The organism is Nostoc sp. MS1 (assembly GCF_019976755.1).
GTDB lineage: Bacteria > Cyanobacteriota > Cyanobacteriia > Cyanobacteriales > Nostocaceae > Trichormus.
The window spans coordinates 169,682-224,901 of sequence record NZ_AP023442.1 but is presented as its reverse complement, the minus strand read 5'-3'; the positions used below and the strand labels follow the sequence as shown (position 1 = coordinate 224,901).

Sequence of the window (55,220 nt, the reverse complement as noted above, 5' to 3'; positions counted from 1 at the left end):
AAATTCTTCTCCATTTGGATCAATGCTTAGGTCTGTTTTAGCCAACTCTTGCAATCCAGCTAAAATTTTGTCTGGTGAGTAATTGGCGCTTAACAGTTCAAATAATTCTTGGCGGGTGAATGTATCCTTGTTAGACATTTTGTAATTCTCCTGTTAATGGTTGTGTGAATCTGATTTGTTCGGCTTCAAATTCTTTACGAGAGTAATCGGATTTATTCGCTGCAACAATTGCTTTAGCTAACTTCAACTTTTTTGTTCCTTGGGCTAAACCACCAAAGATTTCTCCCACTTTTCCCACTACCCAAACTTGATAAGGAAGAATTGGTGGCGCTCTGAGGCTGTGTTCTAATGCAAAGTTGTTCATTTGTATTTGTGCTAGTTTATACTGAGCTATCGTTTGAGCTACTTCTTCCCATCGTCCCCAAGTCCGATAACAAATATCCAAAATTCTCAAAGATTGGGCATTTGTCATGGGTAAAACCAAGGGGTTTAATGCCGAATTTGTGGTTTCTTGATTAAAAAGTTCTTCTCTCCATGAGTGATTCATTCTCGGTAGTCAATAGTCACATTAAGTTGGTCAATACCCGTGTCAATATCCGTATCAATTTGATATCAAATTCACTGTTAAGAAACTGTTTCTTAACTGTCAATTGACCTTGTTTCTTTATAATAAAAAACCCGCTCTCTTGCGGGCAAGTCTGAGACTTTCACTTTGTGCAGTTCTTTGTTTTAGGCTACACATTCTCCCACCTTGACGTATTTACTTCTAATTTCTGGATGATTGTTCAAGTACAAATCCAATCTATTCAACTCATTAATCGTCCGTTCAGTCAGACGGCGATCTCCGTTACTCCACTTGTCAACTACCGATACAGATACACGCATTAACTCGGCTAATGACTTGTGGTACATCGGATGTTTTGTGAAAAAGTCGTTTAGTGTCTGAATTTCTGTCATAATGCGATCGCTCCAGTGTAGGTCTTGTCAGGGGTAAATCCTCTGATATTGGTGTTCCAGCACAACATTAGGGGCAACTGAGACGAACTTATTATATAAAGCTTTGATGCTGTGGTGCATCAACTAGGAGCCAAAGGTGGTGGATGTAGAACACTTGATTGAACAACTCAATCGTGCTGGCATATTGGAGGAAATACAGCGTAAGAGGGTAACTACCTCGGAAATGCCAGCAACTTTGTATATCAGTTTAATGGCAGCATCTATCGCCACTAAGAAGAATTTGAGTACAGTCATTGCTTGTGCTGTTGAGAGTTACATTACAAGTAACCAACAAAAACACTTTGATGAATTGCAACTACAAGCAGCAGGGGCAGGTAAAACATTAGAACAGTATCTGGTCGAGGAAATAGTCAAGAGATTGAAAACCAAGAATTGAAAATTTCCTCATCAAATACTAAGCCATTTTTGTAGGAAGTCTAAAGTTAAAATCTAGTATTTTTTCATTATATCTACTTTAGATAAAATAATATTAGTTCTTCATTCTTTATCATCATTTTTGTTTTTTAGCATAAAATAAAGTTGCAATTAGTTATTATAGACTTTGCCTAATTCAGCTAATACAATTCAAAAGTTTAGTCCTGGGCTACTTGTACATAATTATGAATCATTTTTATGTTTGATAACACTTGCAAATTAATTGCCGAATTATATTCTCCTGATTTCGCAACTTGGCTATTAGGTAAACCTATTACTTTAACTAAGTTAAGCCCGACAGAATTATCGATAGAACCAATTCGTGCTGATGCCTTAATTATGTTGCAATCAGATGAAGTTGTTCTCCATATAGAATTTCAAACGGCTCCTGATGAAAATATGCCTTTTCGGATGGCTGATTATTACTTGCGGATATATCGTCGCTATCCAAATAAACAAATACACCAAGTAGTAATTTATTTGGATAAAACTACATCAGAAAAGGTGTATCAAACCACATTTACAACGGCAAAGATGCGACATGAGTTTTCTATAATTCGTTTGTGGGAACAACCACCAGAACTGTTCCTGAGAACTCCAGGTCTTTTGCCATTTGCTGTATTAAGTGCAACCGAGAATAAGGCTAGTACACTACAACAAGTCGCTGCGGCTGTTGATAAAATTAGTGAAAGACGGACACAAAGTAATATTTCTGCTGCTGCTGCAATTCTGGCTGGGCTAGTATTAGATCAAGAAGTGATTGGGCGTTTATTCAGGAAGGACATTATGCAAGAGTCAGTCATTTATCAATCAATTCTGACTGAAGGTAAAGAAGAAGGTGGCGAAGAGAAAGCCCGTGAAATTGCAGCTAATATGCTGGCAGAGGGTATGAGTGTTGACTTAATTGCTAAGTTAACTGGCTTACCCCTAGAAGTAGTACAACAGTTACAGCAGCAGCAAACTAAAGATTGACTACTCCCCCAAATTTATTTGGGGGATTCTAATTTGTTGACAAGCGTACACAACAATCACCTCCCTATTTTCATTCGCATAGCTGAAAATACTAGCTATTCCACCAAATAGCTGATTACTTGTGGATCTATCGCCGCAATCCGCTTTCTAATCGACGCAGGCGGATTCTGAAAAAATCGCTTTAAATCCTGACTTTTAACCTGATAACAATGAACAGAGCGTTTTTTAGCTTTGAGCCAACCCTGTCTCACCCAGTTTGTGATAGTTGTTGGATGTAAACAAAGGTTTTTGGCAATTTCACTGCAACTATAATTATCAAGGGTAGGACGCACAGAGTAACCAAGTCTATACAATTTGCAAGCGATCGCTAATTCACTACGATAATATCCTCGTCTTTTGAGGCGAAAGGCAATCTGTTTCACTGTGAATATTTCTGCCATTTCCTCAAGGGTATCTAACTCTTCTTCAGTCCATTTAATGCTCATAGATAAATCTCAAAACTCATCAAAATTGAAATTAAAGTTTTGTAGTGGGTTTATGACTCCTAAATTTCCCTAAGCAGATCCAGTCTTAGCCCCTTGTACCTGCTGCATCCATTGATTAATCGCTGTTAATTCATCAGCGTCATTAGCAACTAAATCAACCACCTGTTGTTGATATGAAATTTCAGCTTGATTAGGATGTTCAATGTAATTGGCAGCCCAAGCAAGACACATATTTTTGACAAGAGCATCCACTTTACTAACAGGTAATTGACTAGGGCTAGTTGCATCTTGAAATTGCAAAAACTCTTTGACCAAATCAAGTGGATAATCTAATAAAGTGCGAATATACTTCACCCGCAAATCTTGAGGATGCGGCGGCTGTTCTGGTGATAACCCAACAGATGAAGATATGCCACCCAAACGAGATTGTATTTCGGCTATGAGTGATGCCCAGTCAGCCATAGGATTCCATTCACGGCGGATTCTAACTTTGGTAGCCGCATCATAAAGTCGGCAGAAAACGACGTTCTCGTTACCATCTGTAACAGCAATAATCAGAGGTTTAGAAAAGTCGTAAACTTGAGAAGCAACGAGTAAAAATGTCTTGGCGAAGTTGGTTTCTATGCCAGTGCGGATAATATAAACTTCATCAGCAGCAATGACAATATCTAACTTCATATTGTCCTTTCCCTTGAACTCTTTTGCTGTTACTCGCAGTTCTGACAAGTAACCTGTTAAACCTTTCTGATGCACAGGTATGGTTTTTTCTTTTTCGATATCGTAGTGATACCACAAGTACGATTCACCGCTTAATTCCCCATTTTTTACGTATAAGTAAATTGGTTCGGGAGGGTTACAAAACCCTAACTTAATTTCGTTATTCATTCTTAACCTCAAAGCTTTTTGCAGCGTGCAATAATAAAAATCCTGCGGAAGATGCTACTTATATAGATTGGCAATCGCCTGGAAAATAGCACTCACTCAGGCGATGTCTACGACAAGCCGCTTTGCGTCTACGCTTTTTCCTAATTTGTTTCCTTTGATGCAGCAGATAACTGTTGATTGCTCTCTAGCTCATCTTTGATATATGACAGTGCAGTTTGAGCATCACCAATGGTTAAGTCTGGATAATATTCCAACTTGAGAAAATCTGGATGTTTCTCAATTTGGGATAGTAAGTATTGAGTGACACCGATTAAATCAATTAGCTTGACTTCACCTTTGCTCATGACACTATCTCCTAAAACTTGTTTTTGTTGATAATCAAAAGTCAGGAACCAAAAAGTTGATGGTTTTTAATTGCTTTGGCTCCTGAATACTCCTTACGTTTGGTCAATAATTTGCAGCAGAAAACCACAGCCAGTATTCTGGACTTTCACGAGGTTTTTATCTAACAAATATTGGATAACTCCTGTAGAGAAGCCCAGAGTATGCAAAGGTGCAGATCCGCCACGACAGCGCAAGGAATGTAATAAATTTGCAGCAGTCAAATCATTACCGTTCTTCTTTGGTCTAGCCATTACTGCCTCCTGTTATTGCTGCTAATTGCTGTTGCAGAATCATGATTTGCGTTTGGTGTTGTTCGAGTTCTGTTGTGATTTGTGTAAGTAATTCTTGAGTTGAAAGTGTCTTAAGTTGCGATTCTTGATAATGCGATATTTCTTGGCAATGTTTATCCCGCATTAACCCATAACGCCAGCCATGACCGTACTCATAGGCTAATTGGGTATTGACAGGATAGTATTCCAAGCTCAGAATTACGCCTTGTTGAGTGCGTTGACCAAAAACAAAACGGGGATAATCCCAATCCTTGGGAATTGATATTGTCGGTTGCATAAATATGCTGATGGTTGAAGGGTTGGGGGAGCAATTAGGACAGAATTACTGAGGTTGCCCCAATTGCTGGTGATTATTATTTAGGGCAATAAGTTCTTTCATCAAAAGATAGTAGTGGGCAGTGATGCCCACTATTTCCCTAAACTAAGCCGCTACTAATTCCTGTACTGGCTCAGATTCCATCATCAGTAACCACTCGTCAGCCGTTAGCTCGTCAAAAGCCTTATCCAAAAGTTCATCCCAATCGACAACCTCAACTTGCAACAGTGAGCGCACAAGAGCGATCACCGACTCACACGCCGCCTTCTGCTGCCCAACTGAAGAAGCCCGGATGACCCACCAGTTGCCATCAGTAAAGCCGACTTCGCCCAATTTCTCACCATCACGGGTATAAATCCCATCATCGAGAAGTTCTAACCCGCACTGTTCACAAGCTTGGGCAATCTCAGCCATGATTTCATTACCAGTCGTGCATGGTTCTTCTTGTGTCTGCACTGGTAACATACCTTGCTGATAAGCTTGTTTAACGTAGCTGTGGCATCTGGCAGGGGTGATGTTTCGATAAATCTCAACGTTATTAACCAGGACTCGCCAGTACAAATCTGCATGGTTGTCATTATCTAACTCAACGCTGGCAATAAGTTGACCATCAACGATTACTTCTTGGTCGTAGAAGGAGATTTCTGCAATGGTGGGAACTTCAGGATATTCGATTGGTGCAGGTAGTGGGGCTGGGAGTGAGCCATCCTTATGATGCCATTCAACGTAACGCAGGCAATGGGCAATGGTGTTGTGGCGGAAAATCTCGTTCCCTTGCACCATGACTACCCATCGTTGGGTGATGAAGTCGCTATGGTCGTAGGTGATATATGCGATGAGTTGTTTACCAGCAAAGATTTCAAAGTGATGGGAGTGGATTTCTACCGTGGTCAGTTCTTCCGGTGCTATAGCTTGCGCTTGCTGGTTGATGTACTGCTGTAGTTCAGCTTGGGCTAGGGTTTGTTCGCTGACGGGTTGCTGTCTATGTGCGGTATAAGCCATAATGAAGATCCTTACTAAAGGGTAGAAGGCGATCGCAAAGTTTTCCAGGCCGAGCGATCGCCTTTGTTTTTTTCGGACAACGTTGTGGGGGAGCCACAACGCACTCATACTGATTTGGCGTAGCCATAAAGAAAGTCAAAGCCAGCAGTAGCACTTGAGTATTAGCAAGACAAAAATCTATGGTTGCAGAAGTTGATTATTGATTTACTTGTGCTGAGTGATGTCTTGAAGCTATTTAGTTTCCAAGGTTCTGTAGACCCAAACTTTCACGTAGTTAGAACAGATGCAGTTTGCTTTTTGCTGTCCTTACTTATTAATATAAAGCATAATACTGGATTTATCAAGCCTAAAACTGGATTTATTAAAATCTGTACTGTATTTATCCAGTCTAAATATATATTATTTGTGGTACAGTAGGGATAGAAGTAAGCTTAAAGTGTAGAATTATGAATCAAGCCTTGATTAAGTGGAGATTAAAAGAAGTCATGGCAAGGCATAACATTAAAGCCCGTGACCTTGCCGATCAAATGGGTGTCAGTGCTAATTCCGTTTCTAACCTACGTAATGCTCGAACTATGCCTCGGTTAGATGGAGAAATCTTAAATAACCTCTGTGAAGCCTTAAACAGACTTGCACAGGATTTAGAAGGAGAAATTACTCCAACTGATTTAATTACTTATGTTCGTGGCCCTAACCCTGTGGTTGATGAGACTCATGAAATCAAAGGAGCCAGAGCATCTACTCAACAAAGAAAATCTCGTCAAACTAATTCTCAAGCTCAAGTAGAAGATTCTTTAACTTCGTCTGCGGCTTAGTAGAAGCGATCGCCGCCGACCAAAGCAATGCGATCGCCTGCTCAATCCGTTAACCACAAAGTGAGCTACATATAATGCTGACACATTTAAGGTGTAAACCACCAGATCAGCATCAATGTTCACTTTGGTTATGCGTCCGTGACTGTTTTCGTGCATTTACCAATAGTGGGCAATACATATGCTGACACTAGACCGCGAAGAAATATCAGCACCTCGCTACAGTATTCTCAATGACAGCATCAAAGAAACGTTTACTTCCATTGACCGCTTTGAGTCGCAAGCTGTTGAGGAAATATTGCAGATGCGAGATAAACAGATGTACCTTGAAGCCGGGTACACCAGTTTTAAAGAATACTGCCAGCATGAACTATCGGACTGGGGAGGCTTCCGGCGAATTAACCAACTGCTAGGGGCGAAGAAAGTAATCGATACGGTTGGCGAGTTAGGGCAGCACATCAAGAATGAACGCCAAGCCCGTCCTTTGCTGCGTTTAGTCAATGAACCAGAAAAACTAAGGGAAGCTGTAGCGATCGCAGTGCAAGAAAACTCTTCCCCTAGTGAATCGGATTTTGCGGCTGCGGCTAACAAAGTCCTTCCTCGCCAACCACGCCCACGCATAAAAGCCCCATCTCAGGAAGCAGTGGTTCCTAAATCCAATAGGGTCAAAGTAACGTCACCCTCTCACCCCAGATATGGAGATGGAGGAAGCATTGAAGCGGACGCACCGAACCCAAGCCAGCAGATTGTCACCTTTGCCGATGGTGAGAAGTTGTTAGTAAACAATGATGATTTGACTAACTTGAGTAATGACGTAATTGAGTCATTTAGTAGTGAAAGGGCTTATCCTCCAGAATATGCCGAAGCGATCGCCGCATTGAAGCAGCAACACCAGCAAGAATTGGAACGGCTAGAACAGGAGTTAAGGATTGGGTTACTCTCCGAAGCCAATGCTAGAGCCGAAGAACAGGTAAAAGAACAAATCCAATCATTGCAACTACTATTTCAGCAACAGAAGGTGCAAAACATCCAGTTACAACAACGCTTGGATGAGATGGAAGCACTGAGACAGTTGGAATACGAGAACCAGCAGTTAAAGCAGCGTATTGAGGAGCTAGAGAACGCGCTTACAGAACGTCCCACCCAGCAATGGGGGAATACTCTGACCAAGCAAGCGGCTAAGGCATTAAACAAAGAAGTTAAGGAAGCTCTAGAGAAAACACTTGACTTGCGATCGCTTGCCCAAGAACCACCAAAGGAGAATGCCCAAGAGTGCTTACGCCTGATGGGTATTGCTTTGGGGAATTTGGCCAGTGCTATGAACAATACCCAAGCCTTGCAAGCTGCGGCGTTAATACTGGGGAGTGAACCGACCCCACAGGCGATCGCATATCGAGCCGAGCAACTGCAACTATTGCCCCAAGCGGTGAGTGATATTCAGGCAGTGCTGTCCAAGCCTGGGTGTACTTGGCAAGACTATTTGAGTGTGGCGCAAGAGTACGAGGTGATTGAAGAAGATTACTTAGCCCAGTTAACCCCACAAGAGGTACAACTAATCACCGAATTAGAGAAAGCTGCACAACCCAAAACTATAACTGTGGGTTCCATCGTTGCCCACAATGACCCGTACTTCGCTTTATACAACGCCAGAGGTGAAGTTATTCAAGACTTGGGTACTGATGTCTGGGTGGCGTGGGATCACTGGAAAGAGCGAACTGAAAAATCATTCCGACATTCCAAGGACGAGTTACGGCTGTTGTCGGACTAGCGATTACTAGATAACCCAAACAACCGAATGCGGCATGGCTGAAGTGCTGCCGATATTTTCATGCGCCAAAAATTGGAGAAATATATATGGATGCAATTACGTTTCAGATTCAGGACGAGTTAGGATTCTGTACCCGCACCAGCGACGGTGTAAGTGGAATGACCGTCACAGCTTTAGCTAATTTCTGCGGTGTAGATCAACCTGCCATCACCCAATTGCTCAACAAGATTCGTGATTGTGACCCCATAACGAACGACTTAGCAGAATCGCTAAAACATTTAGCTGGTAAAGACTGGAGGCTCATAACGAACGATACCCAAAATAGCTTGTACATAATTGACGAACTTTGCCACGCGATTCTGGAATATTACGCTGTTGATGCTCGAAAGTACAAAGGCAAAGCGATCGCCGTTGAAAATTACCGTATGGTTGCCAGGGCAGGGCTGAGGGTATTCATCTGGTCGCAGACGGGTTATTCGCCACAAACTCTCAGTGCAGAGCAGATGGCTTTGCTTCAGTCTATCCCTGCCATGCAAGAAGCTATCGCCCAATTGCAAGCCCAAGTTCAAAGCCTACTGCCTCCATCATCCGACTTTATGCCCCCCGGCTGGGATGCCCAAGTGTGGAACCAGTTACCCCCACAAGATAAACGCCACTTCCGTTTTCTGTACCGTCGCTGCAATTTCCGCCCATCGCAACAGGGTCAAACTGAACCTTTAGCCTTGCCCTCTGTCAGTGTTGAGCAGTTGAAGGAACAGCAACGAGATGAAGTAGCGCAGTTAGTCGGTGAAGTATCCCCCGAAGAAAAACAACGGTTGCAAGCCGCAAAACTTCAAGCACTTCGAGAATTTTGGTCACAAGCACCCCAAGAAGACCAAGAAAATATGCCGTTTTAGACATTGAGTTAAAAATATGACAAGTAAACTAATCACCCCAGAATCCCCTCTGTTGGTTCCTCCCTTGTTGGCCGCAGAGATTGGTTTAACCGAAGCAGTAATACTCCAGCAGATTCATTACTTCTGTCAAATCTCCAAGCACATCAAGCGTGATGGTAGGCGTTGGTTCTGGAAGACACTCAAGGATTGGGGGCAAACACTGCCATTTCTCACAACATCAGCAATCAGACGTGCGATCGCAAATTTGAGGGACAATTTCAAGTTGATTGATGTGTGCCGTCACAGCGAGAAAACTTGGTATCAGGCGAACTGGTTCACAGTTAACGTTGAGAACGTACAAGCCTTATGGAATCGCATTTGTCAAAATCAGCAAATCGATGTGAGCGCTTTTGAACTATCGAACTGCTCACCGTTGGCAGATCATAACAAAGACTTCCCTCTCAAAGACTTCGCTTCACAACAACACAGTGCTGTTGAGCCTTTTAAAACTGAGGGACTGGAAGCCAAGATTTTGGAATGCGACCAGGGAGGGACTTGTCAAGCCGCAGAATCAGAGTTCCCCCAAATCTCTCACTTCCCTACGGGACGCTCCGCGAACGTTGATGAACCAGGACAAAATGACTCGACTAGCGAGAAAGATACTCATGATGGTCATTCTTCCGCCGTCCCGGTTGCGTCAAATTTTCAGCATGAAGACTCTAGTAATGATGATTACACCGAGCCTGTGGAAAAATCAGTACAGCCCAGTCATCAAGAAGTTCAGGACGTTTTGCAGCAATTGAGGGAGATTCCTTGTACTCCGCAGTTCCGGTTAAACGGGGAGATTCAGCGCACCGTCAAGCGGTATTGGGAGAATGTGCCGGGGGCGATCGCTTATTTAAAGGAGGCAGTGCGGACTTGGAAAGGAATCAAGTCACCGGAGGCTGTGTTTGTGGCTGCTTGCAAGGAGGGACGGAAACCGGAGTCAGCGCAGGTTAAATCTGGTGCGATCGCTTGGTTTGAGTGGGCGAGGCAGCAGAGGATTGTGATTGCGATGTCGGGGCAGGTGGTGTATACGCCGGATGGGGAGGCTGTGGCTTTGGCGGAAATGATGCGGCGGTATCCGGTCACAGAGTAGAGTTGTGCTACTTCTAGCCTAGTTCTAGCTGCGAATTAATGCTAGGTTATTTGCTGTAATTAGCTATTTGATCATCTAATGCTTCATGTCACCTATAAAACAGATTTAGATCATGTTGACTGGCAAGAAATGAAAACTACCTTACAGCAAGATAATTTTGACAATGGACGTAGCTGTGAACAACTCAAAACATCTTTTGAAAACAGCTATGCTACTTGTATTGCTTATGCTCAAAATCAAATTATCGGCACTGCTCGTGTTTTATCTGATGGGGTTTGTAATGCTTACATTGTAGATGTTTGGACTTACACCCCTTTTCGTCGCCAAGGAATCGCTACAACTATGATAGAGACTTTACTAAGCAGTTTGCCAGGGCAACACGTTTATCTGTTTACTGATGATGCTGTTAATTTTTATAAAAAGCTTGGTTTTGTCGAACAACCAGTTGGACTAAGTAAAATCATTGGCACTTGGTTAGTCAATCAATAAGTAGAGTGCTGAATGAATATCGAATTTATTATTATTCCTGCTACTATTCCCAGATGGTCTAGATTTTTTACTTCAATATTAAAGGGCGAATTCATTTTCACACCGCATTCCATCAACTCTTTCTAGCTTTTCATTCTGGGAAGTTTTTGATCTACTAATTTTATTGATTTTTTGACTTCTACCTGATTTTTTGCTGCTGGCTTGGCTTATGTAGTTTTACTGTCTTAATTTTTCCTAATTTTCTGATTTTACTTATTGCTTTCTCTGTGTGCCAGTTTTGGGTGCGGAATGTGGATTAAATCACTGGTAGTTCAAGATTGAAGTTGCTGCATCAGACCTGCTGCGTCAGAAACAGACCAATGTTCAGCAATTTTTCCATCTTGAATCCGATCAATGCGGATCACCGATGTCGAAATGCTCTTGCCAGTTGGCGCAATGCCGTAGAATGACCCAGTATGCTTGCCGTGACTTGTGATGTAGCTAACAACCCTATCGCCTTGGGCTATCTGCTGTAAAATCTCAATTTGGATATCGGGAAACGCCGCGAAGAAATCATCAAAGAAGGATTCATGATAAACCCGAAGTGCATCAATACCACAATTTTCTGTACTTGACATCGCATGGTTAATACAATCCTCCGTCCAGAAATCTTTCAGTGTTGCAAGATTTCGACCATTCCAAACGACTTGGACAAAATTCTGGATTATTTGCTTATTTTGATCAAGGTCAGTCATTAACTTTTCTCCTACTATTTATGCAGATTCTACCTGCTTATGGTAATGTCCTGCCGAAAAAGCCATTCCTCACATAGCAAGGCATAGATATACTCGTCTTGCCACACGCTTTTTATCAACTGGCTTTGTTTGAGATGTCCTTCACGCCGCATACCGAGACGTTCCATAAGCATATATGATGCTGTATTTCGTGTGTCACAAATTGAAGTAATTCGGTGTAATTTGAGGTGTGTAAAACTATAACTAAGTAATATTTGTGCTGCTTGTGTGGCGTAACCACGCCCTTGATAATTCGGGTGAAGTGACCATCCGATTTCGCCTTTACTTTGTGCTTTTGGCAAGAGATTAATGCCAACCTCACCAATGATTTTGGTATCGGCTATATGGTGAACGGCAAACACGATATAACCACCTTCATCGCCAATCTCCACTACTGCTTGTCGGTCAAGAAAGTCGATGGCTTTTTCCTGAGTCAGTGGTTGTACAGGCATATAGCGCAAAACTTCCGGGTGAGTTTGATATGCTAAAAAATCAAGCAAATCTGTCTGTGCCATCCGGCGTATAATCAATTGTTTTGTTATTACAGGCTCTATGCTTGGATTCACTTGATGGGCTGCCGCCTATAGTAGTTTTTTAAGCCATCTTATCCTGGAACAGAAAATTCAACATCCGCCGAACATAAACTGACCATGATTCAGTAGTGGGTGGAAAAACCGACGCATAAAGCATGAGACTACTAATTGTGTCAAAAAATAAATCAGACTCAGCATTTGTCAAAAGCTCACCTCGCAATTTGGCACGTTCAAGAACAATAGAAAAAGCTCGCCTTCGTGGTTGCAAGTACTTAGCCCAATACATTTGAGCAAACTGAGGATTAGTTAAAGCAGTGCTGACAATCATTGCAACAGTTTGTTGCCCAAAAGGATTAAGTGTAAGTTGTGCTGCACTTTCAATTAAAAAATCGATATCACCCCAGAAAGACCCTGTATCAGGAATCACAACTTCTTGCCTGAGACTTTCAATGGCATCGGCGATCAATTCTTCTTTAGAAGAATATCGTCGATAGATGGTGGTTTTTCCGACCCCGGCACGAGCGGCAATCGCATCAACACTAATATTTGCAACACCAACTTCTATGAGTAAATCAATTGTTGCTTGAAGAATTGCCTGATGAGACTCAATACTACGAGGTCTTCCAGGGCGTTTTTTAGCAGGTTCACTCATATAGCCACAACTTCTAATGCACTCAAATTACGACAAGCTCAAGAATTAATTGACATTGAGATGAAATAATATCGATACTAATAGTGTCGATATTCAAAGGAAAAACAGACTTATGCCGTTGCGGACTAGACCCCAATATATCAACAAAAATAGCAAGCAAACTTTATGTCAAGGTTTGGAGGAGTACTATATGGTGAATGCGGACTTAACACATCCCAGTACTCAACCAGAGGATTTTGCCAGAATTTTATTAGCTCATGATGTTAGTCATGTGATTTATGGCTGCGATACGGGTATGTATGATGAATTGAAAATCCTTGCCTTAACATTCTGGACAAGTGATTTCAAATTTTGGGATTGGGTGCGTGAACGCCAAAATCCTGCTGTCAGCATTATGTATGCAGATTTGCTCAAACGTCATGGTTGGTTTAGGCTATATATCTCTATAATTTTTGAGTTGTTACGATTATTTCCAGAGTTAATTTCAATGTGGTTAAAGACTCGAAATCATCAGCGTTTTGTGCCATTTCTAGACTTTGAAACCATACTGGACAGTTCGCTGTTAGAAATTCGTCAAGAGTTTGGATTATTGCCGTTTATTACTAAAAGCTGGTAAAAGTGCTTTTTAGCATTTGACAGCCAAGCTTGCAATTATCAGTTATAAAGTTGCTTAGTAGTTGCTGTTGAAGTGTGACAAGTAGAGCATGTAATATCAACTTTTAGCCAGACAGGTTAATTCAGATGCACGGGCAGTTTAGGGGTAAAGTAAGCAGAGGAATAAAAATTTAGCACTTTCGTTGATAAAAACTGGGCATTTGTTATCCTAAATTGTGACTATTTATGACATATAAGCAAGAAATTATCGATTTTTACAACGGTAGAACCAATTATGATAACTATACCACTATCAATCGCGCGATTGCACTTTTTGATTACGCAATTCCAAGCCCTGGGCAATGGATTTTAGATGTGGCAACAGGAACGGGCAATGTTGCCATCAAAGCTGCTCAAAAAGTTGGCGCAAATGGTAATGTAATCGGAATTGATATTGCCACAGAATTACTTAAAATTGCTCAACAGAAAATTCAAGCCGAAAATTTATCTAATATTGAGCTAATTGAAGTCGATGCCGAAGCATATCAGCCCCAACCAGATAAGTTTGACTGCATTTATTGTTCTTATGCAATTGTGCTTCTTCCCAACATTCCTAAGATTCTCGAAAATTGGTATCGCTTTCTCAAGCCCAGTGGATTCATTGCATTTACCTGTTCCTCTGAAAATTCATATTTAGCATTGTCAATTGTAGAAGCTTGTGCAAAGCATGGGATTACACTTCCAAATCTGCATGAACCATTAGGAACACCAGAGCGGATTCAACACTTATTAACCCAAGCCAAGTTTGACCAAATTGAAATTCATCCTCGACAGTTAGGGACTTATTTGAGTTTAGAAAAAGCACAAAGCAAGTGGAATGGGCAATTCTGGCTCCATATCGATAATCCGTTACGCGAATTAAACCCCCAAAAAATTAGTCAGATTAAAGCTAGTTATGATGAAGAGATTGCTGCACTAGAAACTGAGCAGGGTGTATGGTATGAAGAATTAATTTACTACGTTGTTGCTCGTAAACCATAGCAGTTTCATCTTAAGCCAGAGATTGGGCGCATAGTCAAGCGTTACTGGAACAATGTTCCTGGGGTGTAGGCGGAAGCCTTGTCGTAGACCGAAGCGTATTTGAAGGATGCACTGCCGACGAGTAAGGAGGTTAAGTGTTGGCTCCTGGATTAATTCAAAAATTTTTGTAGAATTACTAACGCTCAATATGGAGTAGTATTGCTTTCGATAAATTCAGGCGGCAACACTTCAGTAAATAACAATTGCTGTAACTCAATACCTTCAGGACGGCTCCAATCTTTAACTAACTCAGCAATCAAAGTGATTGTAGCAGTTAGTATAACTCCAGCATCACGCATCCGTTGTCGTGCTAAATCTTCTGATAGATAAAATGGGGAACCAGAAGCATCCATTACCGCTTGAACCTTGTAGCCTTCACGCACTGCACTAATAGCTGGATAAACCAAGCAAACATCGGTAGTAATGCCTGCCATAATTAAATGAGTACGATTTGTATTTTTGACTGCGTTGACAAAATTCTCATCATCCCAAGCATTGACGATACCCGCACGTTTTACTCTTGCATCATAGGCTTGGGGTAAGCTCTGTGTTAAAGCAGTCATGAGAGGCCCCTGAAAACGCTCTTCTTGACTGCTTGTTAAAATTACGGGAATCTTCAGTACCTTTGCGACTTTTGCAAGTGCAAGAGTATTTTTCTCTACTTCGCTCACAGGCAAGTTCTTAATCAGTTTCATAGTCAATACCTTAGCCAAAATAAGAGGGTGAAGAGAGAGGGCTGATGTAGTAGAGTTATTGTCTTCCCAAACGACAACTCAAAAGCCACAATCAACCCATGCCCGATATCTTATCACTCCTGCAATGCCTCCTGCCGCAGATAAACGCTACGACGATGCGGCAATTGAACCAGATAATCCTGGCCATGTTAGCAATGAGTGGCCGAGTGACGATGTTGGGAATTTCTCGTTGGACAGGTAGTGGTGGCAGTTATCGAACGATGTTGAGATTCTTTCATACGGTAATACCTTGGGCGACATTGTTTTGGTTATTCTTTCACAAGCATTTATTTCGTCCGAATGAGATATATTTGCTAGCGGGAGATGAAGTTGTGATAAGTAAATCAGGAAAACAAACTTATGGACTGGATAGATTTTTTTCTAGCCTGGCTGGTAAACCCATATCAGGGCTATCTTTTTTTACATTATCATTAGTCAGTGTTGAGCAAAGGCACTCGTTTCCGATTCAGATAGAACAGGTGATAAAGAGCGATATAGAAAAAAGTAGCTCGTCACCAACCAAAGAAATAAAACCGCAAGAAAAACGTGGGCGTGGGCGACCAAAGGGAAGTAAAAACAAGAATAAAACCCAGGTAGTTCTCACATCTGAATTACTCAGAATTCAGAAGATGATTAAGTCGCTATTTAAGTTATTAGCTAAATTTATTCCCCTTACTTACTTAGTATTGGATGGACACTTTGGGAATAATAATGCCTTGCAGATGGCTCGTCAAGTTAACTTGCATATAATTTCTAAGCTTCGCTCTGATTCAGCATTATATATACCTTATCAACACCCTGACCCCAATAGTCGCTCTCGTCGTAAATACGGAGACAAAATTGACTACAACAACATACCTAAGAAGTATTTATGTCAAAGTACCGTTGATGATGATATCCAAACTGACGTTTATCAAGTTACATTACTTCACAAAGAATTTGCCCAATCTCTAAATGTAGTTATTCTCGTCAAAACCAATCTTAAAACTCATGCTCGTAGTCATGTAATTCTATTTTCTAGTGATCTAAAATTGTCATCTGAAAAAATAATTGACTACTACAAGCTACGCTTTCAGATCGAATTCAATTTTCGAGATGCCAAGCAATTTTGGGGATTGGAAGATTTTATGAACTTAAGTCAAACTGCTGTAACTAATGCTGCTAATCTAGCATTCTTTATGGTCAACTTATCCCATCATCTTCTCGCGGATTTTCGTCTCCTTAATCCCGACTCCGGCATCCTTGACCTTAAGGCTCACTATCGTGGTTTTCGATATGTCCGTGAAATTTTAAAAATGCTTCCCGAAATACCTGAGCCTATTTTATTAACTCAGATTTTTGCCAAACTTACTTCTTTGGGACGTATTCATAACGTTTCTACAGGCGTTGAACCCTCGTAAATTGGCTAAGGTATTGGACAGACAAGATAATTACCCATGCTATGAGCAATGATATGAATTTTAGTGTGGGGTTTTTGAGTACGGATACAACTAATTAAGTTAGCTAAAGCTGGAGCTGTTTGAACGGATTCAGCTCGATCAGAATGGTAATCTAAAACTTTGCCATTGGAAGGCCAGGAAAATCCTACAAAAGCAGTCAGGTCTTGGTTAGCATCATCAAGATTTTCGGGAAAATATTTGTCTGGGTCAGTAATGAGAGTAGAATTATGTTTTTTTAAGACTAGACTCAAGCTGTCTGCAAGGACTGAAAAAGAAGTTAACGCTCCATGAAAAGGGACATTGTAACCATGAGTGCCAATAATAATTCGTTTGATAGCATCTCTGCATAGAAATTGCTTAAATACGGTTTCCTCTGAGTTTTCAATGATCACTTCACGAGGCATACTAGATGGGTCAGTAGTCGCCAGATAGTGAGACATGTATTTTTTCATGTCTACCCAGTGATAACCACCTTTTTGTAGTTTAATGCGTGTATCACGATCAACATTACGTCCTAGATTTTGGCGATCGCGGTTAGTAGCAAAGAAGCGAATCTGCATATTGTGAAGTTAAGCGCTATTTTTTCAGTGTAAGTGTTATTATCGATAATAAATGATAATTTTTACAAGCATTTATTACGGTAATAAGCTTTTAGGTCAATGTGTAGACCTTACGGGAATGCCTATTGAACCGAAAAATAATCTCTAAGATTAGCGTTGTTGAAAACGCCAAGTTTCAGATTGCCAACTTTAGCAAGAAAATGACAATCTGAAAAAATCTCAGAATTTTCTTGAACAACGCAAGGCTTCAAGCTAGATTTGGTAGCTGTACAAGTTAATCTTTTTTGTTGCATCAGCTACACTCTGCTAGATAGTTTTTAATATGTAAAAATACCTTGCTCTTTAAGTATTATTTTTTTGCCTTGATAAACAAGTAAAAAACCATCTGCTGTTACACGATAAAGATAATTATTATTACGGAAATCATATCCGAGGAACCGGGCTGGTGTAACACCATCTGTAGCAGTTGAGTGAATAGTTTTTCCAGTGAGGCTAATTGATTTACCAGTTCTTAAATTCTTACCAAAGTATTTAACATTGTTACAATTTACGTATCCTTCAGGACAATTTCTAGTAATTTTAATATTAAAGTTTTTAGTCTTTAAAGTTTCAGCACTAGCTACTTGATTCCAAAACGTAATAACTGGTAACAATGCTAACAATACAGCAAATCTTTTAAGGATTAACATATACTTTACAACTCATTTTATAGCTGTTTGATGGATACAAATTGGATAACCCTGTTTCGGAAAAAGGTAAAAAAGAATTTATTTTGGAGAAGTTAGGCTAACGATAAAACTAACCCTTATTTTTAGAGCCAAAGAATTTTTAAGGTTGATAATGATAGATAGCCAATAATGGGTAAATCAAGTAGTATTTCTGTACTATAATAAATTTACTCACAAGTATATAATGATGTGCGGCATTTTTAACACTCAATGTCCACTCTACCCACAGCACAACAAACATCAGTACAACCCCACTACGAAACCATCAACGGGGTAGTCGAGCGCCTGACTTTCCACTCTGAGGAATCAGGCTACACAGTCGCACGTCTAACCCGCTCTCGCAGTACCGACCTCACCACCATCGTCGGCAGCTTCGCCAACATCCAACCAGGGCAAACGCTACAGCTAACAGGCTTCTGGAAAGACCATCCGCAGTACGGCCCACAGTTTAATGTCACCAACTACCACGAAACCAAACCCGCTACACTCACCGGAATCGAGAAATACCTGGGCAGTGGACTAATTAAAGGTGTCGGGCCTGTTACAGCAAGACGCATAGTTGCACATTTTGGTCTGGAAACCCTGGACATCATCGAGAACCAAATCGACCGCCTCATCGAAGTACAAGGTATTGCCAAAAAGCGAATCAAGCTGATCAAGAATGCCTGGGAGACGCAAAAGGCAATCAAGGAAGTAATGGTGTTTCTGCAAACCCACGGGGTATCAACCACTTACGCCGTAAAAATATATAAACAATACCAAGATAAAGCGATCGCCACCGTCACAGCCAACCCGTACCAGCTTGCCACCGACATCTATGGCATTGGCTTCCTGACCGCCGACAAGATTGCCCGTAACCTTGGTGTACCATCAAGCTCAGAGTTTCGATACAGCGCTGGCATCATCCACGCCTTGAGTGAAGCTGCTGAGGATGGCCACTGCTATCTCCCCCAGCCAGAACTCATCGAGAAAGTCGCCAAGCTGCTGGCAACCGATGACCATCAGCCAACAGAGGATGCGATCGCTGACATTATCAAGGACATGAGTGCAAGGGAGGAGTTGGTCAGGGAATATGTGAGAGACAGCTACGGGGAGAAATTATTACTTTGCTATAAGCCGAGCTTCTTCCACACCGAGCAGAATTTAGCCCAATTGATATCTCGACGGTTACGCCACTCAGTGACACAAGACATTCCCCGCGTCCGTGCATGGTTAGAGCGATTTATGTCTAGCCGTAAGATTGAGCTATCGCCACAACAGCAGAAAGCAGTAGAAACAGCAGCTTATTCTCCCGTGATGGTTTTGACTGGCGGCCCTGGTGTGGGTAAAACCTTTACGACACACACGATTGTCAGTTTGTGGAAGGCGATGGGCAAAAACATTGCCCTAGCTGCACCGACTGGGAGAGCCGCACAGAGATTATCCGAGATGACGGGTCTGGAAGCGAAAACCATTCACCGCTTGCTGGAGTTCGACCCCAAGACTATGGGTTTCAAGCGGGATAACGAAAATCCTTTACCCTTTAGTGCGATTATCGCTGATGAAGCTTCGATGCTCGACCTGTTTCTGGCACATTCCCTGGTGAAAGCGGTAGCTAATGGAGCGCAACTATTATTAGTGGGTGATATTGACCAGTTGCCATCTGTTGGCCCTGGTAAAGTGCTGGCAGATTTGATTACTTCGCTGCAAGTCCCAGTGGTCAAGCTAACGCAAGTATTCCGCCAAGCCCAGCAGAGTGCAATCATCACGGCAGCGCACCAAATCAACCAGGGCGACTACCCGATAATGGAGCCAATCAGCGATAATCCGCAGTCGGACTGTCTATGGCATGGAGGCGGTCACAGTCCTGAACACGGAGTCCAAGCAATTTGTGAGTTGGTGAGTGAATTTATCCCACGGCTGGGCTTTAATCCGGCCACGGATGTACAAGTGCTATCTCCTATGTCGCGGGGATTGGTGGGTACTCGAAATTTAAATGCAGTTTTGCAGCAGCTGATCAATCCGCCTGCGTCGGGGAAGGTGGAGATTAGCCGGGGCGGGATGATTCTGCGGGAGGGCGATCGCGTCATTCAGCAGATGAATGATTACGACAGAGAAGTGTTTAACGGGGATTTGGGAACTATCCTGAGTATCGACACGGAAGAACAGGAGGTAACGGTTGAGTATGGTGGTCGAGATGTGGTTTATGATTACGCGGATATCAATGAGATTACACTGGCGTTTAGTATTTCTGTGCATAAAAGCCAGGGAGGCGAGTTCCCAGTGGTGATATTTCCACTTTTCATGCAACACTATGTCATGCTTTCGCGGAATTTGTTTTACACAGGATTAACAAGGGCAAGGAAGTTGGCGATTGTTGTCGGTTCCAAGAAAGCGATCGCCCTGGCTGTGCGAACTACGGATGATCAGACTAGGTACACGCGATTGTGGCAGAGGTTGTTGCAGCCTGTTGGGTAAGCCATCTATATTTGCCTTTCTCAAAGAATTAAATCCTAGAAAAGTAAAAAACATTCACAAAACTATATTGCTGCAATCACTTATACAAACCATTGAGGGATTATATTGTTCAAGCTGCTATTATCGGGTCAGTAGCTGTATACTATTCTTAGATTTATTATTGCGGCTAAAAAATAGCTATTTTTTGAGGAGTTTCAAGTAATAACTGTGGAAACTACTGTGCAAATTATAAAATTCCAACAGAGAACTATTAAGAGCGCTCAAGCAAATTTTAGCTTTGTTTGTAGCCTTAGTTAGTTGTACTGAACTGCTAATATGGTTTAGCGATATTCAAGCTCTAAAAAGGAGTTTACCAGCGTGGATAAGCTGTTATTCATTTAAATTGGGAACTCTGATCTGCTATTACATTACCAATGTGATATTTTCAAATGGGTTTATACAGGTAGTAAATACGAGTCGTTTACATCGAGGAAAAACCAATCGCTAAAAAATTAGATACATCGACCGAAAATAGTGAAAATAACTGAGGCTCACAAGCATTGAGGTCTGATCTTGAAAAGGTTTTTATTTGTCGGTGGCGTACTGCTAATTCTTATTGTTTATTTTGGTTTGAACTATTCTGGCTTCTGTTTTGCAAAAAAACGTTACTTAAGTAATGAAGAAAAAATTAAAGCAGAATTTGGTTACCAAAATAGCCGCAATATATTACCGATAAAAAACTTTCCAGATGCCAAGCACATCAAGTATAAAAGCTTTGATGAATATATAGCATTATATCCAGAATGCTGTTCGGTAAATCCTGGCGGTACTTATGAAGTTTCTCCAGTAAGCTTTCTTGATCGCATTTTTGGATATAACTCAGGCGATGTTGTAGTGATTAATTTCCATGCACGTTATTTGAATAAAAACGGCAAGATCGAAACAGTAGAAACTCGCTTTGAAAACTACTCGCAAAACTGCGGTGGTTCTTGATGAGCAATTCTTTGTAACTTAATGGATAAAGTGGCCGGAATTAAAGGATAAAGTGGCCGCTTTAAAAGCCTGGAATGCTTATTTTGCGTTGCCCTACTTCACCATACTTTACAGCGATAACTTCGTTAAGCTTCTCTTCGAGACGCTGCGCGAACGCTAACGCATTCAATTCTCTCAAATCCGCTTCTATCATAGAGTCTGTTCTGCGGCCACTTTATGCTTGAAAAACGTCCACTTTATCTCCTTTAAGTGACATTCCTCTTCCATGAAACCAAAAGTATTGGAGAAAAATTATGGTTCAACTCAATAAAAATAACATAACAAATCAATATCTATACGGACAATTAACGACTCCAACAAATCTTGCAGATGAGAGTCTGATTCGCTCTAAAGATGTTACTACAGAGGTGGAAGTAGATGTAATAGAGTTTATGGTAACGGGTGCTGGCAGATTTGCTGTTGGAAGTCAATTTACTCTAGTACAAAGATTTTTTGCTCCCTTTTTAACATCGCCAACAGTTCCTCCCGGCAGATATACCAAAGCAGAATTAGGAGTAATAACTGGATTGGATACTTTTAGTTGGAGTATGCAACAGTATAACTGGGACGATGATATTGATGATTATTTTGATCGAGTTTGGGTATACAACTCGATGGAGTTTTCGATTTCTGATGATGCAGTATTTATTGTTGAAGCTGATGGTAGTAAAAGAATAGAAAATTTTGCGGTTTTTCCTCGGCTAAATGTTCAAGAAAATTTTGATCTAGAATCGGATGATGGTTTGACAGGAATAGCTAACTCAGTTGTCAAACCGTATATAGATCCTTGGGGTATCGGTCGAAAAGTTAATATTAATTTCAGTGATGCCGATTTAATTCCTAGAACCACCTACACCTCACAAGATTTTGCTGACGACCTCAACCGTGATTGGTTTGTTTCTACTCCAGAAGCAATAGCTAGAATTGCGTTGGGTCAAGATGATTTTGTAGATGGATTATTTGACGATGGTGTAACGAAATTTCTAGATGGGAATAAACCCATTATTTATGGATCTCCAGATGCCGATAGTCTTATCGCCTCAGATATTGACTTTATCAGCGCTCCTCCACCATTTGGACTGAATGAAGCTCCACTACTCGCTCCTTTTAGAAGTAACGGACTTGTCTTGATTGCTGGTAATGGAGATGATACCGTTAAAGGCTTAGATCGAGACGATCTAATACTTGGTGGCGAGGGTAACGATAACCTTGATGGCGGTCTTGGCGATGATATTTTCGTCGGTGGTGCTGGCAATGACACTATAGAAGGCGGTTCTTTTCTGTTCGGACTCTTTCAAGGAAAGGATACTGCCGTTTACAGAGGCGCACTGTCCGAGTATGATATTGAATTTTTACCAGATGACTCAATTCGGCTCTCGGATAAAGTCGCAGGTCGAGATGATTCCGACACGCTTTTGGGTGTTGATATTGCGAAATTTTCAGACATATCGGTCAACCTTGCGCCAGGGCAGGACATCGCCTTCGTCATAGACACAACTGGCAGTATGTTCGATGACATCGACGCGGTCAAAGCCAGCGCCAGTAACATTATCGATGCGATCTTCAATAGCGAGGGTGGCTTTCTTAATTCTCGGATCGCTGTGGTCGGATACAACGATCCGGCAACAAATACTTTTCTTTCCTTCACTGATCAGCTAAAGATCGATGATCGAAAGACCGCAGCTATCAACGCGATCAACAGCATCTCGGTCGGCGGTGGTGGCGATTTTCCCGAAGCGGTAAATGCCGGACTGATCCGCGCGCTCTCTGGTGGTGCTGGAGAGTGGCGAGAAGAAGCGGCCTCTCGACGGATCATCCTGTTCGGCGACGCGCCGCCCAAAGACACTGATCTTCGCGCACAGGTACTTGAGCTTGCATCCAATGTGGGAATTTCTTTCTCCAGCAGCAGCCTCATGTCAATGTCGATCACAGGCGATATCGAAACTAGTAGCGTTGCTAACGGCCTCGCCGTGACGCGGTTCGCTGTGACGGCAATGGATACTGACGGCGCTCCAGTTACAATTCCGGTGGAAATCTTCACTGTTCTGATTGGCAACGACCCGACCACGACCGCCGATTTTGAAAGCCTCGCTGCTGCAACCGGTGGCAAGACTTTTAACGCGGCTAATGCTTCTGAAGTGGTCGATGTGCTGATCGCAGCCATTAAGACACCGATCAATGAAACCCCAATCGCCCAAGATGATACAGCAACCACCCAACAAGACACGGCAGTGAACGTACCTGTGTTAATCAATGACAGTGACTCAGATGGTGATGCCTTAGCCATCAAGAGCTTCACTCAGGGCAGTAATGGAATAGTTACTCTCAATGACAACGGTACATCCGCCGACACCACCGACGATTTCCTCGTTTATACCCCAGCTACCCAATCAGATCCCAGTATCGGGTTTATTGACAGCTTTACATATACCCTCTCCGATAGAACCGGTGCAACATCCACCGCAGAGGTGAGCGTCGCAGTCGGGAAAATCGAAAATGGCGGCAATGGCAACGATACCCTCATCGGCACTCCTGGCAACGACCAACTCTTGGGCGGCAATGGCAACGATATCCTCGAAGGTGGTTTAGGAGATGATTCCCTTGATGCTGGTCTTGATGACGATACCCTCACAGACTTAGAAGGTAACAATACCTTCTACACAGGTGAAGGTAATAACGTAGTTACCGCAGGTTCTGGGAATGATGTCATCTATGCAGGCTCCGGTAATGACATTATTAACGCAGGCAATGGTAAAAACCAAATCTACGCCGCAGAAGGTAACAATCTGATTGGCACAGGTTCTGGGGATGATGTCATCTATGCAGGTTCCGGCAGCGACTGGATATTTACAGGTGCGGGAGATGATGTCATTTATGCCGCAGAAGGTAACAACTTAATTGCAGCAGGCACTGGCGATAACTTAGTTTATAGTGGTAGCGATCGTGATTTATTTGTTCTTGTCTCCGGTGCTGGTTCTACCACCATTGACCAATTCCAAAGCTACGATCAGCTTGGTCTTCTTGGTGGTTTGAGCTTCGATCAACTGTCCATCACCACAAACCAGCAGGGCGATGAGTTCTCCACTCGTATCAGTATTGCCGCTACCGGAGATTTACTTGCCAGCCTCAAGTGGGTAGAAACTAGTTCCATCACCCCCAACTCATTTGTTGATTTAGAAAGCTTAGGAATATCACTACTAAATGGAGACGCAAGTCGTAGCAACCTCGCTGGGTTGATGACTTCTGGTGCTGAAACAGGATTATCTGTTGCTTCAGTCCTTGATCTCCAGCAGCAGGCAATCGCCTCTGGTAGTCCTTTGAATCTTGCCTGAAAAATGATTTAAAAACCTAATCAATTAGTTGCTATTCCTTAAACAGCCTATCTTTGATAAGTTGTTCAAGGATTTTTTTTCTATAGGAATGTGGGCATCACCGTCCCCATCCGGGAAAAAAGTACGCTCAACTTTTTCGCGTTGCTCCCTGGCGATTTGGGGATACAGCAATTCCAAAAGCTTTTTGATACAATGGTTCGGCATTGGAGTAAAACTTCTGTAGGATGCTACTTTAGTTTTAAATTATCTAGGAACAACGGCGATCGCCAAAGCTGTGCATTGACTTAACAATCAGCCCAGATAAGTAAAGTAGCTAGCGTCGAGACTCAAATTAGTGTCACCAGAGACAATAGCAATCAGTTCATTTTGACCGCTATCAGGGATAGTCAAATAAATACCGATACCGGATGGTAAACCATCACCAGATGAGCCTAAAACGTAATCGTTGATTGTTCCGGCAAGCTGAATATAATCATCCGTTGAATTAAAGTCAGTAATGAGTGCGTAATCATTGTTGCCTTGTGTGATTAATTCACCGTTACCTTCACGGTTACGACTGCCATAAAAACTCTCAATGTTACCGAGCCTATTTAAACCAGCCAGCCCCAGGACAAATGTATCGCTGCCTTTGCCACCAGTTAAAGTATCAATTTCCCTATTGCCAAAAACGAACGATTCATCCGGCACATTTCCTGGGTTATCTGCGCCTGTGAGAATATCATTGCCATTGCCACCATTAAGAGTATCATTGCCGATGCCACCAAACAGACGGTCATTGCCGTTACCGCCATCAAGGTAATCATTACCTCCACCAAATCTGAAGTTTAAATCTATTAACAGGTCATTTCCATCCCCACCTCGGAGAGTGTCATTGCCGAATCCGCTACGGATAAAGTCATTACCATCACCACCATCTAGATAATCATCACCCCCAAGAAAACCTTCTTCGATTTGGTCGTCTCCTGACCCACCATATATGTAGTCAGTACCTTCTGACCCAAACAACAGGTCATTACCACTGTTACCGAACAATATATTTGTCGAGCCTTCGTCCCCTCCGTATCCAGGTGCAAAAGGAACTTCACTGCTCAATCCAGCATAAAGAGTATCGTTCCCCGCACCACCGATAACTAAATCATCGCCCAAGTCACCTGATAAAAAGTCGTCGCCTTCTAGACCGATTAGAATGTCATTTCCATCTGCACCAAAAATTGAGTCAATCTCTTCAGTACCCAGGAGAAAATTGTTGGCAGGAGTCCCGTTAATGTCTGCCATAAAACCTCTTAAAAAGATTTATTTAACCTAGTTACACCTGACCATAAAAAAAATCCCAAAACAACTGACTAATGGATGTTGAATAATTAGAGAGTTTATGTATCGTATATATAGCTATTAATTGCAAAGTTTAATATAGTAATTTTAAATTTATCAAAGAAAAATAAATATTAATTTTGGGTCACTTCTGTCCTTTATATATAGCAAATTATATACGCTTTAACGAATCTAACAAAGCAATATTACATCCTAAACTATTAAATTATATCTACTCAGTCAGCAGAATTTTCTAACAAAGAAAAACTGACAGACTCATCAACTAGAGAAAAATAGTTCTTTCAAGATGAACTAGCGCAGGAGTTACGAGGTAAATAAGAACAAAACCTTACAGATGAGGACTTTCATGATGTTCGACAGACGTTCTGTCTAGCATCCTAATCCCCATCACCCAACAATCGGCTTGGAACCGTTCCGATGCAGTTCCACCGCTATGTCGAAAGCTTTGTAGTTTTGAGGGCAGTATTTTACTTCAGGAAAATCTTTAATACTGGCGTTGGCTCTAAGGTGCAAATCATTGATTAAAGCTAGTCGCTGCCAATAATAGACAATTAATTCAGGTACAGAAAATTCGGTTTCTCTCATGGCTTTGGCAGGATATGCGTCGTTGCTATTTCACAGTGGCGACAGTAGAAAAATTTCGATTTCGATAAGTTAATTGTGGTCAGCGATCGCTCTTAAATACTAATCATTCATCCAGCTTTGCCCAAAGACTTCCTTATAGATGCGATTGTAGACCCTGAGCTTACCATCATGCTTCGATACCAACCCAGACAGCCGCAACTGAAGAAGTTCCTCACTACCATCGCAGGTTATTTCCCCTTGCTGTAAAATCTGCTCTTTCAGTTGCAACAGCCGGGGATTGAAGAACAAGCGATCGCGTATTGGTCGCAGATGATCTGGCTGATCCTGCAATTCCCAATTGTCCAAAATCTGCACTCGCACCACCTCTTCAACACTCTGCCCTGGCATCGCATCACAAATTAGTTGGCAAAGCTTTTGGGTGAGAAACGGTTGTCCACCAGTCCACTGCAAAATCTCTTGTAGCACTGCTCTTGGATTAGAGACTTTCCCCACCAATCCTTGAGCTAAAGGTGCAGGTTCATCTAATTCAAAACCACTTAATTCAATTGCTCGACCGATGGCGAAGGGTGAGCGCCCTTGATCTTGAATCAAGCCTAAAGGCAAAGCTACTCCCAACACCGCAAAGTTGAGGCGGTTGTATTCTGGTTTTTGAGTGCGTTGGTTGTAGCACTGTCTGATTAATCCGAACAAATCGTCAGTGTCAAAATTTAATGTAAGAATATTGTCAATCTCTTCTATGAAAATGACGATAGGTTGACTAACTTCAACTAATAATACTTCTTCAATAAATTTGTTTAATCTTTGTACAGGAGAAATATTTTCCCACTGGTTCCACCAATTTCGTAGATTGAACTTTGTTAAAAGTTCAAAACTACTTGTGAGAATACGAATAATAGTTGCGTACCACTGATTAACCGTAATGTTGTTTCCACTTGTTGCTGTTACATCAACGCAGGCGCAGGCATAACCTCGCTTTTTTAGTCGTTCCGTAGTCTGCACTCGCAAACTAGATTTACCTGCTTGCCGCGAATTTAAGACATAACAAAACTCACCGGATATTAATGCTTGGTACAAGTCTTCATCTGCTTGACGCTTGATGTAACTAGGAGCATTAATTGGTAAACTACCCCCCACATAATATTCGTATACTAAGCTTTTTGTTGGTTTCATTTTCTATGTTTCCCTTATCTGCCCCCGTGATAATTGCAGCATCTCACACAAACCAATGGTCTGGATAGTTGTTCTTGTAAATCAAAATGTTCCATGTAATCAGCCACTCTGGGCGCAAAGCGCCATCGCTTCATTTGATTAAATAACTTCACCAAGAACGATTACATCTAAAGATGTCAGAAAATCAACTTCTGTAATACAACGTGATTCTGGCACTACCAGTAACCATTGTCTCGCACAAATAAAATCGGTCTTTTCATCTGATATTTTTCCCATATCGGTATGATACCCACACTCGACAATTTGACCCTCACGAAATAGTATCTTACCTGTTTTCTCACACTCAATATCTCTTAGAACTTTTCCCTTCATTATTTTGAAACCCACAACAATAATTATTGTTTATCCCGTTCCCGCTTCAAAATTATAGCTTGACACTCTTGGATATTCAGCAAAATTTCTTCTCGTTGGGGATGCCATTGTAGATGCTGTTTAAGAGAAGCCATTTCGCCAATTATCGACGGCTGTTCACTGGGATTATTGGTAAATATATCTGTTTGATTCATTAGGAAATGATTTTGTCCTTGAGCCAACCAATCTCACCTTTAGCATTCTTGAATTTGGAACAAACTGTTGTACCTTCATCCAGAATGATCAGCTTAGAGCCATTACTTCATAAATAGCCTCTTAATAAGTACTATCACTGTCTTCATCTTGGACGAGCGTTAAACCTAAAGCTTTATAAGTAGTTAGCATCTTATTAGAGACTGTTGGTGCAGTTACCAGATAAGTTAGTGCATGAATTGACTCGACTACATAAGGAGCAGCTGTGTCTAACTTCTCTGCTGTCGCTAATCCAACTACTTCCGCAGCGCCAGCAATCATTGCTCGTTTAACATAGGCTTCTTCTAAATTCGGCACACTGATACCAACTTCTGGATGTAGGCTACATACGCCCAACATACACAAATCTGCACGAATCATCCGCAATGCCTCGATTGTTGCTACACCAACGTTCACTAAAGCCTTTTTATAGAGTTGTCCGCCCAACATTACAACTTGAATATGGGGATGCTCTGCTAATGCAACAGCGATTGGCGGACTATTTGTGACGATTGTCGCTTGTAAATCTAAAGGTAAATGACGGGCCACTTGGAGAGTTGTCGTACCGCCATTTAAAATTACCACTTGCCCAGTACGAATCAATTTTGCAGCAGCACGGGCAATCGCTTCTTTTTCTTTTGGTGCTTGTTTTTGCCGATCTGCATAACTGGCGATCGCCGGAGAAACCAAAAGCGCTCCGCCATGAACGCGCTGCAAGAAACCAGATTCGGCTAATTCCCGCAAATCCCGACGAATCGTATCCTCAGAAACCTTTAGCACAGCACTAAGTTCTGATGACAGCACCTTTTTATCACGATGCAAAATTTCTAAGATGAATTGTCGTCGCTCTGCTGTTAGCATAGAAGGCTTTTCGGGAAATTGCGTATTTGCCATTGAAATTGCGCGTTTGTGAGTTTATACTTATAGATATGCGGATTACTGCCTACTTGTCGTCGGCTTTAAATAAATTCAAGCACATTCGTGCAGAAGGAGAGTCTAACGATCTTAGCCGATCCCTGGTATTAAGGGAAGCGTTTAAGCTACATGATTCCTCATAGACGACGCACTCATAAAAAGGATAAAACAACTGAAACAAAAACACATTTAATTTGTGCAAGCGCTGATGAAGATTGTTGATAGTCATCAATCATCTGTCATCAATAATCAATCAACATTTCAAATTAAAGACATAAAACATGACACTTACTAATACGCAATTTCCCATTGATCTGAGTGCTTATAAACCTCTAGTTCTCAACCCCAAAAATGCAACGCTTACAAATGAGCAAAGAGAAATTCTTAAAGGAAACATTCAACTGTGCCGCGATGCGATCATCCTCTTTACAGCCACTGGTGCTGCCAGAGGAGTAGGCGGTCACACAGGTGGCCCTTACGATACAGTACCAGAAGTGATGATTCTCGACGCATTCTTCCGGGGAGCATCCCAGAGATTTGTGCCGATCTTTTTTGATGAAGCAGGGCATAGAGCTGCAACCCAGTACTTGATGGCAACCCTACATGGTGAGTTAAATGCCGAGCAACTTCTACACTATCGTCAGGCACATTTCGACTTACCAGGACATCCCGAACTAGGGCTAACTCCTGGTGTGAAGTTTAGTTCTGGACGACTGGGGCATATATGGCCCTACGTTAATGGTGTAACCTTAGCAAATCCTGGCAAAGTCGTTTTCTGTCTTGGTTCTGATGGCTCGCAGCAAGAAGGTAACGACGCGGAAGCTGCCCGTTTGGCAGTTGCTCAACATCTCAATGTCAAGCTAATTATTGATGATAACGATGTTACCATTGCCGGACATCCATCCAAATATCTACCTGGTTTCACAGTTGCCAAAACTTTAGCAGGTCATGGGTTGAAAATACTAGAAGGAGACGGCGAAGACTTAGACGATTTATATCATCGTATGAGCGAAGCAGTAAATACTCAAGGGCCGATTGCTGTGATCAACAAACGCCCTATGTGTCCGGGTATTGAAGGGTTAGAAGGCTCCACTCATGGTCACGATGTGATCTCGGTAGACTTGGCAATTAAATATCTCGAATCACGCAAACATACAGATGCTGTTGAATATCTGAAAAACATTCAAAAACCCAAACAGACCTATACTTTTATTGGTTCTAGCGAAAAATGGGGTGCTAACCGCAATGTGTTTGGTGAAGCAGTGGTTGATGTTTTAAGTCGAATGAGTCAAGAAGAACGCAAGCAAAACGTATTGGTGATTGACAGCGATTTAGAAGGTTCTTGCGGACTTAAGAAAATTCACGATACATACCCCGAAATATTTATTTCCTCTGGAATTATGGAACGGGGGAACTTCTCTGCTGCTGCTGGGTTTGGTATGGATAAAGGAAAGCAAGGAATTTTTGCAACTTTTAGTGCTTTCTTAGAAATGTGCATTTCCGAAATTACGATGGCAAGGCTAAACTACTCAAATGTTCTTTGTCACTTTTCCCATGCAGGTATAGATGACATGGCAGATAACACATGCCATTTCGGTTTGAACAATATGTTTGCTGACAACGGCTTGGATGATGGCTACGCAACACAGCTGTTCTTTCCCGCAGATACTAATCAGATGAAAGCTTGTGTAGAAGCTGTGTTCTTTGAGCCGGGACTACGATTCATTTTCTCCACTCGTTCTAAAGTACCGAATATTCTTGACAGCAACGGTAAAGATTTGTTTGGTAATGGGTATAAATTTGTTCCTGGTAAAGATGAGGTGATTCGAGAAGGAACGCAAGGCTATATCATCAGTTTTGGTGATGCTCTCTATCGTAGCCTTGATGCAGTCGAACGTCTCAAACACTCAGGGCTAGATGTAGGTTTGATTAATAAACCAACCTTAAATGTTATTGATGAAGAAGCGATCGCTAAAGTCGGTAAAGCTCCTTTTGTCCTTGTAGTAGAAGCGTTCAATCGTCGAACTGGATTAGGTAGCCGTTTTGGTTCCTGGCTGTTAGAGCGTGGGTTTACTCCCAAATACGCTCATCTTGGGACTCATAAAGAAGGTTGCGGCGGTTTATGGGAACAGTATCCACATCAAGGTATCGATCCAGTGAGTATTATGAACAAGGTTAAAGACTTAGTTAGATAACACAACCCAAGTACAAATATTTTCTGTTGAGACTAAAGTCCTTAAAGGGGAACAAAAAGGGCTAGGATACTGATGAAATTAGCTTCATAGCCCTTTTCCCTTGCTGATAATACTTAGAGTTTGCTACAACTGAAGAGATCAATTGCGCTCATACGCAAATGGCGTGCTTGTTACTAACTCCATTGCTCTAAGTAGCATTTGTCGGTTAACAGATTATTTGACGCTCTAACAAATTAATGTCGCTTTATCAGAAACTGCTAAAGTCAAGTTGGCTCAATAGACTTGTCCGAAATATTAACTTAGAAAAAGAAAAATGGTAAAACGTTAAATTGAGTGTCTACTATTTTTCAGACTTATTTATGGTTTTTGATTATATCCAAAAGTATCTATTAAGAACAAAACAAATTTTGGGGATTACAGGTTTGTGCTTTGTGCGGTTGCGTATAAGTAGATGGTTACACCATTGCCCAATTCCAGCTAGTGGCATAAATCTAAAACCCTTGTAGCAAAAGCCTTTGACGATGCTCGACAGACATTCTGTCGAGTATCTAAGTTCTAATAACACCAACAGTGGCGATGGCGCAAGCGACCGCCTACGGCGATCGCCCTGGAGTTAGACCTGTCTCCTTCGAGGATTTACCAAATTCGTAAGCTGGTGCGTGAACGAGAAAAAGCTAAATTGTAATGATTAATTCAAATTGTGAAAACTCTGTTTCCCTTATTGCCTTGGCAGGACATAAGTACGACGTTCTTTCTCTCCAGAAAATGATGCTGACATTAACCGTAATTGCGTAAAGTATTCGATATCATCAGTCCCAGTTCGAGAGACAAATTTACCCTTGAGAGTAATTTTTGTATCGCTTTGTTGAACTATTTCAACACTTGGTTGAACTTCCTTAATGATTTCAATAAAGCCGTGCATCTCAACTTCATAAGCGACGAAATCAGGGCAGTTTGTCAGTTCACTATAACCATACGGGTGAATACCGCAGACTAATCGCTGATTCCCGTATCTACCCCCGTGGTAATTGCCACAGCCTACACAAGTTAGGGGTCTAGATAGTTGTTCCTGTACATCAAAATGTTCCATGCAATCAGCCACTCTGGGCGCAAAGCGCCATCACATCTTTTGATCAAATAACTTCACTAAAAACGATTACATCCTCAGATTTGAGAAAATCAACCTCTGTAATACAACGTAATTCTTGCACATATAAAATCGGTCTTCTCGTCTGATATCTTACCCACTTCAGTATCTGCTGTATCTCTCAAAAATAATACTGGACACCGGACAATTGGCCGGTACTGCTACACTTTACTTTCTTATTAGACAAATATCTGGGGAAATTATTCTCCCGTAATTAGAGATTTAGTGTATTTCCATCAACTTAAGCTTTCACCAATTCCAACGGGACGCACTTGTTCATTCATCCAGCTTTGCCCAAAGACTTCTCTATAGATGCGATTGTAGACCCTGAGCTTACCATCATGCTTCGATACCAACCCAGACAGCCACAACTGAAGAAGTTCCTCACGACCATCGAATATTATTTCCCCTTGTTGCAAAATCTGCTCGTGCAGTTCTAGTAGATAAGGATTAAAGAGCAAGCGATCGCGTATTGGTCGCAGATGATCTGGCTGATCCTGCAATTCCCAGTTGTCCAAAATCTGCACTCGCACCACCTCTTCCACACTTTGCTCTGGCATCGCATCACAAATTAATTGGCAAAGCTTTTGGGTGAGAAACGGTTGTCCACCAGTCCACTGCAAAATCTCTTGTAACACTGCTCTTGGGTTGGCGACTTTGCCCACCAATCCCTGAGCTAAAGGTGCAGCTTCATCTAATTGAAACCCGCTCAGTTCTATGGCTCGACCGATGGCGAAAGGTGAACGCCCTTCATCTTGAATTAAGCCTAAAGGCGAGGCTACTCCAAACACCGCAAAGTTGAGGCGATTGTATTCTAGCTTTTTGGTGCGTTGCTCATAGCACTCTCTGATTAATCCGAAGAAATCATCAGTGTCAAAATTCAGCGTCAGAATATTATCAATCTCGTCTATGAAAATGGCGATAGATTGAGAAACTTCAGTTAGCAAGACTTCTGCAATAAATTTGTTCAATCTCTGCACTGGAGAAAGATGACTTTGGTTGCTCCACCAAGTTCGGAAATTGAGCTTCACTTCAAAACTACTCGCCAATTTATGAGCCACGCCAGCATACCATTTCTCTGGTGTAATATTTTGGCTAGTAATTGCTGTTATATCAATAGTGGCGCAAGCATAATCTTGAATTTTTAGTCGTTCTATAGTCTGCACTCGCAAACTAGATTTACCTGCCTGTCTTGAGTTGAGGATGTAACAAAACTCTCGTGCTTTCAATGATTTGTATAAGTCATCATCCGCTTGACGCTTAATATAACTGGCAGCATCAATTGGTAAGCTACCCCCCCACATGATATTCGTATACTGAGCTTTTTATTAAGCTCATATTCTCAGCCATGCTGTTGTTATTGTTTAGAATTTAGTAAGAGATAATTGTATTCGGGAACTATGTTAATAATAGGATAGAAACTTATGCAAGAAGAAAACGAAGTTCTGGAAAATGAAACTTTTGATAGTGAGAAGCCTTCCAATCAACTAGAAAGGCAAATTGAAGAAATTTTTGGCATTAACACCAAACAGCCGCCAATAAGCCTTGAAGAACTGAATGAAATTTTGTCAAAAGCTAATACAGATGGAATTTAGTATGGCAAAATACCGACAAACTCACGTAAAACCCGATGGCGAAGTGTGACATAGTGAAGATAAATGCTGAGGAAGCTCACCCATCGAATTTATATTTAAGAGGGGAATCCTTGAGTAATTTCTCAATCCCCACACGTACTAAATCTGCTTGAGTTCCTGACAATTTCAACTCGTTGTGAATAAATTCATCAAGTGAGGATGCCGTAGTACGTTCCAAAAGTGCCAGCACTCTTTGAGACTCACTTTTTAGCGCGTCGGTTAAAGCAGGGGGGGCAGGGGAAGCGGGGGAAGCGGGGGAAGCAGGGGAGGAATAGTTTGTAAATTCTTCCCTTGCTCCCCCTGCTCCCAATTCTCCCCCTGCTCCTTCTCCTAGCGGGGAATCGTTTGGTTTATCCAGAAATCTTTTGCTGTCCCGGTCGTAGCCAGAGAAGTTTTGTAGCAACTGCATAGGGAACCATTCGTTCAATCCACCGTAATATACTGCTCGACCTACAGGTGATTGTGCAGCAATCTCCATGACTTGCGTTGAAGTAATCTTGCGATCGCTCGGAATCAACTGCGTGGCAATCATGGCATTGTAAGCTGGCACATTATCAGGATGAACCAAGGCGACAGATGTTAATTGCGATCGCAGTCCGCCAGAAATACCCAAGTCGTCAGTGTGGGGGTTCTGAACAACAAGCCAAAAGTGTGAACCAAGACTATCACCGCAAGAACAGTAGGAAGTAATGATGTCCTTAAGCCAACCAATCTCATTTTTTTTGGCATTTTTGAATTTGGAACAAACGGCAGTCCCTTCATCCAAAATGATGAGCTTAGGACCAGAAATAAGTTGAAATTCTCTAACACACTCTTGAACCCACTTGACTGCTTCGGCGGGTGGCATCTCCAGAATCTTGGCACGTTTTAAGGTATCAACGCGACCTTTGAAATAACCAGTTTCTTTCTCATCGCCCTTGGGGTCAATGTAAAAGATATGTGTGTCTCTATGCAATCTCTTGATCGCATCAATAGCATTGCTAATGGTGATGCCCTTGCCCGAACCAGGAACACCAACCCACAGCATATTTGTCACTTTCTTGGCAATATGCCCGATGAGGTCATACTGCACTTGAGGCGTTTTGGTGTAGGTTGATATCTCTGTGTTAATAGTCATAGGAGGGGTAGGCTTATGACTAGAAACTACTGTCCCCAATGATGGGTTAGAGGTAGAAGGCAGTTCAGTTTTTGGGATTATAGTAACAGTTTTGTCCTCTACTGGTTGATTCACAACAGAAGGTAATTCAACAAACCTTGCTGGTGGAATACCAATATTTTGATGTTGTGTGACTTGTTGAATTGACGTTACTTGTTGGTAATTTACACGCGGGTCAATTGTCACTTGTGCCAAATGTCCAGACAATTGTTCACGGGTTGGGAACTGTCCACGCAATTGAATGAACCAATCAAGTAACCAACGGTAAGCGTAAAATTTTTTCCCAGGATCAACGATGCTCAAGTATTCACACACTACATGAGATGATTGCTTGAGCATGGCGAACTCATATTTCTCCATCGGCTCCAGATGAAGCATCAAGTCAGCCAATTCATTCTTGTTAGAGAAATACTCCTCACGCTCTACACTGTCACCCATTGCCGAGATGAACTCAAAAAAGTTCCCCCTGATAAAAGGAATCGGTGCAAATTGATGGGTATCGTTGAGGTCTTGCACCACTGACCAGAGATACCCGACTCCAGCAACCGCCGCACCGATAGGAGCAAGTGGGGAAGTGGCATAACAAACTGCACCAGTGGCCGCCGTCGCTAAAGTAATGAACTTGGCTAAATTCATGCCGCTACGCTCATTTCTAGCGCGGATTAACAACTGGTCTTGACGTTCTTGCAACCAAGAAGCGGTGTTCCCAGCTTCCAAATACTCAATGCTGGGATAATCGTCACGCAGAAGCGCGGTTTCTTTTGTTCCTAGCATTGGTATTTGTTCCATCGCTTTTGTCCTCTCGTGCTTAGTATGGTTTTTTCGTGTAGGTTGCAGGGGTGCAGGGGGCAGGGGAGAGTAATTAACGCTTTATAATCCAGGGTGATGGATTGTTGATAATCGTGACTAAAATGCTTAAAATCCGGTTATATGTAGAGTAAAGCTCTCTGGCTGTTTCAGCGTTAAGATAATTACATTTAACGGCAAACTTCAACCATGTTTGAGTTTCAGCCGCTTCAGCCTCACTATCGCTTAATTTAGCAATAAAAGCAGCTTCATACCTTCGTTTTCTCCAAGCTTCAGCTAAATTAGCACAAACAGAACGTGATGAACGACGAATTTGATCAGTTAATGAATATCTTTCCTCAACTGGGAAAGTTTTGGAAAGCTCAAAAATCTGCATAGCAGCGTCGAACGCCATTTTATAAACTTCTAGATCCTCATGACTTTTAATCGGTTGTTTTTCCATCTCCCCTGCTCCCTGCTCCCTGCTCCCCTGCCTACTTAGTAAGTTTCCAAATGTTGTAACCAATCTCTCCAGCCATCATCGAAGCGCAGTTATATGCAAAACAACCTAAAATTGTGCCTGGGTCAGTGTAACGGAAGGGCCAGCGACCTACGAATGTGGTGGTGATGTCTAGTACCCAGAAAGATAGTGCGATCGCTCCACCTGCATTACGTTCTTTCATGCCTGCGCGTTTGTAGTCACCCCATAAAGCCACAGTCAGGTCGATATTTCCGGTGGGTTTGCTACCTAGAGCATATTGCTTGGATTCTTCAAACTCGCTTCTAGCCTGGATTGGGTCTTTACCACGTAGGGTTCGTGCTTCCATAACTTGTACCAATGCAGAGATGCCAAAACTAATCCAGAATAGTGGATTAAATGGTAATTGTAGCCAACCAAGCCAACCAATCCATTCAGTTTCAAACCAAGGGCAGAGGGGTTTTCCTTGAAATAAAACTTGCCAAACGCTGTCAGTAGAAAGCAGTGTGCCAATCCAAAAGCCAATTGCACCGACTAATTTATATCCTGGTGTGCCTGGGGTGATGAATTGAGCAACAATGTGTGAGACAAACACAACTGGTAGTGATACTAGCTCAACAATCCATCGGGCTAAAAGTTCTAAATACTCACCCAACCCCCGTTGTGGTTTATTTTGCTCTTTTGGTTGTGGGTTAGGAGTAGTTGGCGTGGGATTGCTCATAATTTAATTTCCAGCGTCAGAATATAGTGGGGAATCATTGCAAGCTCCTCTGACTCGGTATTTCCATTTCCATTGACGTTCTTCGATTCGCCCAATGCACCAGCCTGTCGAGTCGTAAACAAAAACCAGTTCATCCTCTAAATAACCTGTAGTGTTGGGTCTAGGATTACGTTTAGGAGTATCCAAATAATTTTGCATTCGCAATTTTTTAAAACTAGGGCTAACTCCTAACTCGTTAATTTTTTGAGATGTTGCTGCCCTTTCTTCGGCTTTAATCCGCTCTAGTTCTTCGGATTGTTGAATTGTTGTAGCCGTGTTGTAAGTGTTGAATTGCGCTGGCAGTTTAGATAACCAAGGACTAGCTATTAAACCCATTCCAAATAATCCTAGTAGCGCTTGTTTTTGGTATTTCATAGTGCAAACCTACGCTGGTTCGTACTGTTCTAAAATTTTGCCAAAGTTGTCAATGGTATTAGCAATCGGCGTTTGTTCAATTACTTCCTCAACTACCTTCGGGGGTTTTGGTTCTGGTTCTAGTTGTGGAGTTTGGAAACCTATCGTGTCTAGAATGTGTCTTTCCATATTCGTGCTAGTGCATCAATTTTGTAAGTTGTTTCAATACCCAAATCACTTGCCAAAAGACTACACAAAACAACATCAATAATCTGAGTAACCAGTTCACTACAGACCTCACTGGAGTATTCCAAAAAAACCACAGATGAACAATCTCATGAGCAAAATTAGACAATGGCACAATATCACGCACAGGCATTTCATATTCCAGGTTGTTGTAAGTTAAATGGTGTGCATGATTGGATTTGTGCCAAGGGAGAAATACACAATGGTTTAGAGTCAATTGTTGACACTGCTTCGATTTGGCTTTCCACTGTGGCGAGTGAATATAAGCTAAATACTCACTTGAATATTTGTGTTTGCTCATCTGCTGTTACCTGCGTTGGCATTGAAGCTTGCATTACACGAATGCCTACAGATAAAGCAACACAACTTATAAAGAAAATTATCGAGATAGCCCATTTGTACTTCTCCCAAAACTTATTTACGCTCTTGGTTTGGCAGGGCTTGGTTGTCGTTTGAATAAATGCAGAGTCAGCGATCGCAAATCCTGTATAGTCTTGGGTTGCACTGACTTTTTTGCTTCGACGGGTAAACCTACCTCCTCAAAAAACTTCAATGGGTCAAACTCAGGTGTCGAAGTTTCGGTCAAAGTTTGAACTTCATTTTTCAGATGTTGGGGAGTTTTTAAACCGTACTCAGAGATGATTTTCTCTTTAGTTTGAGGATCTTTAATGATTTGGTAGATGAGCGAAATTTCTTCGACACCTGCTTGTGTACGCTCTTGCAACAGTTGAACATCTAGTCCGTGTGAAATGTCGTCAAACAACTGTGTTTTGAAGTTGTGAACGGCAAACGCTTGAGCAACAGTTGTCCCCGCCGCAATCTCTAAGAATGCTTTGAATGTCTCTTGTGTGATTCCTTGTGCTTGTAATTGTTGCACGGCTGTATTTATCGCTTGGGATTGTAAATTCGTCAGGCTGCCTCCAGCACCCAATAGTTTGGCTTGGTCTATCACTGTCTCGGCTAGGTTGAATAACTTCTCCAAGCGATCGCTCACCGCCACATCAAACTCTTCTCCTTCTGGATCAATGCTTGGGTCTGTTTTAGCCAACTCTTGTAACCCAGCAATGATTTTCTCTGGGGGATAACTGGCGCTTAATAACTCAAACAATTCTTGGCGGGTGAATGTATCTTTGTTAGACATTTTGTAATTCTCCTGTTAATGGTTGTGTAAATCTGATTTGTTCGGCTTCAAACTCTTTACGGCTGTAGAGAGATTTATTCGCCCCCACAATTGCTTTAGCGAGGTTCAACTTATTTGTTCCTTGGGCTAAACCACAAAAAATTTCTCCTATTTTTCCCACTACCCAAACTTGATAAGGAAGAATTGGTGGCGCTCTAAGGCTGTGTTCTTGGGCAAAGTTCTTCATTTGTATTTGTGCTAGTTTATACTGAGCTATCGTCTGAGCCACTTCTTCCCAACGTCCCCAAGTTCGATAGCAGATGTCCAAAATTCTCAGGGATTGGGCATTTGTCATGGGTAAAACCAGGGGGTTTAATGCCGAATTTGTGGTTTCTTGATTAAAAAGTTCTTCTCTCCATGATTGATTCATTCTAGGTAGTCAATAGTTAAATTAAGTTGGTCAATATCTGTGTCAATATCCGTGTCAATTTGATATTACTTTCACTGTTAATACACGGTGTATTAACTGTTAATTTGGGTTGTCTCTTCATAATAAAAAGTCCATGCTTTGTGAGCAATGGACATTGTTGACAACTTTGTTGATAAATTACTTTTATGGAAATGAATTATCAGCTTTTAAGTATCACTTTGGACAACTAAAAATATTGATTCAACTGGTTCATCTACTAATTCACCATTACTTCGGCGCTTAACTCGTCTAATCACTACACGTATTGGTAAATCATTTTCCGCCTCTGAAATTAAAAAATCAGCATATTTATCAATTGCTTTTTTAGCTTCTTTAAGATTTTTCCATATCTGAGCCTCTTGGAGTAGACTTGTCATCCCAATAAACTCTTCACCATCACTATCATGTTTAGGAAAGTAATCAATCGATAATCTTGCAGCATAGGCTTTCGCTTCAGGTAGTAGAAGTAGTGCATAGCCTAGTTGTTCGTCAGCTTTTGCTCCAAATCCTTTTGCCATTGTGCAACTCTTAAACCTAATTGTTGAGATTTATGTACCTGATCAAGAGTACAGACTAAGTGATATTTAAGCAATATTCAACAATGAACGGCTATCTACAGGTTGCTTCCCCTGTTGAATCCAAATATTATGCTGCATTGCTGCTAGAGCTTTCACTCTAGAAGATGGATTACGTCTTGTTACTTTCCCGTGACAAGCGTAAGCTGCCATTGTCCGAGCTTTAATTTTTAGATATTTCGATGCTTCTTCATAAGTTAATCCCCAAGTTTCACAAAAAACTAACGGGTCTAACTCTTCAAAAATGTGTGTTTTTTGATCCATAACTCGCCTATTAATCAAAATTTCTACATGAATAAGTTAAGTTTTCGCTTTCCTTTACCATACTATACCGCACCAGATTTGCATATATGACGTAAACTGCCGTACTATCAAAGAACTGATTTACAAGTATGTATGCCAAAACCAGGATTTAAAACCATTACTGTCCCTGAGTGGATTATTGATGAAATTAAAAACCAGCCTGACTATCGTGGTAATCAAGCAGCTACACTTGGGCAATTAGTTAAAGATGGAATCGCTGCTCGTAGTAGAAGATTAGAACAACCAGAATTATTGACAGGAAGGATACTAAATCATTTGCCTCATTGGAATAGGAAAGAATCCTGGAAATTGGCTTTAACTATTTTACAGTGGCTACAAGAGAGTGAAGCTACTCCTGTGGAAAGGAATTGATAAAATTTTAGGCAATGCGAACAACTGTTAAGCTAATCAGGGGTCAAGATAATATAACTGTAGAAGCAGATTTAACTGAGCTACAAACTAAGCACGCTAATGACTACACCTCTTCATGGAAAGAACAATTAAGATTATTCGCTCAAGAAGACAAATTTTGGGACTGGGAATTTAAGCTCCAGTTTGTTATCAATAGGCAACCAAATCGAGAAGGTTACGCTATTGAGTACGAAGATGAAACTCAAGGTTTAATGATTATAGAAACTCAACTGCACGGCTCACGATTAGTATCAGGAAAACGACTAGTCTATGTTGATGGTATTGCATCTGCGCCTTGGAACCGAGAAATAATACAACGCCCACCCAAATATAAAGGTGTTGGCACTGCTCTATTAAGCTTTGCTAGAACCCGTAGCCTGGAACTAGGTTTTGAGGGTAGAGTGGGATTACACTCTCTGCCTGGAGTAGAAAAATTCTACGATAACCAAGGTATGGTTGACTTGGGAGAAGACGAAGATTATGACGACTTAGTTTATTTTGAATATGGGGTGTGGCGTTCTTTTGGATGAGGTATCGGGTAATGAGTCAACACGAATTTAACGAAAATCAAAATAACCTACCAGCCAACCCAATGAATTTATTACTTGATAAAGAATATTTACGACAAGCTGTCCAAGCTGAGGAGCTTGTTGGGGGTAACATCGGTGCTGGATTAGATTGGGGAAGTGCATTTGGCGACCTCATGCTGAACTTTGAAATAATGGGGCGTTTAACAACGTTGCGCGTTTCCTTAAATAAAGAAGTACGTTTGCTACTTAACGACTGGAATTTAGGTTCAGCTACAAAAATTGCTGTTAAAGCCGCAAGAGAAAAAATACTTGAGAAATTAAGATTACCTACACCAGAAGTAAGACAACATATACTTTTGACTCTAGGAAATGATGAGCTTTATGGTGAGGAGTTTATTTCTAACCGAGAAATATTACGCGAGTTACTAGAGTTACTATTAACACCTGAAGATTGGGAGACTATTGCCGCAGTCGCAGCAGATTCACTCAAGCAGCAAATTATTCATCAAGCGATCGCTGAGAAATTATCAGCTTGATTTAGATGTTGAACGTACCCTATCTACAGTTAAGGAATACGTCCAACCAGGGTATATCTAAGCTTTAAAGGTCAGCACCGGACTCAAACGGGCGACTACTGCCACCATCTGGGCTTCAACTTGTGCATCAATCACAGAGCCAATCGGCTTATAGGCGGCGGGTGCTTCTTCTATTCTACGTTCTGAACGCAAGGTAATACAGTCTACCCCAGTTAAACCTAATTCGGCTTCACTTTGAGATGCACCCCGGCGATTGAGATCAAAACGAGAACGAAGTCTTCCTGCTCCGTGTGAAGCAGAGTTGCAGAAAGCTGGATTGCTTTGACCCACCATCAGGTAAGACTCAGTACCCATTGAACCAGGAATAATCACTGGCTGTCCGGCATAAGCAGGACTTGCACCCTTGCGTGTTATCCAGGTTCGGTCTTTTTCTCTTAGGGTGATATTGTGGGGTAAATCATAGACTAAAGGGGCTTCTACATCTCCATAAACTGAGCGTAACCGTAGACGGAGCAACTCCGCTAACAATAAGCGATTGACAAAGCCATAGTTGGCAGCAGTGGCTTGAGCTTGTAAATAACTTTCGACTAACTCTGGGTGGGAATGAGTTGAAAGAGGAAAAATCTGCTCATCGGGGTACTTCAGACATTTTGGCCAAACAGCTTTAGCGCGATCTCGCCACATACCACCAATGTACTTCCCTACATTGCGCGAACCTGAGTGAATCATGAACGCCAATTGTCCTTCTCGCACTCCCCAAGCATGGGCTAAAGCGCGATTTTCTACTCGCTCAACTCGCTGTACTTCTACAAAATGGTTCCCCGAACCGATAGTAGCCAAGGAACCATCTCGGACTAATCCATCATCAGGAACCAACTCAATCGGCGCAAATTTCCAATCACCATCCATTGAACCATTCAAAAATATGCGATCGCTCTCAATGGCAAGTTGCTGTAAATCAGATTTGACCACACTACCAGTTGGTTGGTCTAACATTGCATCCAACCAACCAGTCACTCCATATTGGAACAAAGCTCGCATGGATTGAGCCGTCATTGTGACATCACGAGTACCAAAGAAGTAATCTCCTTTCATGCGTTCTACAAACAAGTCACGCTTTGCTAAAAATTCATCGATAGTTAAATCGACCACATGAAGACGCATTCCACAGTTAATGTCAGACCCGACAGCAGTGGGAATAACCATATCCTGGGTTTCTACTACTGAACCAATGGCAATACCTGCATCACCAGGGTGAAAGTCTGGTGTGGCACAGGCACGACAGACACACCCACCTGCTGGATGACGAATATTTGCCAAAGTTGCTAACTGTTTGAATGCCTTAGCTTCTACAGGAAAGCCTTCTGGTAAAAGGACTTCTGCTACTGCTGCATTGGGTGCATTGGATAAACGAACAGAGTAAACTTGGTCATTGTATGTTACATCTAGACCAAGCCGTGCTAAAGCACGCATCAGACGCTTGAGATTTTTGGCTGCATGAATATCTTACGGGATCTGTTTGTTAGATCCTTTAGTTAATGTTGAAGAGTTAAAAGACGTGGGTTCAGCAGCCGCGTCTGGTGTTATTTCTAAAAGTTGCTTTCTTAGAGTTATGGAGAAAACAACAGGTGAGTTTTAGAAATAAGGTTATAAAAATTTGATAGCACAAACTTTGAGGAAATCGCAAGTCTACTTCTAGAAAATCTTAAGTTTATTTTTAGCTCAAACATGACAGCATAGTAGGTTATATTTCCCGTATAGCCCGTAAACATCTGGCAGAAAATCGGCATATTTTATACCAATGTCAAGTTGAGGCAGCACAATCTAAAGTTCGGTTTTAATTTCAGGAGTCACTCAAATGGTAGCAACCTCAAGCGAATTAACTCTAGAAAAGGTACAATCTGCAATCGCTTTAATCCTAGACGAGTTAGGTGAACCTTTAACGCAAGCCCAGCAACAAGCATTAAACGCTTACAAATCTGACGATCATGCAAAAGTCAAAAGATTGGCGCTGCTCAACCCAACAGACTATTTCTGCAAGTCTTTGGGCTACCTGGGCGGGGCATTGAAGTTAACGCCTAACACAGATACTATCTTAGCCGAGTCTCTTCGCGCCGCAGTTGATCATAGCAGAGAAGTCAGATTAATCAATCTTGGGCAAAAAATAGGAACTATTTTGGAGTAGTTTAACTCTCTATGTTGCTCACACAACATTGCTCAAAAGTCCACCACTAGTGGTTGGGGAATAAACAAGGAGGTTAAACAAAATGGTTCAATCAATAACAGCGATGGAAATGGCGACTCTTGACCAAATCTCACTGTACTTGTTGCAGGATGAGGAATTTGGTTTGAAGTCAGTTGTTGCCAACGAGGAAGAAGCGCAATTGGTGAATGAGGCGATCTCTCTGGTCGGTAACTATGATCGCAATGTGTGGACTAGGCTAAAGCAGAAAGCTTTGGTGCTGGTTGGTTCACCCATTTCTGATGTAGTCAGCCGTATTGCATCAGCCTACCGTAGCCCTGATGTTGCCTTATCTTGTATTCGTGACGCTAGTGAGAAATCTATCGAAATAGCTGGGGATACTGCCCGTAAAAAGCTAGCGGCACAACTGCGGCAGAAGTTCAGAAGTTTTAATATAGTTCAGTGAACACAATCCGCACCTTCCACTGCCGACGAAAGCAAAACAAAGAGCATCAAACAATTTGGGATGCCATCGCTACTGCACTCGCTTGATAAGTTCTTTTGTTGAATATAGCCCCTGGTTTTCAGGGGCTATCGTTTTACTGTAAATTTCCTCACTCGTCAATTTCTCCCGCAATTTCACTAACTAAACCCGGATTTCTCACAAAGAGATAAAAAAGGGGTCAAAAACTGCGAAAATGTATATAGGATAAGCATTCCAGCAGTTATAAACCATGACCCCGACTTTCACAGATATTACACCAAAACAATTCAAATTCTCCGGGGAAAAATCACACCCGATTGTAGTTAATTTTCAGGGTGGGACGGTAACATCGGATGCAGGATTAAGCTTAATTGCGGAAATAGACAGAAAATTAGAAATCACATCAAAATTTGCACAGTGTTTCCAAGATTACCGTCAGCCAAATCGAGTTGACCATTCAGTAGAGAGTTTAATTAAACAACGTATATACGGGTTAGTCATGGGATATGAAGACTTAAATGACCACGAGGAATTACGTCATGACCCGATGTTTGCTCTAGCAGTCTTAAAAACAATTGGAATAGAGGATGAGCCTGCAATATTGGCAGGAAAAAGTACATTAAACCGACTGGAACATTGCCCTGAAGAGATAGAACAAGGAGTAGACAGTCGTTATCATAAAATCGGGCATTCTCGATCAGAGATTGAAAGTTTATTTGTCAAAATATTTCTAGAATCTTACGCCAAAGAGCCAAGACAAATTATTTTGGATTTAGATGTAACTGATGACTTAGTACACGGCAATCAGGAGCAAGTTTTCTTCAATACTTATTATGGGGGATACTGCTATGCTCCACTGTATATATTTTGTGGAAAACATCTGTTAGCATCCAAACTTCGCCCTTCAAATGTAGACCCAGCATTTGGGGCATTATCAGAACTACAGAGAGTGATTAAACAAATACGTCAACAATGGAAGAATGTTGAGATTTTAGTACGTGGAGATAGTGCCTATTCTAGGGACGATATCATGAGGTGGTGTGAATCACAGCCCGGTTTAGATTATGTTTTTGGATTGGCGCAAAATAGTCGTTTAATTGGGATGACTACGACGACTCAAAATAGAGCCTCGCTTGAGTTTGAGCAAAAACTATCAACAGTAGTTTCATTTTTAGAAACAGTATTTCAGCCAGATGAACAACTTCCTTCGCTTGCGGAAGATTTGATTGATAACTCAATTTGGTACAAGTCTTTAGACTATCAAACCCGTGAATCTTGGAGTCGTAGTCGTCGTGTTGTTTGTAAGGTTGAATATGGGACGAAGGGAGCTAAAATTCGTTTTGTTGTAACTTCTTTAGCTACTAATAAAGTACCTCTTAGTCAACTGTATAAACAAAAATATTGTCAGCGAGGGGAGATGGAAAATCGCTTTAAAGAACAACAATTAGAACTTTTTAGTGATAGAACAAGCACCCACACGTTTGCGGGAAATCAATTACGTCTGTGGTTTTCTTCTGTTGCTTACGTTTTGATGAATGCGTTGCGTCAAAAATGTTTAGCTAAAACTGAATTACAAAATGCCACTGTTGGAACTATTCGTACCAAGTTATTGAAGTTAGGAGCTTTAATTACTATAAGTACACGCCGTATTTTAATTGCAATTACTAGTTCTTGTCCATACAAACATATATTTGCTACTGCTCATAGACGTTTAAAAATGCTCCCTAATACTGCTTAAATTGAAATTAAATTGCCTTTTGCTTATTTCTAATCAATGATACTTTGGGCTTGGGCGATTCAAGTCCTGTTTTGGAATGCGGATATTTTATGAACAGAGCATTTTAATTTTACCAGCAATAAAAAATAGTAATCATTTTTACTTAACAACTTCGGTTTTATACTTAATTTATCTCTGCGCCTAAATTTTGATTGATGATGTATCAGAAAAGAGCCTCACATCAGGTCATGTAAATTTATTTTTACTGCTTGTGAGAAATCCGGGTTTTGTGTTTACAGGCAAGGGTTTTCATCAGCGAACTCGACATAATCCATTGAAGTTTTCGCAGCCATGCAATATTTTGGGCAAGGCTATAGAATTGTACATACCCTCTAAATTCTGATTGGTAAATGTTGATAATAGTAAAATCATCATCATTTATTAATTCAGGGCGATGAATGGGTTTACCATTCCTCATGTATAGGGTACATTTTTCTTCTATAAATCTTGCTGGGATTCTTAGTGCAATAATTCCGTTGATTGAGCGTTTACCATTGGTATGCTTATCGTCAGAATATTGGACTAGAATTTTGTAACCTAGAAAGCTTGCTGCCTCATTCCTAGCATTAGTAATCAGGGTCTTTTCGGGTGACAGTTCCAACTGAAGATTTTCAGCTAAAAATGTCTTGAGTTTTTCCTTAATTTCTTTTGCCTCTTGGAATGAGCCAATAAAACCAAGTAGGAAATCGTCTGCATAGCGGACGTAATTTAACCTTCTGTATTCAGGGTCACGAACATTTTTAGAAGGCATTTTCTGGTATTTAATTTCCAGTTGTCGCGCTTTATCAACTTGTCCGTTTTTCCTGTAATACCAAGCAAGTTTTACGAGTTTTGAATACTCTGGATTTTCTGCCCGATGTTTACCAAGTGTATATTTTGGGATGAGTATCTGTTCGATAAATTTATCGAATTTGTCAAGATAGATATTGGCGAGTATGGGTGATAAAATCAAGCCTTGCGGCGTTCCGCTCAGGGTGGAATAATATTTCCATTGCTCACAGTAACCTGCCTTGAGTAAGTTTTCAATCAATCTCAAGAAACGATTATCTTGGATTGTCTCGCGTAAGGTTGACATTAAGATTTTATGATCTATATTGTCAAAGCAACCGCGAATATCTCCTTCGATAAACCATTTAGTTCCTTGCCAAGTACGGTCTATTACTGTTAGCGCCGTATGGCATCCGCGCTCTTGTCGAAAACCATGACTGCTGTTAGAAAATTGAGGTTCGTAGTACGCTTCTAATATTAAACGTATTACTTCCTGAATCAATTTATCGTTCCAAGTGGGAATACCCAGAGGTCGAGTTTTTCCATTTTTCTTGGGAATATTAATTCGCCGTACTGGTGTCCACCGAAAACGTTCATAGCGAATATCCTCTATGAGGTTTTCAATCTTTTTGATGGACATCCCATCAACAGTCTCTGATGTAATTCCTTGCGTCATTGCCCCATCATTTTTGTAGATGCGGCTGTACGCCAAGAGGTATAAATTGAGGTTGAAAAGTTGTCTGTAGATATCATCCAGAGGTAAACCACGGTAGCCTCTGTCTCGGATTACACTCAAAATCGTTTCGGCGTTTCGCATCTCGCGTACCTCTCGATACAAGTGTGAAGAATACCTGTTCCTCTTCGCCATGTAGACGGCTTTCCCATCCTCGGACTACTATAGGAACTCTGTAACCATAGGGGTCGCCCCCCGTAGGTCATCCCGCGCTTTATTAACTCAGTACGTAACAGTGTGATTTAGGTGTCCCATTCATTCGTTAAGCCATCTCATCGCTGGCTGACTTCGTTTGAAGAAGTTGTGTGGTTCAAATGTTTAAAACTACACACAAACGATTATTCCTTTTTAGGCGTTGTAGGAATAGGCAATCGCGTATACCGTCAGAATTGGGCTTCAGGTAGTTTAACCTTCACCATGTCACACAAGTCTTGCCGGACTCTAGTTTTAACGCCTTCTCTCTATTTCCGGCTTTACCAACATGCTGTTGTCCCTTTTGTCTTTCAACTCCAGGTAAGTTGGTCGACTTAGAGACGTTCTTCTTAGTCTCTCCCAACTTGGTTGGGGATACCGCGTTAACTGTCACGGCGCACGCATTTTTCGATATCGAGTTCTATGACTCGTTTATCTTTTCCATTCGCGTAAGAGCGTAGGTTAGTGAACAGAATTTTCTGTGCGTCATGCGCTGAACGCCCTGGTCGGAACCCGTAACTCCTGGCGTGGAAGGTTGCTTCATGTGCTGGTTCTAATGCGTATTTGATAAGGCATTGGTATGCCCTGTCTGCAATAGTTGGGACTTTGAGGATTCGGGTTTTGCCATCCTTTTTTGGAATGGGTATTTCGCGTAATCCCTGGTGTTTCCAGTTATTACTTTCGGTTCTAAGTTTTTCACTTAGTTCAAACCTTTGCTCAAATGAGAGTGCGGTTTTACCGTCAATTCCCGATGTCTTTTTCCCAGCATTTAGCTGTGTTACTTGACGGATAGCCAGTAATCTTGCTGCGGTAGATTTCAGAATCAGCTTGGGAGCAACGCGATTTTGTGAAGTCGGATCAAAATCAAGCGATCGCTAAAAATCATACTTAATTTAATAGTGATTTTATTTACAAATAAAATATTGATTTACACGAAAAATCATCTTGATGAGATATCTCAAAAGATTGCTAGCAAGTCATTTGAGGATTATTTCCAAAAATCTCTGCAACAAGTCTTTGATACTTAGTATCAATTACGGCAGAAAATAAATTGAAGGCAGAATTAAAGTATAAAATTTATCAACCAGTTTGGGGTTTGATAAAAGAATTAAAGATAGAATCACAAAAATTATCCCAACTTTTAGCTATCCATTGACAACGCAGATGTAACATAATTTCTGCATTATTTTGTAACCAAAACTTACTGTTTCCTTTCATGCGTAAATTAACAACTTGACGAATTAAACTTTCAACTGCACCACTACCGAGAGGTAATTTTCGAGCTGCAACTTCGTTATATTTTAAAAGCCTCCTTCTATACGCTTTTAAAATATAATTTCGCTCTCTTACCATAATTTTACAGCGCTCTCCTGTTGCCTCGGAAATAAATTCACCCATATTTCTCATTAAATCTAGTGCCTGACCTTTCTTTAAAATTTTCCGAGATTTTTTAAACCAGGATTGACGCTCATTATCTGTACTAAAAGCGGCATCAGCAAAATCTTGTAAATGTGATGCTGCGTGATAAAAGTCTAATAATTGATAAGTTTCAAGTGGGCATTTTAATTTTTTAGTAAAAGAGGAATGTGTATCCATATCCACTCTGCACCATCAGCAATCAATAACACCTGCTTGGCTTCACTTATACCCAAATTTACTAAATACATCTCTAAAATTTTGAGGAATTCTTTATAACCTGAATATGTGCCATCATTCGTAATAGGTATTGTCGATGTCCTAATTTTTTTTACCTTCTTCATTTACTACATAAATTGTTAGTAACTTTGGCTCCATCCATTCACCAACAAAGCCATGACGGTTTGTTTTCTTACTGCGTCTACCTTTTTATTAAACCTAATTTTAGTTCTTCCACCATCTACAGCGATTACAACTCGTTGGCTTTTGAGAACATTACTATTAGATAAGTGGTTCATCTCCAGATTTAATATTTTTGATTGGCGTAGATTAATACCAATTTCACCAAAAGGTAAGTCAGGCGTTCGATTCGTTTTAAACTAACATTTATTCCCCAATCCGTTAGCGTCGAACGTGCTGCATCGAAAGAACTAGCGATCGCACCATATTTTGCGATTATTGACCAGACTAGAGGGGTAATACCTTCAGACATCCCTAGCCACTTTAAAACGGACAAAATCCTTGATTTGAAGTTTTTATTTTTGGCTCATTGAGCAGAGGATTATCAGATTCTTTACTTGTGGGATTCCGTTCAAGTACATAAGGTAAAGTTAAAGTTACTTCGACGTTTCCAATTGTTACTATTTTTCGCTTTTTAGAACCATGTTTTTGTGTATTTAAATTTCTCCATCCCTGTGTTTGACTAACAGAATAGTTTAGATTTTTGGGGATACGGAAAGATTATATAATAAAACAGCTATACATTGACCTGCTAAAATCATTGCCTGTTCTCTAATTTCTTTTTCTCGTTCTCTCAGCTTTTTTCCATCCCACTCTGTGATATTTGTAAATTCTAAAAGTTTTGTGACCTGTAAGTGAAAACTTTTAACTGACTTGTTTAAATCAAGAGTTGCACTTATATTTTTGCCATAAAAGGTAGACGTTAAAACTCTGGAAAGATTACTTAACCGGAATCCTACCTTGTTTTTGACCTTTATAAATTTTTGCACACATCACCAGACTTGAAATTGGTTGATAGCTTACGTATTAATACGGCTTCTAATATAAGAAATATTTTTAGTACTGAAGAAAGTTGTTAGCGATCGCTGGTTTTTGATCCCACCTCACCAAATCGCGTTGCTCCCATCAGCTTTTGTAGTGACATTGCCTTTCGTTTGTCGCCAACTTGAATAGCTTTATACACGCGCTTTTGTAGGCGGAATAAGTTACGGCGAAATTGCTTCCAAGGTAACGTTTTCCATGATTCACTTGTGTTATCACTGTGTCTAATCATGCTCTGCTCCAGGTTGTGTATTCTGAACACCTCAAACCAATTACGGTTTGTCCTACCCGAATTGAAGGAGTTCCGCTACTCGTCCAGCCTACGCAGGGCTTCGACCTCCCCTTAGACCTCCAATTCGTTTTTATTCGTTCCCTCGGTGAGATTTTCGTTCCGTTAGGTGTAGCCAATTCGACCACTGAAATCCCTAAACTCTTACCGCTATCAGATGGAAATGCGGCGGGAATAAGCTCCAGTCAAGTCGGGTTTTGTTTGTTATGTCCCGCTTAAAAGTAGATCGCTTTTTAAGGCTCTGTTTCACCGTAGGAACTCCCTGTTAGCGCCAGTGTCACCCCATAACGGATGTCTGATTGCGCCCTGTTCCCAGCTTCACCCTCCAGAAACCGAGTCTGGTCAGTGTGGGCAGATAAGGAGTCAAATCTGAGTCTGATTGGTAGGGCTTTCACCTACATCTAACCGAGAGTTCAGCCCGCCCCCGTAATCGGGTTATGGCTGGGTTAGTTATCTACGGACTGATTACCGTGATTCACTAACCAACGAATCGCACCCATCTTCTTTTTGAACTGTACAGGCTTGCGTCCTGGTTCCCAATCAGCTATCTCTTCTAACAACTGGCCTGCTAGTTGTTCACCACCGGCGATCGCTGCTTGCTGTAAACTTTGCTCTAAGTTTTGGTTGTACTGTTCGATGAACTGGGTGATTTGGTTAAGGCATTCTTTCTGCTGAGAGTCCAATTGCTCCGACAGCGATGGGATTATGACTGGGCAGCCGATGACTACCACCAGAAATTCCTCTAGGTCTGATAATGTTGGGAATTTTTGGAGCAAGTTGGCTTTAACTTCTTCTTGCTTATCTGGTGTTAATTCCCAAGTATTTAGCGAGATGAACTCTTCAATCCTATTTTGGAAATCTTCTAAACCTTTTTGGTACTCATCTTTTAACTGAGCGCGGAGGCTAGGTGCAATTACATCTCGGATATTTAATAGTTGACTCCATACCAGGGGAGCTAAATCAATCGGACAAATCCAATCCCCATTATCACAACTCATCCATTCTTGGACAGAGGCTATTTCTTGCCTTAGCTGTGCGGCGGCTTCATCTAAGGCTTTGAATACCTTTATCCCACGCAACCCAACTTCGGAATTTGTGACTTTAATTAAGTCTGATTCTGCATCGGTATCTGAACTTTTCAACACATCAGCCCATTTTGGGGCTGCACTTTTAGTACTGTTCTTTAGTTGAATGCGAAATCGAATCCTTGTCTTATTCAGTTTGGAGAAGTTAATTCTCTCAATTGTGGCATTTTGTAAGAAACTTTCGTTAGGTGCAATGGCTTGTACCATGTTCATTACCTCATTTTTTTCACTCTGCTTAAGCGTAGCTTTCACAGTGTGCGCGGTCACAAACTACGCTTTGTAAAATATCAATTCATCACTACACCACAACCCAGTATGTTGATTTTTTCTGAACCATACAGGATTGTTTGTTGATAGTGGCTGTTGCTAAGTGACAACCATTTTTAAGCTGCTGTATATCCCTAACTGAACGGTAGATTACTTTCTTCGACCGCAACATAATAGGATATTTAACGATTGGCGGTTTTGGTTTAGCCATACTAAAACAACTTCAATTGTGTTGTATTCTCATCAATCACTGTGGCTTTTAATACCATTCCTACAACTTCCTCACACCGATTAATCAAAGTTTTATGATTAATCACCAAATCAGTCTTTTTACGCTGTCCAGGCATTGGTCTAAAGTGGTACTTAGGATGTTGGATTGTCCCGGTTTTGTAGAGATATCTGTATAGCGTTCCTTGTATTTGGTAAACCTTCTTACAAGATAACAAGGTACTATCATAGACTCGGTTTAATTGCATGATTCTACCCCTGATTTGTCACTTTCGCGGTAGTATAAAAACGTAAAAGACATAGAACGTAAGTATAGAGCATGGTAGAGCCTCGTTCACCCATGAAAACAATCAAATTCGTGGACGAATATTGCCAGTGGTATAAAAAGCTGTTTTCAGATGTTAGAAGTTTTGAGGCATTTAAATACCTGCATATAGGTTGTATTTCCGAACTAAAACGGAAAACATTACCAGAAATAGCAAAAATTGTTGGGTTGGATAATCAGCAAGGTTTGCATCATTTCTTAACTAAATCACCTTGGGATATAGAAAAGTTAAGAACTTTACGTCTAGAACTAATCTTAGAGATATTAAAAGGAAGACCAATCATTTTAATCATTGATGAAACCGGAGATAAAAAGAAAGGTAATACCACAGATTATGTGAAACGGCAGTATATAGGAAATTTGGGGAAAGTAGAGAATGGAGTTGTAGCCGTTACAGCATATGGCGTGTTTTGTGGGATGACTTTTCCACTGTTGTTTGAAGTATACAAGCCTCGTGAGAAATTAAAGCCAGGAGATAAGTATCTTACCAAGCCTCAAATCGGGGCAATACTAATACGAAAGTTACAGTCGATGGGATTCAAATTCAACTTGGTGCTGACAGATAGTTTATATGGAGAGAGCGGGACGAATTTCATATCAGTGCTAGATGAACTTGAGTTAAATTATTTAGTGGCAATTCGCTCAAACCATTCTGTAGACTTGCTTAAAGGGCAGTACACTCAATACTTAAAGTGGCAAAGGTTTAAAAGGGTGTTCTCTGACTTAAGCAGTGAGAATCGGTTTATTCGAGAAATAATTCACGGCAAACGTGAAGAACATAGGTATTGGCAAATTACTACAGACACAGAGAACTTACCTGGAAACTCTACTTGGTATGTCATGAGTAAATATCCCGACATTACACACAGAGAGGTTGGGAATTTCTATGGGTTAAGAACTTGGGTTGAATATGGCTTAAAACAAAGTAAGAATGAATTAGGTTGGGCTGATTATCGTTTTACTCGCTATGAGGATATTGAACGATGGTGGGAGATTGTATGTAGTGCCTACCTGATGGTTAGTCTTCATTCAGAACAAATGCGTCCTTCTCCAGGGGAAACCCAATCACAATTCGCTTCTCATCCCTGGTGGGATAATGGTAAAGGCTGGAAGAACATTCTCAACAATCTCCGTTTAATTGCCCAACCTTTTATCTTATTTAACCTGATATATCCCTGGTTAACAGTTTTTCCTATTTCCCAATTATCTAGTGGTTTTTCTAAACTTCAATCTATTATTTATAACCTCACCAGTTCAATTTTTATTTTCCTAACTCACCCTGATTTCTACTTTTCCTCTGCCTAAAGTGACAAAACAGGGCTACCTCCTTTAATTCCAGGTAGTAACCAATTTCAGTTCTTTGTACCTTGAGCAATCCCTGATTCAACAGTTTTTGAACTGTATCTTTACTAAAGCTGACTTGACTGAGCCTTGCTCTACCACCAGAATGTCGCAGAAATTGCAAACATACAGCCGTCGAATCTTGCCGAATATTTTTTGTTTTCGCCATATATTTTGATAGTTGGATTAGGGTTGACGAGACTAAATCAAAGAAAACAGGAGAGTCTTTTCTTAACTCCCCTGTTGGATAATTAGGTTTGAGTCTCATTTCTGCTTTGGCGTAGCCGTTTTAGTTAGCCAGTAATTCTAAGCACTAACTTTTTTCCTTCTCGGCTCAGATAACCTAGATGTTCCATTAATAGGATTACTTGGTTTTCTTGGTGGTTGAATTTCTCCAAAAGGTGTACTAATTTCTAAATCTGTATCCAACTCTTTTTGCAACAGGACTAATTGGGTCATGTGCGAATCAATCTCTGCCAATATTCGCGCTTCTCTTTCTTGCTGAGACAATAACTTAATTTCTGATTCTGCTAGTTTGACTGTTCGCTTGGATTCTTCATTTAACACAGTGTACTGCCAACCTCGCATCACATGATTTATACCTATAATTCTCCCCTGCTGTACACGATCTCCAATGGTATATAAGGGGTTAATGAATGAACTGGATATTTTACTTGTCGCTTGCATGATTTTCTCCTGATTATCGGTTGTTAATTAAAAATTTCCACACAGCCTTTTATGGCTTGAATCGCATCGCCTAATGTTGCATCTTGTCCTTGAGTGCAGAGATATTGATAAGTTGCAGGG

The 55,220-nt window shown here is 41.2% G+C and carries 65 protein-coding genes and 4 pseudogenes (2 of these 69 running past the window's edge); 22 read left to right on the top strand and 47 right to left on the bottom strand.

Translation table 11 applies throughout. The annotated features are described in order from the left end of the window. The 3 genes from NSMS1_RS32005 to NSMS1_RS31995 form a co-directional block, all read right to left on the bottom strand. A protein-coding gene (locus tag NSMS1_RS32005; protein WP_224095513.1) for a hypothetical protein crosses the window boundary here: on the bottom strand, positions 1-138 show its 5' end (the start). Its footprint begins 579 nt before the window's first position; only the first 138 of its 717 coding nucleotides appear in the window; it begins with the start codon at positions 136-138; the stop codon falls past the left edge of the window. Continuing rightward, complete coding sequence (locus tag NSMS1_RS32000; RefSeq protein ID WP_224095512.1) at positions 131-547, bottom strand: hypothetical protein; 417 nt, start codon at positions 545-547, stop codon at positions 131-133. Before NSMS1_RS32000 ends, NSMS1_RS32005 begins: the two co-directional genes overlap by 8 nt. A gap of 182 nt (positions 548-729) precedes the next feature. After that, a complete protein-coding gene (locus tag NSMS1_RS31995; RefSeq protein ID WP_224095511.1) occupies positions 730-957 on the bottom strand; it encodes a hypothetical protein in 228 nt (75 codons plus the stop codon). 139 nt (positions 958-1,096) lie between these two features. Here NSMS1_RS31995 and NSMS1_RS31990 point away from each other — a divergent pair, with 139 nt between their 5' ends. Together NSMS1_RS31990 and NSMS1_RS31985 are read left to right on the top strand one after the other, a co-directional pair. Beyond that, complete coding sequence (locus NSMS1_RS31990; RefSeq protein WP_224095510.1) at positions 1,097-1,393, top strand: hypothetical protein; 297 nt, start codon at positions 1,097-1,099, stop codon at positions 1,391-1,393. A 236-nt stretch (positions 1,394-1,629) separates the two neighbouring features. Continuing rightward, complete coding sequence (locus NSMS1_RS31985) at positions 1,630-2,403, top strand: Rpn family recombination-promoting nuclease/putative transposase (protein ID WP_224095509.1); 774 nt, start codon at positions 1,630-1,632, stop codon at positions 2,401-2,403. Positions 2,404-2,498: 95 nt separating this feature from the next. Here NSMS1_RS31985 and NSMS1_RS31980 read toward each other — a convergent pair whose 3' ends face one another. From NSMS1_RS31980 to NSMS1_RS31950, 7 genes are all read right to left on the bottom strand, one after another. Next, complete coding sequence (locus NSMS1_RS31980; protein ID WP_224095508.1) at positions 2,499-2,888, bottom strand: hypothetical protein; 390 nt, start codon at positions 2,886-2,888, stop codon at positions 2,499-2,501. Between the two features lie 69 nt (positions 2,889-2,957). Beyond that, positions 2,958-3,773 carry a hypothetical protein gene (locus NSMS1_RS31975; RefSeq protein ID WP_224095507.1) on the bottom strand — a complete coding sequence of 272 codons (816 nt, stop codon included), beginning with the start codon at positions 3,771-3,773 and terminating at the stop codon, positions 2,958-2,960. A gap of 140 nt (positions 3,774-3,913) precedes the next feature. Next, a complete protein-coding gene (locus tag NSMS1_RS31970) occupies positions 3,914-4,117 on the bottom strand; it encodes a hypothetical protein (protein ID WP_224095506.1) in 204 nt (67 codons plus the stop codon). 93 nt (positions 4,118-4,210) lie between these two features. Beyond that, entirely contained in the window at positions 4,211-4,408 is a 198-nt protein-coding gene (locus tag NSMS1_RS31965) for a hypothetical protein (RefSeq protein WP_224095505.1), read from the bottom strand. Then, positions 4,401-4,724 carry a hypothetical protein gene (locus tag NSMS1_RS31960; protein ID WP_224095504.1) on the bottom strand — a complete coding sequence of 108 codons (324 nt, stop codon included), beginning with the start codon at positions 4,722-4,724 and terminating at the stop codon, positions 4,401-4,403. Before NSMS1_RS31960 ends, NSMS1_RS31965 begins: the two co-directional genes overlap by 8 nt. A 144-nt stretch (positions 4,725-4,868) precedes the next feature. After that, the gene (locus NSMS1_RS31955) at positions 4,869-5,765 is read right to left on the bottom strand and encodes a hypothetical protein (protein WP_224095503.1); all 897 of its coding nucleotides are present in this window, start codon (positions 5,763-5,765) and stop codon (positions 4,869-4,871) included. Beyond that, positions 5,746-5,892: a hypothetical protein gene (locus NSMS1_RS31950; protein WP_224095502.1), complete on the bottom strand. Its 147-nt coding sequence runs from the start codon at positions 5,890-5,892 to the stop codon at positions 5,746-5,748. The genes NSMS1_RS31955 and NSMS1_RS31950 overlap by 20 nt, the downstream gene beginning before the upstream one ends. A 319-nt stretch (positions 5,893-6,211) precedes the next feature. On the opposite strand from NSMS1_RS31950, the gene NSMS1_RS31945 reads away from it, so the two are divergent. Continuing rightward, complete coding sequence (locus tag NSMS1_RS31945; protein WP_224095501.1) at positions 6,212-6,580, top strand: helix-turn-helix domain-containing protein; 369 nt, start codon at positions 6,212-6,214, stop codon at positions 6,578-6,580. Here the strand turns inward: NSMS1_RS31945 and NSMS1_RS31940 are convergent. Beyond that, positions 6,560-6,736, bottom strand: coding sequence for a hypothetical protein (locus NSMS1_RS31940; RefSeq protein WP_224095500.1), 177 nt, complete (start codon positions 6,734-6,736; stop codon positions 6,560-6,562). The genes NSMS1_RS31945 and NSMS1_RS31940 overlap by 21 nt on opposite strands. Before the next feature lie 22 nt (positions 6,737-6,758). Between NSMS1_RS31940 and NSMS1_RS31935 the strand changes: the two genes are divergently transcribed. From NSMS1_RS31935 to NSMS1_RS31920, 4 genes are all read left to right on the top strand, one after another. Next, the gene (locus tag NSMS1_RS31935; RefSeq protein WP_224095499.1) at positions 6,759-8,345 is read left to right on the top strand and encodes a hypothetical protein; all 1,587 of its coding nucleotides are present in this window, start codon (positions 6,759-6,761) and stop codon (positions 8,343-8,345) included. 86 nt (positions 8,346-8,431) lie between these two features. Further along, positions 8,432-9,241 carry a hypothetical protein gene (locus NSMS1_RS31930; protein ID WP_224095498.1) on the top strand — a complete coding sequence of 270 codons (810 nt, stop codon included), beginning with the start codon at positions 8,432-8,434 and terminating at the stop codon, positions 9,239-9,241. Between the two features lie 16 nt (positions 9,242-9,257). After that, complete coding sequence (locus NSMS1_RS31925) at positions 9,258-10,358, top strand: hypothetical protein (protein ID WP_224095497.1); 1,101 nt, start codon at positions 9,258-9,260, stop codon at positions 10,356-10,358. 78 nt (positions 10,359-10,436) lie between these two features. Then, entirely contained in the window at positions 10,437-10,847 is a 411-nt protein-coding gene (locus NSMS1_RS31920) for a GNAT family N-acetyltransferase (RefSeq protein ID WP_224095496.1), read from the top strand. A gap of 311 nt (positions 10,848-11,158) precedes the next feature. Here the strand turns inward: NSMS1_RS31920 and NSMS1_RS31915 are convergent, their stop codons facing one another. From NSMS1_RS31915 to NSMS1_RS31905, 3 genes are all read right to left on the bottom strand, one after another. Further along, positions 11,159-11,581, bottom strand: coding sequence for an ester cyclase (locus NSMS1_RS31915; protein ID WP_224095495.1), 423 nt, complete (start codon positions 11,579-11,581; stop codon positions 11,159-11,161). A 29-nt stretch (positions 11,582-11,610) separates the two neighbouring features. Beyond that, positions 11,611-12,135, bottom strand: a complete 525-nt coding sequence (locus NSMS1_RS31910; protein WP_224095494.1) for a GNAT family N-acetyltransferase — start codon at positions 12,133-12,135, stop codon at positions 11,611-11,613. A gap of 79 nt (positions 12,136-12,214) precedes the next feature. After that, on the bottom strand, positions 12,215-12,805 hold the full coding sequence (locus NSMS1_RS31905) for a TetR/AcrR family transcriptional regulator (protein ID WP_224095493.1): 591 nt from the start codon (positions 12,803-12,805) through the stop codon (positions 12,215-12,217). Between the two features lie 190 nt (positions 12,806-12,995). Between NSMS1_RS31905 and NSMS1_RS31900 the strand changes: the two genes are divergently transcribed. Both NSMS1_RS31900 and NSMS1_RS31895 read left to right on the top strand, forming a co-directional pair. Beyond that, the gene (locus NSMS1_RS31900; protein WP_317986611.1) at positions 12,996-13,421 is read left to right on the top strand and encodes a hypothetical protein; all 426 of its coding nucleotides are present in this window, start codon (positions 12,996-12,998) and stop codon (positions 13,419-13,421) included. Between the two features lie 224 nt (positions 13,422-13,645). Beyond that, on the top strand, positions 13,646-14,440 hold the full coding sequence (locus NSMS1_RS31895; RefSeq protein WP_224095491.1) for a class I SAM-dependent methyltransferase: 795 nt from the start codon (positions 13,646-13,648) through the stop codon (positions 14,438-14,440). A 182-nt stretch (positions 14,441-14,622) separates the two neighbouring features. On the opposite strand, the gene NSMS1_RS31890 is transcribed toward NSMS1_RS31895, so the two are convergent. Continuing rightward, positions 14,623-15,174 carry an isochorismatase family protein gene (locus NSMS1_RS31890; RefSeq protein ID WP_224095490.1) on the bottom strand — a complete coding sequence of 184 codons (552 nt, stop codon included), beginning with the start codon at positions 15,172-15,174 and terminating at the stop codon, positions 14,623-14,625. 98 nt (positions 15,175-15,272) lie between these two features. Between NSMS1_RS31890 and NSMS1_RS31885 the strand changes: the two genes are divergently transcribed. Further along, positions 15,273-16,613 carry a transposase gene (locus NSMS1_RS31885; protein WP_224086359.1) on the top strand — a complete coding sequence of 447 codons (1,341 nt, stop codon included), beginning with the start codon at positions 15,273-15,275 and terminating at the stop codon, positions 16,611-16,613. A gap of 5 nt (positions 16,614-16,618) precedes the next feature. Here the strand turns inward: NSMS1_RS31885 and NSMS1_RS31880 are convergent, their stop codons facing one another. Together NSMS1_RS31880 and NSMS1_RS31875 are read right to left on the bottom strand one after the other, a co-directional pair. Then, positions 16,619-17,212, bottom strand: a complete 594-nt coding sequence (locus tag NSMS1_RS31880; RefSeq protein WP_224095489.1) for an alpha/beta hydrolase — start codon at positions 17,210-17,212, stop codon at positions 16,619-16,621. Between the two features lie 317 nt (positions 17,213-17,529). Further along, entirely contained in the window at positions 17,530-17,901 is a 372-nt protein-coding gene (locus NSMS1_RS31875; protein ID WP_224095488.1) for a hypothetical protein, read from the bottom strand. Between the two features lie 249 nt (positions 17,902-18,150). On the opposite strand from NSMS1_RS31875, the gene NSMS1_RS31870 reads away from it, so the two are divergent. The 3 genes from NSMS1_RS31870 to NSMS1_RS31860 all read left to right on the top strand — a co-directional run bounded on the left by NSMS1_RS31870 (position 18,151) and on the right by NSMS1_RS31860 (position 24,740). Next, on the top strand, positions 18,151-20,397 hold the full coding sequence (locus NSMS1_RS31870; protein WP_224095487.1) for an ATP-dependent RecD-like DNA helicase: 2,247 nt from the start codon (positions 18,151-18,153) through the stop codon (positions 20,395-20,397). A 552-nt stretch (positions 20,398-20,949) separates the two neighbouring features. Beyond that, on the top strand, positions 20,950-21,369 hold the full coding sequence (locus tag NSMS1_RS31865; RefSeq protein ID WP_224095486.1) for a hypothetical protein: 420 nt from the start codon (positions 20,950-20,952) through the stop codon (positions 21,367-21,369). 293 nt (positions 21,370-21,662) lie between these two features. Beyond that, positions 21,663-24,740 (top strand): Ig-like domain-containing protein, encoded by a 3,078-nt coding sequence (locus NSMS1_RS31860; RefSeq protein ID WP_224095485.1) that lies wholly within the window; start codon positions 21,663-21,665, stop codon positions 24,738-24,740. Between the two features lie 24 nt (positions 24,741-24,764). On the opposite strand, the gene NSMS1_RS31855 is transcribed toward NSMS1_RS31860, so the two are convergent. From NSMS1_RS31855 to NSMS1_RS31825, 7 genes are all read right to left on the bottom strand, one after another. Then, positions 24,765-24,944, bottom strand: coding sequence for a hypothetical protein (locus tag NSMS1_RS31855; RefSeq protein WP_224095484.1), 180 nt, complete (start codon positions 24,942-24,944; stop codon positions 24,765-24,767). Positions 24,945-25,031: 87 nt separating this feature from the next. Continuing rightward, positions 25,032-26,015 (bottom strand): calcium-binding protein, encoded by a 984-nt coding sequence (locus NSMS1_RS31850; RefSeq protein WP_224095483.1) that lies wholly within the window; start codon positions 26,013-26,015, stop codon positions 25,032-25,034. A gap of 444 nt (positions 26,016-26,459) precedes the next feature. Continuing rightward, positions 26,460-26,657, bottom strand: coding sequence for a hypothetical protein (locus NSMS1_RS31845; RefSeq protein WP_224095482.1), 198 nt, complete (start codon positions 26,655-26,657; stop codon positions 26,460-26,462). 99 nt (positions 26,658-26,756) lie between these two features. Beyond that, positions 26,757-27,827 carry an AAA-like domain-containing protein gene (locus tag NSMS1_RS31840; protein ID WP_224095481.1) on the bottom strand — a complete coding sequence of 357 codons (1,071 nt, stop codon included), beginning with the start codon at positions 27,825-27,827 and terminating at the stop codon, positions 26,757-26,759. A 138-nt stretch (positions 27,828-27,965) separates the two neighbouring features. Next, positions 27,966-28,103 (bottom strand): hypothetical protein, encoded by a 138-nt coding sequence (locus tag NSMS1_RS31835; protein WP_224095480.1) that lies wholly within the window; start codon positions 28,101-28,103, stop codon positions 27,966-27,968. Positions 28,104-28,222: 119 nt separating this feature from the next. Continuing rightward, complete coding sequence (locus NSMS1_RS31830; protein WP_224095479.1) at positions 28,223-28,393, bottom strand: hypothetical protein; 171 nt, start codon at positions 28,391-28,393, stop codon at positions 28,223-28,225. Positions 28,394-28,514: 121 nt separating this feature from the next. Next, the gene (locus tag NSMS1_RS31825; RefSeq protein WP_224095698.1) at positions 28,515-29,291 is read right to left on the bottom strand and encodes a DeoR/GlpR family DNA-binding transcription regulator; all 777 of its coding nucleotides are present in this window, start codon (positions 29,289-29,291) and stop codon (positions 28,515-28,517) included. A gap of 335 nt (positions 29,292-29,626) precedes the next feature. Here NSMS1_RS31825 and NSMS1_RS31820 point away from each other — a divergent pair, with 335 nt between their 5' ends. Next, on the top strand, positions 29,627-31,540 hold the full coding sequence (locus tag NSMS1_RS31820) for a transketolase C-terminal domain-containing protein (protein WP_224095478.1): 1,914 nt from the start codon (positions 29,627-29,629) through the stop codon (positions 31,538-31,540). A gap of 718 nt (positions 31,541-32,258) precedes the next feature. On the opposite strand, the gene NSMS1_RS31815 is transcribed toward NSMS1_RS31820, so the two are convergent. Continuing rightward, complete coding sequence (locus NSMS1_RS31815) at positions 32,259-32,630, bottom strand: hypothetical protein (protein ID WP_224095477.1); 372 nt, start codon at positions 32,628-32,630, stop codon at positions 32,259-32,261. 293 nt (positions 32,631-32,923) lie between these two features. Continuing rightward, positions 32,924-33,991 (bottom strand): AAA-like domain-containing protein, encoded by a 1,068-nt coding sequence (locus tag NSMS1_RS31810; RefSeq protein ID WP_224095476.1) that lies wholly within the window; start codon positions 33,989-33,991, stop codon positions 32,924-32,926. A gap of 120 nt (positions 33,992-34,111) precedes the next feature. On the opposite strand from NSMS1_RS31810, the gene NSMS1_RS31805 reads away from it, so the two are divergent. Continuing rightward, positions 34,112-34,282: a hypothetical protein gene (locus NSMS1_RS31805; protein ID WP_224095475.1), complete on the top strand. Its 171-nt coding sequence runs from the start codon at positions 34,112-34,114 to the stop codon at positions 34,280-34,282. A gap of 76 nt (positions 34,283-34,358) precedes the next feature. Here NSMS1_RS31805 and NSMS1_RS31800 read toward each other — a convergent pair whose 3' ends face one another. The 10 genes from NSMS1_RS31800 to NSMS1_RS31755 form a co-directional block, all read right to left on the bottom strand. Further along, complete coding sequence (locus tag NSMS1_RS31800) at positions 34,359-36,266, bottom strand: hypothetical protein (protein WP_224095474.1); 1,908 nt, start codon at positions 36,264-36,266, stop codon at positions 34,359-34,361. 73 nt (positions 36,267-36,339) lie between these two features. After that, positions 36,340-36,726, bottom strand: coding sequence for a four helix bundle protein (locus NSMS1_RS31795; protein ID WP_224095473.1), 387 nt, complete (start codon positions 36,724-36,726; stop codon positions 36,340-36,342). A gap of 31 nt (positions 36,727-36,757) precedes the next feature. Beyond that, positions 36,758-37,462, bottom strand: a complete 705-nt coding sequence (locus tag NSMS1_RS31790; protein ID WP_096683258.1) for a hypothetical protein — start codon at positions 37,460-37,462, stop codon at positions 36,758-36,760. A 3-nt stretch (positions 37,463-37,465) separates the two neighbouring features. Beyond that, positions 37,466-37,876 carry a hypothetical protein gene (locus tag NSMS1_RS31785; protein ID WP_224095472.1) on the bottom strand — a complete coding sequence of 137 codons (411 nt, stop codon included), beginning with the start codon at positions 37,874-37,876 and terminating at the stop codon, positions 37,466-37,468. A 9-nt stretch (positions 37,877-37,885) separates the two neighbouring features. Next, positions 37,886-38,044, bottom strand: a complete 159-nt coding sequence (locus tag NSMS1_RS31780; RefSeq protein WP_224095471.1) for a hypothetical protein — start codon at positions 38,042-38,044, stop codon at positions 37,886-37,888. 7 nt (positions 38,045-38,051) lie between these two features. After that, positions 38,052-38,402: a hypothetical protein gene (locus NSMS1_RS31775; protein ID WP_224095470.1), complete on the bottom strand. Its 351-nt coding sequence runs from the start codon at positions 38,400-38,402 to the stop codon at positions 38,052-38,054. Positions 38,403-38,519: 117 nt separating this feature from the next. Further along, positions 38,520-39,242, bottom strand: coding sequence for a hypothetical protein (locus NSMS1_RS31770; RefSeq protein WP_224095469.1), 723 nt, complete (start codon positions 39,240-39,242; stop codon positions 38,520-38,522). After that, complete coding sequence (locus tag NSMS1_RS31765; RefSeq protein ID WP_010999618.1) at positions 39,235-39,651, bottom strand: hypothetical protein; 417 nt, start codon at positions 39,649-39,651, stop codon at positions 39,235-39,237. Before NSMS1_RS31765 ends, NSMS1_RS31770 begins: the two co-directional genes overlap by 8 nt. Before the next feature lie 206 nt (positions 39,652-39,857). Then, positions 39,858-40,208: a hypothetical protein gene (locus NSMS1_RS31760; protein WP_224095468.1), complete on the bottom strand. Its 351-nt coding sequence runs from the start codon at positions 40,206-40,208 to the stop codon at positions 39,858-39,860. 66 nt (positions 40,209-40,274) lie between these two features. After that, on the bottom strand, positions 40,275-40,529 hold the full coding sequence (locus NSMS1_RS31755; RefSeq protein WP_224095467.1) for a hypothetical protein: 255 nt from the start codon (positions 40,527-40,529) through the stop codon (positions 40,275-40,277). A 132-nt stretch (positions 40,530-40,661) separates the two neighbouring features. Between NSMS1_RS31755 and NSMS1_RS31750 the strand changes: the two genes are divergently transcribed. Genes NSMS1_RS31750 through NSMS1_RS31740 form a run of 3 tightly spaced genes read left to right on the top strand, consistent with a single transcriptional unit; the run spans position 40,662 to position 42,045 of the window. Further along, complete coding sequence (locus NSMS1_RS31750; protein WP_224095466.1) at positions 40,662-40,940, top strand: hypothetical protein; 279 nt, start codon at positions 40,662-40,664, stop codon at positions 40,938-40,940. A 14-nt stretch (positions 40,941-40,954) separates the two neighbouring features. Continuing rightward, positions 40,955-41,509, top strand: a complete 555-nt coding sequence (locus tag NSMS1_RS31745; protein ID WP_224095465.1) for a GNAT family N-acetyltransferase — start codon at positions 40,955-40,957, stop codon at positions 41,507-41,509. A gap of 11 nt (positions 41,510-41,520) precedes the next feature. Further along, the gene (locus NSMS1_RS31740) at positions 41,521-42,045 is read left to right on the top strand and encodes a hypothetical protein (RefSeq protein ID WP_224095464.1); all 525 of its coding nucleotides are present in this window, start codon (positions 41,521-41,523) and stop codon (positions 42,043-42,045) included. A 57-nt stretch (positions 42,046-42,102) separates the two neighbouring features. On the opposite strand, the gene NSMS1_RS31735 is transcribed toward NSMS1_RS31740, so the two are convergent. Then, a complete protein-coding gene (locus NSMS1_RS31735) occupies positions 42,103-43,518 on the bottom strand; it encodes an RtcB family protein (protein ID WP_224095463.1) in 1,416 nt (471 codons plus the stop codon). Between the two features lie 385 nt (positions 43,519-43,903). Here NSMS1_RS31735 and NSMS1_RS31730 point away from each other — a divergent pair, with 385 nt between their 5' ends. The 3 genes from NSMS1_RS31730 (at position 43,904) to NSMS1_RS31720 (ending at position 46,449) form a co-directional block, all read left to right on the top strand. Next, positions 43,904-44,230 (top strand): hypothetical protein, encoded by a 327-nt coding sequence (locus NSMS1_RS31730; protein ID WP_224095462.1) that lies wholly within the window; start codon positions 43,904-43,906, stop codon positions 44,228-44,230. 82 nt (positions 44,231-44,312) lie between these two features. Continuing rightward, positions 44,313-44,693 carry a hypothetical protein gene (locus NSMS1_RS31725; protein ID WP_224087844.1) on the top strand — a complete coding sequence of 127 codons (381 nt, stop codon included), beginning with the start codon at positions 44,313-44,315 and terminating at the stop codon, positions 44,691-44,693. A gap of 268 nt (positions 44,694-44,961) precedes the next feature. After that, positions 44,962-46,449: an IS1380 family transposase gene (locus NSMS1_RS31720; RefSeq protein ID WP_224095461.1), complete on the top strand. Its 1,488-nt coding sequence runs from the start codon at positions 44,962-44,964 to the stop codon at positions 46,447-46,449. Between the two features lie 241 nt (positions 46,450-46,690). On the opposite strand, the gene NSMS1_RS31715 is transcribed toward NSMS1_RS31720, so the two are convergent. From NSMS1_RS31715 to NSMS1_RS31685, 7 genes and pseudogenes are all read right to left on the bottom strand, one after another. Continuing rightward, complete coding sequence (locus tag NSMS1_RS31715; RefSeq protein WP_224095460.1) at positions 46,691-48,073, bottom strand: reverse transcriptase/maturase family protein; 1,383 nt, start codon at positions 48,071-48,073, stop codon at positions 46,691-46,693. 500 nt (positions 48,074-48,573) lie between these two features. Then, a pseudogene (locus tag NSMS1_RS31710) lies at positions 48,574-49,011 on the bottom strand (reverse transcriptase N-terminal domain-containing protein); the annotation flags it as partial. A 250-nt stretch (positions 49,012-49,261) separates the two neighbouring features. Further along, positions 49,262-50,658: pseudogene (locus NSMS1_RS31705) on the bottom strand (ISLre2 family transposase). A gap of 302 nt (positions 50,659-50,960) precedes the next feature. Next, positions 50,961-51,110 (bottom strand): annotated as a pseudogene (locus tag NSMS1_RS31700) (reverse transcriptase N-terminal domain-containing protein); the annotation flags it as partial. 554 nt (positions 51,111-51,664) lie between these two features. After that, a pseudogene (locus tag NSMS1_RS31695) lies at positions 51,665-52,459 on the bottom strand (hypothetical protein); the annotation flags it as partial. Between the two features lie 91 nt (positions 52,460-52,550). After that, on the bottom strand, positions 52,551-52,730 hold the full coding sequence (locus NSMS1_RS31690) for a hypothetical protein (protein ID WP_224095458.1): 180 nt from the start codon (positions 52,728-52,730) through the stop codon (positions 52,551-52,553). Between the two features lies 1 nt (position 52,731). Then, positions 52,732-52,995, bottom strand: coding sequence for a hypothetical protein (locus NSMS1_RS31685; protein WP_224095457.1), 264 nt, complete (start codon positions 52,993-52,995; stop codon positions 52,732-52,734). Between the two features lie 71 nt (positions 52,996-53,066). Between NSMS1_RS31685 and NSMS1_RS31680 the strand changes: the two genes are divergently transcribed. Further along, the gene (locus tag NSMS1_RS31680; protein ID WP_224095456.1) at positions 53,067-54,377 is read left to right on the top strand and encodes an IS701 family transposase; all 1,311 of its coding nucleotides are present in this window, start codon (positions 53,067-53,069) and stop codon (positions 54,375-54,377) included. On the opposite strand, the gene NSMS1_RS31675 is transcribed toward NSMS1_RS31680, so the two are convergent. The 3 genes from NSMS1_RS31675 to NSMS1_RS31665 form a co-directional block, all read right to left on the bottom strand. Continuing rightward, on the bottom strand, positions 54,334-54,582 hold the full coding sequence (locus tag NSMS1_RS31675) for a hypothetical protein (RefSeq protein WP_224095455.1): 249 nt from the start codon (positions 54,580-54,582) through the stop codon (positions 54,334-54,336). The genes NSMS1_RS31680 and NSMS1_RS31675 overlap by 44 nt on opposite strands. 137 nt (positions 54,583-54,719) lie before the next feature. Beyond that, a complete protein-coding gene (locus NSMS1_RS31670) occupies positions 54,720-55,100 on the bottom strand; it encodes a hypothetical protein (RefSeq protein ID WP_224095454.1) in 381 nt (126 codons plus the stop codon). 23 nt (positions 55,101-55,123) lie between these two features. Then, positions 55,124-55,220, bottom strand: the end of a protein-coding gene (locus NSMS1_RS31665; protein WP_224095453.1) for a hypothetical protein. Its footprint extends 125 nt past the window's final position; only the last 97 of its 222 coding nucleotides appear in the window; its start codon lies off the right edge, out of view; the stop codon is at positions 55,124-55,126.

Bases quoted from the DNA above. Each gene is read 5' to 3' on its own strand.
- NSMS1_RS31880 (WP_224095489.1), bottom strand. From the start codon at position 17,212: ATGCAGATTCGCTTCTTTGCTACTAACCGCGATCGCCAAAATCTAGGA.
- NSMS1_RS31750 (WP_224095466.1), top strand. From the start codon at position 40,662: ATGCCAAAACCAGGATTTAAAACCATTACTGTCCCTGAGTGGATTATT.
- NSMS1_RS31900 (WP_317986611.1), top strand. From the start codon at position 12,996: ATGGTGAATGCGGACTTAACACATCCCAGTACTCAACCAGAGGATTTT.
- NSMS1_RS31765 (WP_010999618.1), bottom strand. From the start codon at position 39,651: ATGAATCAATCATGGAGAGAAGAACTTTTTAATCAAGAAACCACAAAT.
- NSMS1_RS31830 (WP_224095479.1), bottom strand. From the start codon at position 28,393: ATGAATCAAACAGATATATTTACCAATAATCCCAGTGAACAGCCGTCG.
- NSMS1_RS31805 (WP_224095475.1), top strand. From the start codon at position 34,112: ATGCAAGAAGAAAACGAAGTTCTGGAAAATGAAACTTTTGATAGTGAG.
- NSMS1_RS31730 (WP_224095462.1), top strand. From the start codon at position 43,904: ATGGTAGCAACCTCAAGCGAATTAACTCTAGAAAAGGTACAATCTGCA.
- NSMS1_RS31785 (WP_224095472.1), bottom strand. From the start codon at position 37,876: ATGAAATACCAAAAACAAGCGCTACTAGGATTATTTGGAATGGGTTTA.
- NSMS1_RS31775 (WP_224095470.1), bottom strand. From the start codon at position 38,402: ATGAGCAAACACAAATATTCAAGTGAGTATTTAGCTTATATTCACTCG.
- NSMS1_RS31905 (WP_224095493.1), bottom strand. From the start codon at position 12,805: ATGAGTGAACCTGCTAAAAAACGCCCTGGAAGACCTCGTAGTATTGAG.
- NSMS1_RS31780 (WP_224095471.1), bottom strand. From the start codon at position 38,044: ATGGAAAGACACATTCTAGACACGATAGGTTTCCAAACTCCACAACTA.
- NSMS1_RS31835 (WP_224095480.1), bottom strand. From the start codon at position 28,103: ATGGGAAAAATATCAGATGAAAAGACCGATTTTATTTGTGCGAGACAA.
- NSMS1_RS31825 (WP_224095698.1), bottom strand. From the start codon at position 29,291: ATGCTAACAGCAGAGCGACGACAATTCATCTTAGAAATTTTGCATCGT.
- NSMS1_RS31810 (WP_224095476.1), bottom strand. From the start codon at position 33,991: ATGTGGGGGGGTAGCTTACCAATTGATGCTGCCAGTTATATTAAGCGT.
- NSMS1_RS31930 (WP_224095498.1), top strand. From the start codon at position 8,432: ATGGATGCAATTACGTTTCAGATTCAGGACGAGTTAGGATTCTGTACC.
- NSMS1_RS31875 (WP_224095488.1), bottom strand. From the start codon at position 17,901: ATGTTAATCCTTAAAAGATTTGCTGTATTGTTAGCATTGTTACCAGTT.
- NSMS1_RS31965 (WP_224095505.1), bottom strand. From the start codon at position 4,408: ATGGCTAGACCAAAGAAGAACGGTAATGATTTGACTGCTGCAAATTTA.
- NSMS1_RS31790 (WP_096683258.1), bottom strand. From the start codon at position 37,462: ATGAGCAATCCCACGCCAACTACTCCTAACCCACAACCAAAAGAGCAA.
- NSMS1_RS31960 (WP_224095504.1), bottom strand. From the start codon at position 4,724: ATGCAACCGACAATATCAATTCCCAAGGATTGGGATTATCCCCGTTTT.
- NSMS1_RS31850 (WP_224095483.1), bottom strand. From the start codon at position 26,015: ATGGCAGACATTAACGGGACTCCTGCCAACAATTTTCTCCTGGGTACT.
- NSMS1_RS31970 (WP_224095506.1), bottom strand. From the start codon at position 4,117: ATGAGCAAAGGTGAAGTCAAGCTAATTGATTTAATCGGTGTCACTCAA.
- NSMS1_RS31670 (WP_224095454.1), bottom strand. From the start codon at position 55,100: ATGCAAGCGACAAGTAAAATATCCAGTTCATTCATTAACCCCTTATAT.
- NSMS1_RS32000 (WP_224095512.1), bottom strand. From the start codon at position 547: ATGAATCACTCATGGAGAGAAGAACTTTTTAATCAAGAAACCACAAAT.
- NSMS1_RS31890 (WP_224095490.1), bottom strand. From the start codon at position 15,174: ATGAAACTGATTAAGAACTTGCCTGTGAGCGAAGTAGAGAAAAATACT.
- NSMS1_RS31720 (WP_224095461.1), top strand. From the start codon at position 44,962: ATGACCCCGACTTTCACAGATATTACACCAAAACAATTCAAATTCTCC.
- NSMS1_RS31725 (WP_224087844.1), top strand. From the start codon at position 44,313: ATGGTTCAATCAATAACAGCGATGGAAATGGCGACTCTTGACCAAATC.
- NSMS1_RS31820 (WP_224095478.1), top strand. From the start codon at position 29,627: ATGACACTTACTAATACGCAATTTCCCATTGATCTGAGTGCTTATAAA.
- NSMS1_RS31735 (WP_224095463.1), bottom strand. From the start codon at position 43,518: ATGCGTGCTTTAGCACGGCTTGGTCTAGATGTAACATACAATGACCAA.
- NSMS1_RS31755 (WP_224095467.1), bottom strand. From the start codon at position 40,529: ATGGATCAAAAAACACACATTTTTGAAGAGTTAGACCCGTTAGTTTTT.
- NSMS1_RS31955 (WP_224095503.1), bottom strand. From the start codon at position 5,765: ATGGCTTATACCGCACATAGACAGCAACCCGTCAGCGAACAAACCCTA.
- NSMS1_RS31675 (WP_224095455.1), bottom strand. From the start codon at position 54,582: ATGGCGAAAACAAAAAATATTCGGCAAGATTCGACGGCTGTATGTTTG.
- NSMS1_RS31715 (WP_224095460.1), bottom strand. From the start codon at position 48,073: ATGCGAAACGCCGAAACGATTTTGAGTGTAATCCGAGACAGAGGCTAC.
- NSMS1_RS31740 (WP_224095464.1), top strand. From the start codon at position 41,521: ATGAGTCAACACGAATTTAACGAAAATCAAAATAACCTACCAGCCAAC.
- NSMS1_RS31685 (WP_224095457.1), bottom strand. From the start codon at position 52,995: ATGCAATTAAACCGAGTCTATGATAGTACCTTGTTATCTTGTAAGAAG.
- NSMS1_RS31995 (WP_224095511.1), bottom strand. From the start codon at position 957: ATGACAGAAATTCAGACACTAAACGACTTTTTCACAAAACATCCGATG.
- NSMS1_RS31770 (WP_224095469.1), bottom strand. From the start codon at position 39,242: ATGTCTAACAAAGATACATTCACCCGCCAAGAATTGTTTGAGTTATTA.
- NSMS1_RS31950 (WP_224095502.1), bottom strand. From the start codon at position 5,892: ATGGCTACGCCAAATCAGTATGAGTGCGTTGTGGCTCCCCCACAACGT.
- NSMS1_RS31795 (WP_224095473.1), bottom strand. From the start codon at position 36,726: ATGGAAAAACAACCGATTAAAAGTCATGAGGATCTAGAAGTTTATAAA.
- NSMS1_RS31940 (WP_224095500.1), bottom strand. From the start codon at position 6,736: ATGCACGAAAACAGTCACGGACGCATAACCAAAGTGAACATTGATGCT.
- NSMS1_RS31815 (WP_224095477.1), bottom strand. From the start codon at position 32,630: ATGGAACATTTTGATGTACAGGAACAACTATCTAGACCCCTAACTTGT.
- NSMS1_RS31920 (WP_224095496.1), top strand. From the start codon at position 10,437: ATGCTTCATGTCACCTATAAAACAGATTTAGATCATGTTGACTGGCAA.
- NSMS1_RS31980 (WP_224095508.1), bottom strand. From the start codon at position 2,888: ATGAGCATTAAATGGACTGAAGAAGAGTTAGATACCCTTGAGGAAATG.
- NSMS1_RS31895 (WP_224095491.1), top strand. From the start codon at position 13,646: ATGACATATAAGCAAGAAATTATCGATTTTTACAACGGTAGAACCAAT.
- NSMS1_RS31975 (WP_224095507.1), bottom strand. From the start codon at position 3,773: ATGAATAACGAAATTAAGTTAGGGTTTTGTAACCCTCCCGAACCAATT.
- NSMS1_RS31910 (WP_224095494.1), bottom strand. From the start codon at position 12,135: ATGGCACAGACAGATTTGCTTGATTTTTTAGCATATCAAACTCACCCG.
- NSMS1_RS31745 (WP_224095465.1), top strand. From the start codon at position 40,955: ATGCGAACAACTGTTAAGCTAATCAGGGGTCAAGATAATATAACTGTA.
- NSMS1_RS31935 (WP_224095499.1), top strand. From the start codon at position 6,759: ATGCTGACACTAGACCGCGAAGAAATATCAGCACCTCGCTACAGTATT.
- NSMS1_RS31885 (WP_224086359.1), top strand. From the start codon at position 15,273: ATGCCCGATATCTTATCACTCCTGCAATGCCTCCTGCCGCAGATAAAC.
- NSMS1_RS31690 (WP_224095458.1), bottom strand. From the start codon at position 52,730: ATGGCTAAACCAAAACCGCCAATCGTTAAATATCCTATTATGTTGCGG.
- NSMS1_RS31800 (WP_224095474.1), bottom strand. From the start codon at position 36,266: ATGGAACAAATACCAATGCTAGGAACAAAAGAAACCGCGCTTCTGCGT.
- NSMS1_RS31680 (WP_224095456.1), top strand. From the start codon at position 53,067: ATGGTAGAGCCTCGTTCACCCATGAAAACAATCAAATTCGTGGACGAA.
- NSMS1_RS31870 (WP_224095487.1), top strand. From the start codon at position 18,151: ATGTCCACTCTACCCACAGCACAACAAACATCAGTACAACCCCACTAC.
- NSMS1_RS31985 (WP_224095509.1), top strand. From the start codon at position 1,630: ATGTTTGATAACACTTGCAAATTAATTGCCGAATTATATTCTCCTGAT.
- NSMS1_RS31915 (WP_224095495.1), bottom strand. From the start codon at position 11,581: ATGACTGACCTTGATCAAAATAAGCAAATAATCCAGAATTTTGTCCAA.
- NSMS1_RS31840 (WP_224095481.1), bottom strand. From the start codon at position 27,827: ATGAAACCAACAAAAAGCTTAGTATACGAATATTATGTGGGGGGTAGT.
- NSMS1_RS31845 (WP_224095482.1), bottom strand. From the start codon at position 26,657: ATGAGAGAAACCGAATTTTCTGTACCTGAATTAATTGTCTATTATTGG.
- NSMS1_RS31925 (WP_224095497.1), top strand. From the start codon at position 9,258: ATGACAAGTAAACTAATCACCCCAGAATCCCCTCTGTTGGTTCCTCCC.
- NSMS1_RS31945 (WP_224095501.1), top strand. From the start codon at position 6,212: ATGAATCAAGCCTTGATTAAGTGGAGATTAAAAGAAGTCATGGCAAGG.
- NSMS1_RS31860 (WP_224095485.1), top strand. From the start codon at position 21,663: ATGGTTCAACTCAATAAAAATAACATAACAAATCAATATCTATACGGA.
- NSMS1_RS31760 (WP_224095468.1), bottom strand. From the start codon at position 40,208: ATGGCAAAAGGATTTGGAGCAAAAGCTGACGAACAACTAGGCTATGCA.
- NSMS1_RS31855 (WP_224095484.1), bottom strand. From the start codon at position 24,944: ATGCCGAACCATTGTATCAAAAAGCTTTTGGAATTGCTGTATCCCCAA.